Raw genomic sequence first — 56,078 nt, 5'->3', positions numbered from 1 at the left:
GTCCAAGGGGAGCCCGGCCACCGTCGCCGACACCCTGGAACGGGCTCTGACCGGCCCGGAAGCCTCACCGCAGCCCACCACGGTGGCACTGGGCGGCCGGATCACGGCCGCCTTCGGGGCCAGGCACGTGGAGATCGACGCGCTCTGCCTGACCTCGATTTCGCTCACCCTTGCCATGGGCGAGCCCCTCCGGCAAATTCACGCGGGCCGTATGAAACCAGCCAAGGTGGACGTGCGCGTCCTGCTCCCCAGCAGCGACATCGACCTGGCCTTCCCGGCCCCGGTGGACGCCTCGGCCTCGGGACGGCTCCAGCGCAACTGGCTCACCAACCGCAACGCCCAGGGTCAGGTGCTGCGCCACAACCTGCTCGCCCTGCGCGCCACGCACGGCATCGACGTCAACGTCGCCTTCCGCGCGCTGCCCTTCACGCCGCCCGTGAAGCTGTACCTGCTCAACGGGACCGAGGCGCTCTTCGCGTACTACACCCTGGCCAGGCGCGAGGAGGAGGTCGACCACGAGTACCTGGAGATGTACGACGTCCAGGGCACGCAGTCGATGCTCTTCCCGTTCGCGCACGGAGCCGGGCTGAGGGACACCACGTTCGTGGAACAGTCCCATCGGTGGTTCGACGCGCTGTGGGAGACCATCAGCTCCGAGCTGCTGCTTTCGGGCTGACCGCCTCCGGGCCGGGGCTCACAGGGCGGGGCCGGCCACCAGCAGGGCGAGGACGACCGCCCCGATGGAGCTGCAGGTGGGGCTCTTCGCCTTGACCCCGACGGTGAGCAGCAGCAGACCGACGACGCCGGTCGTGCCGTACTGCCACTGGACGAACTGGTCGAAGCCGACGACGAAGAGGGCGGAGAGAAGGGCGATGGCGGGCATGGGCGGTTCTCCTGTTTCTACTGTGGCGTGGTGGTTCCTCTGGGGTGTGCGGGGGTGAGGCCGGGGAGCTGCGGCAGCCGGCTCGACGGGGGAGGCAAAACTTCCGCCAACTTGACCAAGTTGGCTGCCAACTCTGCTTAGGTTGTCCCCACTTGGCCACCAGTCATAAACAACTTTTAAACAACTCCCCGTAGATGGGTGGGAGTTGTAACGTTTGGTCGTGACCCAGGAGAACGTTGCAGTGAACGGCAGCAGAAGGCTTTCGCCGCAGGAGATCGCCGACGTCCTGAGGGAACGGATCCGGGCCGGAGACCTCAAGGCGGGAGACCGTCTGCCCACGCAGGCCGAGCTGGCGGAGGAGTTCGGCGTCGAACGGGGGACCGTCCGGCAGGCCCTGCGCGCCCTTCAGGACGACGGCCTGCTCAGCAACGTCAGCAAGGGGAGCCCGCCCCGGATCGCGGAGCCGGCCCCGGCACAGGACGAGCCCCAGACGACGATGGTCGGCCTGGCGCCCCGTCTGGCGCAGGCGTTCTCGGCGCCGCACGTCCGGATCGACGCGGCCTGTCTGACCGCGGAGACCCTCATGCTCGCGCTCGGTGAACCGGTCCGTCTGATCCACGAGGGCCGCCTGCGCCCTGAGTCGATCGACGTCCGCATCCTGCTTCCGTCCCGGGACATCAACCTGGCCTTCCCGGTCTCCGTCGACGGCCGGGTCGACGACGACCCGGTCCACGGGCGCTGGCTGGCCCAGCGCAACGCCCAGGTCCACGTCCTCCAGCACAACCTCCGCGCCCTGCGCTCCTCGCACGGTATCGACGTACGGGTGACGTTCCGGGCTCTCCCCTTCACCCCGCCCGTGAAGCTGTACCTTCTCAACGAGGTCGAGGCCCTGCTCGCGTACTACATGGTCACCCGGCGGGAGGAGGAGATGGCCGACGTGACGCTGGACATGTACGACGCCCTGGGTTCGGACTCCCTCCTCTTCTCCTTCGAGAAGCGGTCCGGTATGCGGGACGCCGCGTTCGTGGAGCAATCCCAGAAGTGGTTCGATGCCCTCTGGGAAACCATCACCACGGACCTGACACTCTCCTAGTGACTTCTGATACGAGGCAGACCGAACTGGTGGCAGCAGAGACCGAGAACCTGCGAGAAGTGATCGAACGCGCTCGCTTCGTACTCTTCGACTTCGACGGGCCGATCTGCCGGCTGTTCGCGGGGCACCGGGCGGAGGACGTGGCGAAGGACCTGGTGGAGTGGCTCGAACACCAGGGCATGCGGGGGTTGCTGACGGAGGAGGAGCAGGTCCACCCGGATCCGATGGTCGTCCTGTACGCCGTGCACCGGCGCCATCCACACAGCGACCTGGTGGCCGAACTGGAGGAACGCCTCACTCAGCAGGAACTGAGGGCGGTGCCCTCCGCCTGGCCGACCGCGTACGCGGATCCGGTGATCCGGACCTGGAGCGCGGTGGGAGCGCGGCTGGCCATCGCGAGCAACAACTCGGCCCGCACGGTCTCGGGCTATCTCGAAAGCCGTGGCCTCACCGACTGCTTCGCCCGCAACCTCTACGGCCGCACGCAGGACCTGAACCAGCTCAAGCCGCACCCCCACTGCCTCAACCGCGCGCTGAACGCCATGGGCGCCGCCCCCTCCGCCGCCCTGATGATCGGCGACGCCCCCTCCGACCACGAGGCGGCGCGACTGGCCGGTGTCCCGTTCCTCGGCTACGCACGCAACGCGTACAAGGAGAAGCTGCTGCGCGACGCGGGCGCCGAGGACGTGGTGGGATCGCTCGAGCCGGTGCTGAGGGTGCTTCGAGGGCAGAACTGACGGGCGCGGGTGCGGATACGGATGCGGATGCGGCGCGGACGAAGGTGCCGAGCCGCGTTCGTCCGGGGGTCTCACGTCTGCATCTGAAGGGTCAGCAGGAAGAAGAGGGCCGCCGACCACCAGACCAGCCGGGCGCTCCCCGCGCGTATGCCCACCACCAGGCAGGTCAGCACGAGCAGACCGGTCAGTCCGAGCCTCGACCGGACCAGCTGCGCCGTGCCGAATTCCAGCACGGCGACGACCAGTTGAAAGAAGACCATGCGTCCCACCCCGTCCACTTCCGCGAATCGATCAACTACCCGTCCAATTGGACTGGTTGGCTTGAGATTGGTTTTCCCGGCTGGGCTGATCCCTTAACCGGGCGTCAGCGGCGACCCCTGCTTGACTGAAACTGGTTTGCTTGTCAGCCGAAAGAGGTACGGTCGCCGTGTGGACGAGGAGCAGACCACCGAAGGGGGCGGCAGGGAGTTCTGGCGTGTCCTGGAGGAGCTGCGCGGCCGGCTGGCCAACGGGGTCTACCCCCTGGGCAGCACACTGCCGCCCCAACGGGCCCTGGCCGACGAGTTGACGGTGTCCCGGGACACCGTTCAGCGGGCCCTGAGAGCACTGTCGGGCGAGGGCTGGATCGAGTCCCGGCAGGGCAGCGGCTCACGCGTCGTGAAAAGCCCCATACACCTCGGCACCCCGCAGCAGGAAGCGCCCCGGGTGCGCGCGACCCTGGGTACCTTCATCGCGCGGGCCTTCGCTCAGCCGGTCGTCCAATTGGACGTGTTCACCCTGACGTCCGAATCCCTGGACGCCCACATCCGGCTGCAGGCCGAGCGTGTCCGCCTGGGTGAGGTCGAGCCCGAGCGCCTCGAACTGCGCATGCTGTTGCCCTCCCCGTCACTCGAACTCCCCTACCCCCGCGCGCAGCGCCCCGCGAGCGGAGGAGGGGAGGCGCAGCAGGCGGAGGCCGGGCAACCGGACCAGTTGAACGGACGGCTCCAGGAGCGCCTGCACGCCATCACCCGGCGGCATGCGATCTCGTTGCGTTCGGCGCTGCGGGACCTGCAGACGGAGGGCCTCGTGCCGTCCGTGCGGGTGGAGGTCCGGCATGTGCCGCTCACCCCCACGTTCAAGCTGTATCTGCGCCCGGGTGCCGAGGCACTGTTCGGGCCGTACGAGGTGGTGGAACGCTCGATCCTCATGGACGACGAGACCGAGGCCGAGACAGAGGTCGACGCCATCGACGTGCTGGGCCTGGGATCGACACTCACCCGCCACGTCAACGACGAGGGTGATCCCGACTCCTCCGGGTCGGTGTTCGTCGAGAGCATGCACGCCTGGTTCGACTCCTGCTGGAATCTTCTCGCGCAGCCGTCCTGAGCCGAAGCCGGACCCACGGGGCCTCCAGCAGCGCGGCACTCCTTGAATGTAGAACTCTTTCTCAATACGCGGCGATTGCCCGGTCACGCTCCCGGGCGACCACTAGGGTGTCCTCACCCTCGTCGCGGTGCATGAACATCGGCGACAACGCACAGCCATTCAGGAGTGACCGTGGGCGTTCCGCTGATGTCCGGCCCGCCCGGTCCCCTGGCCCTGGAAGAGGCGTCGGACACGGAGTACCGCGACTTCGTCCGCTACGCCAAGGCATTCGGATCGTTCGGCCGGGGACACCACAATCTGAATTACATGGTGAGGCCGCTCACGGAACACGACTCCCGTCTGGTGGCGTGCGAAGACGGTGCGCCGGTGACGGTGCGGGAACGTATCCCCTCGGCGCTGCCCGTGGTCATCAGGACCTGGCAGGACGAGGCGGAGATCCTCAACACGATCTGCGGCGTACTGCCGCACGTTCCGCGCTGCCTGGTCAAGCACCGTGATCTGACCATTCTCAGCTATGTGGAGGGCATGCCGCTGTCGCGCATCTGCCCGAACGACAATCCGCTGCACGCCGGTCTGGTCCGCGCACTCGCGGATCTCCTGGCGGACATGACGCAGGTGCGCAGACGGCATCTTCCTCCGCTGCCACCGTCCTGGCCCCGCTCCAGCCGTGACAGCAGAGCCTTTCTACGGACGTTGGCGTTCGCGGCGGAGAAGCAGATCAGACAGCGCAACTGGGACGAATTCGGCGGTCTTTTCGCGATGCTGGGTATTCCCGAGGACGCGATGGTGCGATTCGCCGAGAAGGTGCCGGCACAGGTCAGCCGCCCCTTCAGCCTGCTCCACACCGACCTGCACCGGGACAACGTGATCGTGTCCTACGACGGCGCCCCGCCCCTGATCTGCGTCGACTGGGAACTGGCGAGTTACGGCGACCCGTTGCACGACCTCGCCACGCACCTGGTGCGCATGCGGTACCCCGACTACCAGTGGCCCGAGGTGATCGAGGCATGGCGGGAGGCGATGGGCCGCCGGCGTCCCGCGGCCGTGCACGGGCTCGACCGCGACCTCAGGAACTACGTCGCCTTCGAGCGTGCCCAGTCCGTCTACCCGGATGTGATCCGGGCCGCCATGTCGCTGGGTGACTCCGTCAAACAGCAGGAACTGGATGCCGCGACGAGCGCGGTGCACCGGGCACTGCTGGCGGCCGAGGAACCACTGCGGCTCGCGAGCGTGCCGGACGAGACGGCGATCGAGCGCATTCTCTTCCGCTGGAACGAGTCCCACGAAGACCGGCACGGACATCACTGGTCCCGCGAGCGGATCGTCTGGACGGCCGACGAAAGACTTCCTCTGCACCCCTCTCTCTCCAAGGCGGCCGTGAGCGAGGCCCTGTTCGAGGAGGGCGCCGCGTCCGCGGATCGGGTGTTCAAGGGAACGGCCCATCTCAACACGGCGGTACGGGTGCCGAGCCTGCCCTTTCCCGTCATGGTCCGTCGGAGGGTCGGCGCGGCGAACACCCGCGAGCGCAGGTTCCTCAACGAGCACGCCGTCCTCGGAGCCATCGAGCGGTCGGACGTCTCCGTGCGTGCCCCGCGGGTGCTGGCCCTGGGCATCAGCGGCCTGAAGGAACAGTTCACCATCCACTCGTACGAGGGGCCGGCGGACGGGTTCAGGCCGCCGGATCACCCCGTGGAAGGGCTGCGCCCCTACGAGGCGGACGATCTCGTGGACCAGCTCGGGGCCCTGTCCTCCGTCGACTGCGAAGAGCTGGATCCGTTCATGGAAGGGCTGAATCTCTACCCCGGACTCCGCGCCGAACTGGTGCACATGGTGAACGGACTGACCAAACCGACCCGGGATCTGATGCGGGAACTCGGGCTCCCCGACGGGTACCGGCTCGGCGAGATCCTCGACCGCCACACACTCGTCCCGCGTCGGCCCGTACTCCTGCACGGTGATCTCAATCCGTGGAACCTGGTGCGCGGCGAGTGGGGTGGACTGGTGCTCATCGACTGGGAGATGGCGGTCGTCGGCGACCCGCTGTACGACCTGGTCCGGCACATGCATCTCACACCCACGCGGCCCGAGATCCGTGAGCGCCTGTTCGCCCGCTGGGAGCGTGTCCTGCCGGAGGACTGCACGAAGGGCTGGCGCGAGGACTGGCGTGTCTACCGCTGGATGGAGGTGGTCCGCTCGGCGTACGTGGACCTCGACCGTCTGGTGACCGGCGACAGCCTGGACGCCCCGAACGTCCGCCGGGCCGTCGGCTCCTACGCGATGACCCTCGCCGACGCCATCGCTGCGCTGGGACTTCCGGGCAGGACGACGAACCCCTACCTCGCCCGCGCGCTGCCGCACGGAGAACGCGGGAGCCGGCGGCCGGCCGGGGTCTCCGCGGAATCCTGACCGTCCCGCGAACGTGCGGGACATCCGGCACCTGGCCGGCGCCCGCCCCGCTCGGACAGGCCGGCCCGGTGGCCGGCCGGCGACCTCGTCCCGCTCGACGAGGTCGCCGCACCCGCCGTCTCAGGGGGCGGTCGCCGCGTCCAGAATCGGGATCAGCTGGTCCTCCTCGTAGGTGAGATGGGCTTCGAGCGCTTCCGTGAGGCGTACCACCTCGGGGAGTACGAGAGCCGGGTCGGCGTGCTTCTCGCCGACGACCCGGCGCAGTTCCCCGGCCAGCACGGCGATCCGCCCGTGCTCGTCGCGCAACCGGTCGAGCAGCGGCGCGTGTTCGGGGTGGCGGTCGGCGAGGACACGGAAGAGACCGATGTCCTCGCCGGTGTGGTGCTGGTGCAGGCCCTGGCAGAGCGCTAGGCAGTTGACGCGGAGCTGGGCACCCAGGTGGGAGCCGGTGGCCTCGAACTCCGCTCGTATCAGGGCGAGTTCGCGCCGGAAGGCATCGTGGACGAGTTTCAGGGCCTCGCTCACGGAGCCGGCGTTCAGGCGCGGCGGACCGTCCTGGGCGATCTCCTGGAGCGCGACGACGGGGATCACGCGGTCCGTCTTCGCCTGGTACCGCGCCCATCCCGGGTCGGCCTCCACCGCCCGGGCGAAGAGCCGGTCGCGCTCGGCGCCCTCCAGGACGACGGCCCGCGCGTCGTACGTGAAGACACCGCTCTCGACGCGGACGCGCGGCTCGGCGACGAGGTTGAGGAACCAGTCCGGGTGCCTGGGCGCTCCCCCGGCCGAGGCGATGACGAGGACCCGGCCGCCGCCGTCGGGGTAGTAGCCGAGGGGGGTGGTGTGCGGGGTTCCGGTGCGGACCCCGGTGGTGGTCAGCAGGAGCAGTCGGGCTCCCTCGAAAGGGCCGCCGACCTTCCCGTCACGGGCGCGGAATTCATCGATGATCTGCTGGTTGAAGGCGTTGGGCATGCTCTGCTTTCTGTTTTTCGGGCAGTTTTCGGGCAGGGGGAATCGCCGCGGCGCCGTGCGCGTGCGAAGGCACGCGAAGCCCGCGTTGCGGAAATCGAGAAGGGGGGAAAGCGCGCGATACTCCGTATCCCGGAGTGCGCGAGGAAAAGGAGTGGGCGGTGCCCTGCACCGCCCCGGCCTCACTCGGAGGCCGGGCAACCCACTCGCTCACGGCACGAGGCCGACCCGGCAGTCATGGCCGCAACGGTACTGTGCGCGGAGGGCTTCACGGAACAGGCCTCGGGCGCCGTTCCGAGATTTCCCTGCCTCCTCAAGATCAAGGTGGCTCGCTCCGCTCTCACAGCCGGGCCGCCGGCCTGCCCATGGCCGGTCCGGCAAGCCGAAACGGCCCGTCGGACGAACTCGAGGGTCGTCATGACAATTTGAGGCCGATTACTTTATCGCCTGGTCTCCAGACGCGCCATCGGTGTGAGCCGCATGTCGCAGACATGCCAGCATCTGGCCTAACATCGCAGGTCGAACCGTTATCGCATGCAGTTCGCACGGAAAGCGTGATGAGGCTGGATGCGGCTCGACGTTTGCATCCTCGAACCAATCGGACAGTTCCCTCGCTCATGCGAGGAGAGAGGACGCAAGATGTTTCCGAAGCTCAAGGCGATGTGCAACGGGCGTCAGGGCGAGGGCAATCCCTCGCGTCACCCCCGCCGGGGTGCGAGGGCGGCGGCGCTGATCGTGCTCGGCGGCGGGATGGTAGGTCTCTGGTCGGCGCCCATGGCGCAAGCCGCAGGTCATGACTCGTTCAAGACCTTCCGCTCAAGCGTTGCCTTCGCCGCCCCCGAGGAGGAAGCGGGCGTCGACGGTGGCCACGACTGGGCGGACTTCGAGCACAATGCGGACGTCGACGGTGGTTACGACCGGGCGGAATCAAAGGCCGATGCGGGCGCCGACGACTGGGCGGACTTCAAGGACGATGAGGACGGCGACGCCGGTTACGACCTGCGGGACTGGGACTTCGACGACGACGGGTTGAAGATTACGGTCATCGTCAACAATAACAACAACAATAACAACAACAATGGCGGTGGCACCAACAACAACAATAACTGACTCCGCGGTCCGGGTGGAGAGAGAAGCCATCCACCCGGACCGTTTTCCTGGCGGTGGACTCCACGGTTTTACGGATCCGGTTCGGCCGGTATTTCCCGCCGCCTTTCCGCGTATTCCTCCGAGGGGGCGCGGTCGGTTGTCGAGTGCGGCCACGCCGGACCATCTCGTAAGAGCACCCCTCTCGACAGCGGGGCCGCAGCCGGCCGGCGGCCTCCGTCGAGGCGTGTCGCCGCCGAGGGCGCGGATCGGGTCCCGGCGCGGCTGTCCGTTCCCAAAAAGATCTGAATCGATGAGGTGTCTCTGAGCTGGGCCTCGTCAGTTCTGTTGGGACGAAACCGGAGCCGGGCGGCCCAGTGGATCTGCACGGTGCTGCGCCCGCTTGAGCGCGAGCTGAGACGGTCCCATTTGTTCTGTCGGACGGCACGGCCGCGGCCTGGTGTCTTTCAGTTCTGGTGGTGGGACTCATCCCGTAGGGCGTCGTAGTCGTCCGGCGTCGCCACCAACATCAGAGACCTTCCCAAGGGCTCGGTCCAGCGAAAAAGGGCGTCGTTGGAGAAGGCGTAGGAGTGGAGCTTCTCGCGAAGGGTGGGGACGTTCAGCCGAGGCTCGGCCTCTGTGCAGACGGCGTCGATGGTGCGCCGGTGCCGACCGAGGTTCGTCCATCGGCGAGGTGCCCGTAGCGCCCGCCGAGCAGGGTCGATGCGAGGGGCCTTCGGCAGGATTCATGGTGGCGGCCCAGGCCCGCACGGCCCGTGGACACCGACCCCGGCCTCGCTCGCATTCGGCAAGAGCTGAGCGTCACGCCGGCGGCCGGGCGAGTTTGGTGGCCACGCCGTCGAGGACCCATTCCAGGCCGGTTGCGAAGGATGTCTCGGCGTCCACGTCCGTGCCGTCGTACACGGCCTTGGCCAACGCCGGGAAGCGGCCGGTGGCCAGCATGCTCGTCATGTGGGGGCCGTGGGCGCGCTGCCAGTCGTGCTTGGACAGGCCCGTGGCGTGCTCGGCCCGCAGGTGCGCGGTCTCACGCCTGATCGCGCCGATGAAGTAGGCGCTGACCGTCTCCACGGCGCGCATGACGGTGTCGACGTCGGCGAGGCCGTCGAAGGCAGACAGCGTGGCCTCGGCCACGGCGAGGCCGTTCGGACCCATCGCCGGGCGGCCGCCGAGCAGGTCGGCCAGCCATGCGTGGCGGAGAGCGGCCTGCCTGGTGCGCTGGGCGAGGACGCCGAGCGCCTCCCGCCAGTCACCGGGCTGTTCCTCGGTGAGGATCTCGGCCTGGACCTCGTCCACCATGAGGTCGAACAGCTCCTCCTTGCTGGAGATGTATCTGTACAGCCGCATCGGGCCCGCGTCCAGGCGGGCGGCCACCTTGCGTACCGACACCGCCTCCAGCCCGCCCTCGTCGGCCAGTGCGATGGCGGCGGCGACGATCCGCTCCCGGTCGAGCGGCACGGGGCGAGACGGCGGTTCCGGCCGGTCCCAGACAGTCATGCTCACACCGTACCGTTGCGATACACCGTATTCGAGCAATACGGTGTATCGATATGAGACACCGCATCGCAGTGGTCGGGAGCGGTCCTGCCGGCCTTACCTTCGCCCGCGTCCTGCACCGCCATGACCACCTTGTCACCGTCCTCGAACGCGATCCCGCCCCCGACGCCCGCCCCCCGGGCGGCACACTGGACCTGCATGAAGGGCTGGGCCAGCTCGCGCTGGACAAGGCGGGGCTGCTGGCGGAGTTCCAGGAGCTGTCCCGTCCCGAAGGGCAGGCCATGCGCATCCTGGACACGGACGGAACCGTCCTGCGCGACTGGCGACCCCGTCCAGATGACCGGGCCAATCCCGAGATCGACCGCGGGCAACTCCGTGACCTGCTGCTCGGCTCTCTCGATGTCCAGTGGGGCCGGGGCGTGACGCAGGTGGTGCCGGGGACCCGGGATGGCCTACTGGTCCATTTCGCGGACGGGCGGCAGGAGACGTTCGACCTCGTGGTCGGCGCGGACGGCGCCTGGTCCCGGGTCCGCCCGGCGGTCTCGTCGGTGACGCCGCACTACACCGGCGTCACCTATGTCGAGACCTCCCTCGACGACGTCGACACCCGCCATCCCGACCTCGCCCGGCTGGTCGGCGACGGTTCCGTGGCGGTGTACGGCGTGAACCGGGCTCTCGTCGCCCAGCGCAACAACGGCGGCCACGTCAAGGTGTACGCCCAGTTCCGCGCCCCTCTGGACTGGCACGCGAACCTGGACCTGGCCGACGTCGAGGCCGTGCGATCGAGGCTGCTGGCTCTGTTCGACGGCTGGGCCGCTCCTGTCCTCGACCTCCTCCGCCACGGCACCGCCTTCGTCCACCGCCCCCTCCACGTCCTGCCCGTGTCCCACACCTGGACCCACGTTCCCGGGGTGACGCTGCTGGGCGACGCCGCCCACCTGATGCCCCCCTTGGGGGCGGGCGCGAACCTCGCGATGCTGGAAGGCGCCGAACTCGCCGAGTCCATCGCCGCCGGCCCCGAGGATCTGGACGAGACCGTCCGCGCCTTCGAGGAACAGATGTGGGTACGGGCCGGCAGGTGGGCGAAGATCACGACGGCAGGTCTGGAACGCCTCGTGAGCCCGGACCCCGCCGAAGCCCTCGCACTCTTCGACCAAGTCCAGCCATCCTGACTGCTGAGCGTGAGAGCACCAGCACCAACAGCTCGCCACGGCTTCACGAGACAGCACGGCACCGCCACGGCCTCTTCCGGCAAAACCACCGCCGTTGGGCGCACGCACGGACGCCTGCTCCGAATAAACCGCAGACCTACCGGGAACGGACAGCGGCGCCTGCGTCCGACCGGGGGCTTTCGGCGTGGCGCAGCGCACTTTTGCAAGCGGGTGCTTGCAATTGTTAGCGGGGGTGCGGCAAGGTGGAGCCATGGCATCGCTCAACGTCGGCAATCTCGGTGAGTATCTGCGTGAACAGCGGCGCACCGCGCAGCTGTCACTGCGGCAGCTCGCCGACGCCGCCGGGGTGTCCAATCCGTACCTGAGCCAGATCGAGCGCGGGCTGCGCAAGCCGAGCGCGGAGGTGCTGCAGCAGGTCGCCAAGGCGCTGCGGATCTCCGCCGAGACGCTGTACGTGCGGGCCGGCATCCTCGACGCCGAACGGGACCGGGACGAGGTGGAGACACGTGCCGTCATCCTCGCCGATCCCACGCTGAACGAACGGCAGAAGCAGGTACTGCTCCAGATCTACGAGTCCTTCCGCAAGGAGAACGGATTCGAGATCACGCCGGACATGGCCCAGGGCGGGACACGGGACATGGCCCCAGGCGTGGTCCAGGAGACGGTGCAGGACCCGGCACAGAACATATCGGACACCCGGCAATCGCCGGACACCGCTGTCCGAGGCCCCCGCACGGCCGACGGAAGCGATGCCGATCCGCAGCAGACCGCCGGTTGACCCGTACCGGCGGCGGCAGTGCCGCCGCTACCGGTGCAGACCGGCAGGTTCGCCGCGGACCACCCAAACCCTCAGCTGAAAGCGACTCCGGGAGGATCATCGCCATGGCCATCACCGACGACATCCGCAAGGCCGCCACGGACCCGACCCCGCTGTACTTCCTGGCCGGCACCGCCGACCTGGCCGTCCAGCAGGCCAGGAAGGTCCCCGGCATCGTGGAGCAGATCCGCGCCGAGGCTCCGGCGCGCATCGAGACCGTGAAGAACATGGACGCGAACACCGTCCAGGAGAAGGCCGCCTCCCGTGCCAAGGAGGCGCAGGAGACGATCCAGACCCGGGTGACGGACTTCATCAGCACCCTCGACACCGACCTCAAGAAGCTCGGTGAGTCCGCCCAGGACCTCGCCCTGCGCGGAGTCGGCGTCGCCGCCGAGTACGCCGTGAAGGCCCGGGAGACGTACGAGAAGGTCGCCGAGCACGGCGAGCAGACCGTGCGGACCTGGCGCGGCGAGGCGGCCGACGGCATCGAGGAACTGGCCGTGGCCGTCGAGCCGGACGCGCAGCCCGTCCCGGTCAAGGAAGAGCCGAAGCCGGCCACGGTCGCCGCCGAGCCCGTCGGGGCCAAGAAGACCGCGCCGAAGAAGGCCCCGCTGCGCAAGCCCGTCGCCAAGAAGACGACTCCGCCCGCGAAGTGAGCGGCCGCCGCGAGCCCGCCGACGGACATGGCGGGCGAACGGCGTAGCGATGCGGGGACGGGCCGGGCACTCTCAGAGTTCCCGGCCCGTTCTCCGGGTACGGTGACCGTAGAGATGATTCGACTCGGGCGGTGTGCATAGTGCTGTTGACGGCATTCGGCGGCTTCATGTCGCTGATCTTCCTGGCCATGCTGGTGCTCGCTGTGGTGGCACTGGGGATGGCCGCGATCGCCCGCGAGGACGCGTACCGCGCGGCGGACAAGCAGAACAAGATGTTCTGGCTGATCATCCTGGGCATCACGGTGGCCGTGAACCTGCTGGTCCCGATAATCTTCCTGCAGATCGCCGGGCTGGTCGCCACGATCGTCTTCTTCGTGGACGTACGCCCCGCGCTCCGTCAGGTCTCCGGAGGCGGAGGCCGCCGCGGCGGAAGCAGCAGCGACGGCCCCTACGGCCCGTACAACGGCGGTCGTTGACCACCAGGCACGTATACGGCGCTCCGGCGGCCGTACGGCGCTACGGCATGCGGTCCAGCAGCAGCACCGCGACGTCGTCCGTCAGCTCTCCGCCGTTGAGTTCGCGCACCTCGCTCACGGCGGCCCGCAGCAGCTGTTCGCCCTCCAGCCCCTCGGCGAGCTGGCGGCGGACCATGTCCACCATGCCGTCCTGGCCGAGCCGCTGGTTGCCCTCGCCGATACGGCCCTCGATCAGACCGTCCGTGTAGAGCATCAGACTCCACTCGCCGCCCAGCTCCACCTGCTGGCGCGGCCAGCGGGCGCCGGGCAGCAGACCGAGCGCCGGGCCGCCGTTCTCGTACGGCAGCAGTTCGGCCGGGCGGCCGGGGCGGGCTATCAGCGGGGACGGGTGACCGGCCAGGCAGAGCCCGGCACGGCGGCCGTCCGGCGCGATGTCCACCGTGCACAGCGTCGCGAAGATCTCGTCGCTCTCGCGTTCGTGCTCCAGGACCTGCTGGAGCGTCGAGAGCAGCTCGTCGCCGCACATCCCCGCGAACGTCAGCGCCCGCCAGGCGATGCGCAGCTCCACGCCGAGCGCCGCCTCGTCGGGTCCGTGCCCGCAGACGTCGCCGATCATGGCGTGCACCGTGCCGTCGGCCGTACGGACCGTGTCGTAGAAGTCGCCGCCGAGCAGGGCCCGGGAGCGACCGGGGCGGTAGCGCGCGGCGAACCGCAGCGAGGAGCCCTCCAGGAGCGGGGTCGGCAGCAGTCCGCGTTCCAGGCGCGCGTTCTCCTGGGCGCGCAGCCTGGACTCGGTGAGCCGTCGCTCGGCCTTGTCGGAACGTTTCCGCTCCACCGCGTACCGGATCGCGCGGCTCAGCAGCCGGCCGTCCAGCTCGTCGCGGAACAGGTAGTCCTGGGCGCCGACGCGTACCGCTTCGGCGCCCCGCTCGGCGTCGCCCGACGCGGTGAGCGCGAGCACGGCGTGCCGGGGCGCGAGCCGCAGTACGTGCTTGAGCGTGGCCAGCTCGTCGTCCGACTCGGCCGCCCGGCCCGGCGCCGGCAGCGCGAGGTCGAGCAGGATGCAGTGGACGTCGTCGGTGAGCAGCCGCTCGGCCTCGGTGAGGTTGCGGGCAGTACGGATACGGATCGGCTTGCCGGCCGCGTCGAGCATTTCGGGCACGCTCAGCGAACCGGCCGGGTCGTCCTCGATGACCAGCAGGGTCAGGTTGGTGGTGCTGTCGACCGGGGTCGCGGCGCGGGGCGCCGGCAAGGCTTCGGCCGGGCCGCCAGTCGCGTGTCCGGCGGGGCCGCCGGTTGACTCTCCGGATGGGCCGCCGGGTGAGAACGCGGCTGAAGCCTGACCACTTTCCGCGGCCGGGATCGCTCTCTGCCGCGGTATGGGTACGGGCATCGTCTGTTCCTTCCCTCCCCCCGAGGGCGTGGTGGGGCGAAGGTCCTCGACCCACCGACGGGGACCATAGCGGTAGCGGACGCCGCGGGGGAATGGTGTGCGGCGGGGCTTCCGGCAATCGGCCACCGTCATATGCCGCATCCTGTACCGCACTTGGACAGGATGCCGGGTGGCCGAAGATGACGAACGTCACGTCCCCGGGCGGGGGAGCTGGGCGCCCCCGTGGGGCAGGTCACGTGCGGTGGGTCACGACAGGGCGCGCGGTGCGCGGGGCCCGGTCACCGGGCGGTCACGCCGCATGTCCCGGGCTCCACGCCCGGTGCCTCGGGCCGACCCGTGCCCAGTGCCTCGGGCCCGCCCACACCCGGTGCCTCGGGCCCGCGCCAGACGCCTCACGCGTCCGGCCGTACGACCCCCAGTATCGGCATCGATCCCGCGCCCGCGACGGTCACCGTCCGGCCCGGCCGGGGCGCGTGCACGATGGCGCCGTCCCCGATGTACATCGCGACATGGCTGGCGTCGTCGAAGTAGATGATCAGGTCGCCGGGGCGCATGTCCTTGATGGCGACGTGGGTGAGCTGCTTCCACTGCTCCTGAGAGGTGCGCGGGATGCCGTGGCCCGCGGAGATCCAGGCCTGGGAGGTCAGCCCCGAGCAGTCGTACGACTTCGGGCCCTCGGCGCCCCACACGTACGGCTTGCCGATCTGGTCGGTGGCGTACTTCACGGCCTCCTTGCCCTGCGCCGACGCCCTGCCGTCGATCTCGGCGAGGACGCCGGAGCTGAGCCAGGCCGTCTGCGCCTTGTAGGCGGCCTCCTCCTCCAGCTTCGCCAGCCGCTCCTTCTCCTCTTTCTGCAGCTGGGACTCCAGCTTCTCGGCGGCGGCGATCTGCTTCTTGATCTTCTTCTGGGCCTCGGCCCTGGCCTCGCGGTTGGCCTCCAGCTTCTGCCACTGGGCGGAGGCGTCCTTCGCGTACTGCTCCAAGTCCTGCTGGGTGCGGGCCATCTCGTCGAGCAGGCCCTTGGTCGCGTGCTCGCCCTGACGGACCCTGCCCGCGCCGTCCAGATACTCCTGGGGGTTCCTGCTCAGCCAGAGCTGCGCCTCGGGCGGCAGGCCGCCGCCCCGGTACTGCGCCCGGGCCGCGGCGCCCGCCAGGTCCTTCAACCGGTCCAGCTTCTCCTGGCTCTTGACGATCTCCTGGGCCAGGTCGACGATCTGGGCGGACTGCTGGCGGGCCTTCTCCTCGGCGGCGTTGTACGCGTCCGTGGCGACCGCCGCGTCGTGGTAGAGATCGTCCAACTTCAGGCGGATCGCCTGGAGATCCTTCTTCTTGCGGATCGCCTGTGGATCCTGGACGCCCGCACCGCCCGCACCCGCCGCACTGCCCGGCGGGGTGGGTGTCGGCGCGGGTACCGGCGTGGATCCCGGTGTCGGGCTCGCGTACGCCACAGCCGGTGCCGACAGCACCGCGCAGGCGCACGCCAGGACCATGGCCGCCGTGGTCAGGCTCCGCTTGCCGGATCCCATTGCTCCGCCCCCAAACTGATTTACCGTCAGTAACTTATGGACGCCTGGGGGATCGTGCCATGTCGGCGCGCAACGCGACAGAGGCGGGCAAGAACTCCCTTCCCTCCGTCGCGCTTCCGCAAGACGATCTCCCCGCCTGTGTGACGAACCACTCACGGAGTTCGTTCCGCGAGTGGTGCGGGCGGGTGAAGTCCGCGACCGTTCGCCGAAGCGCGCCCGCGCACCGGACCCGGGCCACGCCACCGGCCGTCACACCCCTGGCGCCAAGGCCTGCCAGCTCACCGTGACTTCGCCCTGGCGCCAGCGCGATATCGCGTCGGTCACCGGCCAGTCGGCCGCCAGGTCGCGGACCGTGCGGATCCAGCGCTGCCGCGCGCCGTACGAGGCGTAGGGCGCGGCGGCCGCCCAGGCGTGGTCGAAGTCGCGCAGGAACGCGTGGACGGGTTCGCCCGGGACGTTGCGGTGGATCAAGGCCTTCGGCAGGCGCTCGGCGAGGTCGGAGGGCCGGTCCAGGGAGCCCAGCCGGGTGGCGAAGGTGACCGTGCGGGGGCCCTCGGGGCCGAGCGCGACCCAGACGTGCCGGCGGCCGATCTCGTCGCAGGTGCCCTCGACGAGCAGGCCGCCCGAGGACCCCGGCCCCGCCGGGGCCAGACGCGCGCACAGGCGCTGCCAGACGGCGGCGACCTGCTCCTCGTCGTACTGGCGCAGCACGTTCGCCGCCCGGATGAGGGTCGGTCCGCCCTCGACCGGGACCTCGAAGCCGCCGTGCCGGAAGGAGAGGCCCTCCCGCTCGTACGGCCGCGCCGCCGCGACCCTGGCCGGGTCGATCTCCACGCCCACCACCCGGGTGCGCGGGGCGACCGTGCGCAGGCGTGCCAGCAGCTCGACCGCGGTCCAGGGGGCCGCCCCGTAACCGAGGTCGACCGCCACCGGATCGGCGCTCCCGCGCAGTTCGGCGCCGTGGGTGGCCGCGATCCAGCGGTCCATCCGGCGCAGGCGGTTGGGGTTCGTGGTCCCGCGCGTCACCGTTCCCACGGGGCGGGACGCGGCGCGGGCTGTCATGCGTATGAGAGTAGGCGGCCGTACACGACGCCGTGCCCGCCTGTGGACAACCTCCGTCCCGGCCCCGGCCCTGTGGACAAAGACCGCGTACGCAACTCGCTATCGAACGGTTGAGCGACCATGGGCAATGTTTCGGTAAAAGGGAAATGGAGCGGCCTGCTCCGGCGTTCGTCAGGATTGGAGGGTGCGCCGTGCCCTCCGACCGGCATGCCCGAAGCGAGGAGGAACGCCACGTGAGCCAGTACGTCAGCAGGCTCGGGCGGCGCTCCCAGGCGGCGCCGTCACGGCTCAGGCTGAACCGCAGGCCCCGTCGCGTCGCCATGCTCTCCGTGCACACCTCACCGCTGCACCAGCCCGGCACGGGCGACGCGGGCGGCATGAACGTCTACATCGTGGAGCTCGCCCAGCGCCTCGCCGCGATCAACATCGAGGTCGAGATCTTCACGCGGTCCACGACGGCCGCCCTCCCGCCCACCGTCGAGCTGGCCCCAGGAGTCCTCGTCCGGCACGTCGACGCGGGCCCCTACGAAGGCCTCGCCAAGGAGGACCTGCCCGCCCAGCTGTGCGCCTTCACGCACGGCGTGATGCAGGCCTGGGCCGGGCACCGCCCCGGCTACTACGACCTGGTGCACTCCCACTACTGGCTCTCCGGCCACGTCGGGTGGCTCGCCGCCGAGCGCTGGGGCGCGCCCCTGGTGCACGCGATGCACACCATGGCCAAGGTCAAGAACGCCGCGCTCGCCGAGGGCGACACTCCCGAGCCCGCCGCCCGTGTCATCGGCGAGACCCAGATCGTGCGCGCCGCCGACCGCCTCATCGCCAACACCGCGGAGGAGGCCGGCGAACTCGTACGCCACTACGAGGCCGAGTCCGGCAAGGTCGCCGTCGTCCACCCCGGCGTGAACCTCGACCGCTTCCGCCCGGCCGACGGCCGCGCCGCGGCCCGCGCCCGGCTCGGGCTCCCGCAGGACGCCCTGATCCCGCTCTTCGCGGGCCGCATACAGCCTCTGAAGGCCCCCGACGTGCTGCTGCGCGCGGTCGCCGTCCTGCTCGACGAGCGTCCCGAGCTGCGCGGCAACATCGTCGTCCCCGTGGTGGGCGGTCCCAGCGGCAGCGGTCTCGCCAAGCCCGAGGGACTGCAGAAGCTCGCCGCCCGGCTCGGTATCGCCGATGTCGTGTGCTTCAGGCCGCCCGTCGACCAGGAGCAGCTCGCGGACTGGTTCCGGGCCGCGTCGGTGCTGGTCATGCCTTCGTACAGCGAGTCCTTCGGACTGGTGGCCATCGAGGCGCAGGCGGCCGGCACGCCGGTGCTGGCGGCCGCGGTCGGCGGGCTGCCCGTCGCCGTGTGCGACCGGGAGACCGGTTTCCTCGTCCCCGGGCACGATCCCGCCGCCTACGCGCGCGTGCTGCGCGATTTCGCCGACGACCGCACGCTCCCCGCCCGGATGGGTGAGGCCGCCGCCCGGCACGCGCAGCGCTTCGGCTGGGACACCGCGGCGGCGGCCACGGCGGACGTGTACGCGGCGGCGACGCAGACCCACCGCCGCAAGGTCCGCGGCCACCAGGGCTGACACCCCGCTGTCGGACGGCTGACGTACGCTCGCCCCATGGCTGACGCAGCGTCGATCGTCGAGCAGGCACTCACCGAGGCCGAGCTGGAGTGGGAGAGCCCCGCGACGGGCTCGTACGTCGTGAAACTGCCCGGCACCCGCAAGCTCTCGACGACCGTGTCGCTGATCGTCGGCAAGCACTCCCTGTCGCTGAACGCCTTCGTGGTCCGCCATCCCGACGAGAACGAGGAAGGCGTCCACCGCTGGCTCCTGGAGCGCAATCTCAAGCTCTACGGCGTGAGTTACGCGGTCGACCCCCTGGGAGACGTGTACCTGGTCGGCAAGCTGCCGCTGGCCGCGGTCACGCCGGACGAGATCGACCGGCTGCTCGGTTCGGTCCTGGAAGCCGCCGACGGGTCTTTCAACACCCTCCTTGAGCTCGGTTTCGCCTCCGCGATCCGCAAGGAGTACGCCTGGCGGGTCTCCCGCGGGGAGTCGACCCGCAATCTGGACGCGTTCACCCATCTGACCCAGCGTCCGACCGACTGACTCATGGTCCAGTCCAACTAGCCCCTGCGCGACCCTTTCCGCGCGAGCCTTCACAGTGGCATGCTCGCGGCTGACGCAGATCTGAACGTCATTCACATCCATGGATGCGATGAGAGGCGGGCGGGCATGGGCGAGGAGCACGTGGGCATCAGCAGGCGGGGCCTGCTCGGCAGCGCCGTGGCGGTGGCGGCCGCCGCCGTGACCGGCGGACCGGCGGCGGCCGCGTCCGAGCGGGCCGCGGCCGCCGCCGGTCCACCGGGCATGCAAGCCGGGGCGATCGGCGCGACAGCCGCGTCGGCGGGCACGGAATCCGCGCGGCACGGGGCGCACGGCCAGGTGCCAGGACTCTGGCGGGAGTTCACCCGCTCCCCCTTCACTCACCCGCAGATCCCGTACGTGGGCCGGGCCGGCTTCCGGGGCGGGACCGCGCGCTTCCCCCGCCGCCCCGTCGTGGCCGACGTACGCGACTTCGGCGCCGTGGCGGACGACGGCGTGACGGACTGCGCCCCCGCGATCAACCGTGCCATCGCTGCTGCCGGCAGGGCCGGCGGTGGCACGGTTCTCATCCCGCCCGGCACCTTCCGCGTCGACGGCCTGATCCGCGTCGGCCACTCGAACGTCGTCCTGCGCGGCGCCGGCAGCGACCGCACGAAGCTGTACGCGACCAGGAACCTCACCGAACTGATCGGCGTCTACGGCTCCCGCTACGGCGGCGACAAGTCCTCCTGGTCCTGGGCGGGCGGTCTCATCTGGCTCGCTCCCACGGCCCGCCTGGACTCCCTGGTCGCCGCCGTCCGGGCGAAGGCCTGGCCCTTCGAGGGCTGGACCGGCAACCGCCGCGACGAGTGGGAGACGCTGACGACGGTGGCACCCGCCACCCGGGGTTCATGGACGATCACGGTCACCGACCCGCGCCGGCTGAAGGCGGGCCGGCTCGTCCTGCTCCGCCTCGCCGACGACACCGGCCACACCCTGTTGGAACACATGGCGGGCGGCGGCCCAGGCCCCGAGGCGTACTACTGGGACGACAAGACCAAGCTGACCAGCTACGTCCCCTACGAGTGGCCCGTGCGCGTCAGCCGGGTGCGGGGCACGAAGGTCACCCTGGAACGTCCGCTCCCGCTCGACATACGCCCCGAGTGGGACCCGCGCCTGACCACCCACGTGGAGCCACTGACGGGCTCGGGCGTCGAAGGCCTCACCCTGGAGGCCGTCGAGACCCCGCAGTCCCCGCACCTCCTGGACAAGGGCTACAACGGGGTCGTGTTCCAGTGCGCGTACGACTGCTGGGCGGACGACGTCGTCGTACGCCATGTGGACAACGGCTTCGGACTCGTGGCCGCCTCGGCCTGCACCCTGCGCCGCACCCGCGTGGCCGGCCGCGGCTCGCACCACCCGTACTTCTGCCGCGAGGGCTCGCACGACAACCTCGTCGAGGACTTCACCATCGAGCAGCGAACGGTCCCGGCCCCGGCGGACACCCAGCTCCACGGCATCAACGTGGAGGGGCTCTCCTCCCACAACGTCTGGTCGCGCGGCGACATGCGGATGGGCACCTTCGACTCCCACCGCGGGATGCCCTTCGCCAACGTCCGCACCGACATCACCGTCAACAACAACGGCCGCCACGGTGGCGACGCCTCCGCCGGGCCCCTCTTCGGCGCCCGCTTCACCCACTGGAACATCCGCGACACCAACAACCGCGCCGGGCTCGTCAAGATCGACGGCCTCGCGCCCTACAGCGCCACGGTCGGCGTCAACACCTGTACGGAGTTCGACCAGATCGACGTACCCGACTTCACCGGCGACCTGCACTCCCGCCTGGAGCTGTACGGGACGACGGACGTCGTACGGCCGCGGAACCTGTACGAGGCACAGCGCGACCTCTGAGACGCGTGGGTCACGTCGGACCCGTGCCCGTCGTGCCCATCGTGCCCGTCCTGACCGTCGGATCCGTCGTGCCCCTGGGGCTCATCGGGTCCGCGGGGCCCGCGTCGCCCCGCCGCGGTAACGCCCCGGGGCGACCCCGACCAGCCGCTTGAACTGGCGGGTGAGGTGGGACTGGTCGTAGAAACCGGTCGTGGTGGCCACCTCGGCCGGTCTGCCGCCGTCCAGGAGCAGCCGGCGGGCACGGTCGACGCGCCGCGACATCAGGTACTGGTGCGGCGCGATCCCGAAGGCACCGCTGAACGCCCGTACGAGATGGGCGGGATGGGCGTGCAGGAGCCGGGCGGCCTCGTCGAGGGAGACCCCGTCGACGAGCCGTGCGTCCAGCAGCTCGCGCAGCCGGTCCGCGAGCGTCGGGTCAGGTCGCGTCTCCTCGACGAGACGTGGCCGCAGATGGCCGCGCAACCGCTCGGCCACCAGCGTCAGCCTGCTCTCGGCCTCCAGCTCGTCACCGGGGTGCGCGAGAGCGGTGTGCAACTGCCCGACGCGTCGGCGCAGCAGAGGGTCGCGCAGGTCGGGACCGTCCACCGCGGGGCCGATGAGACTCGCGTCGAGCCGGCTCAGGTCGAGATAGAGGACGCGTTTGCGGAATCCGTCCTCGGTGACCGGCGAACCGTTGTGGGGGACGTGCGGCGGCAGCAGCGAGACCGTGTCGTGCGGGGTGCCGTGCTCGTGCCGGTCGAGGTCGTAGCGCACGGCACCGTCGTCGACGATCAGCAGCGTCCACGCCTCGTGGACGTGCATCGGGTACGCGTACTCGGTGTAGTGGGCGTGGAAGACCTCCACGACGCCCGGGATCCGCGGGCGCCACGCGGAGATCTCCCGCTGGGCCGCCATGCAAACAACGTACAAGACGACGTCGTACGGCGGTCGGCAGTCTCGAGGCATGAGCACACCGGACAACGAGCCCATCCGTTTCGACACCAAGATCGCCGTACTGCTGCGGGACGACCTGGAGCCCTGGCAGCGGCTCAACGTGACCGCCTTCCTGGTCAGCGGCCTCGGGGCGACCGTCCCCGAGGCGGTCGGTGAGCCCTATGCCGACGCGGACGGCGTCCCGTACCTGCCCATGTTCCGCCAGCCGGTCATGATCTTCGAGGGCGGCAAGGAGACGCTGACCGCGGCGCACGGCCGCGCGCTGGTCCGGGCACTCCCGAGGGCGGTCTTCACGTCCGACCTGTTCGCCACGGGCAACGACCGGGACAACCGGGCGGCCGTACGGGCCGTGCCGACCGCGGCACTGGATCTGGTCGGGCTCGCGGTGTACGGGCCGCGGAACGGGGTGGACAAGGTGTTCAAGGGGGCGCGGATGCATCCCTGAGACCGGGCGGCCGCCCGGGCGGGGGTGCCCCGGGGCGCGGGGCGTCTCCGCCCGGCCGGTGCGCGCCGGGTCACGCGTGTCGGCCCGGGGCCCCGCCACCGCCGGGTCACCTGTGTCGGCTCGGGGCCCCGCCACCGTCGGGTCACCTGTGTCGGCTCGGGGCCCCGCCACCGCCGAGGGGCCCGTCGCGGCCGCAGGACCGGCCCGCGTCGGCGGTCCTGCCCGCGTCGGCGGTCCTGTCGCCGGTCACGCCTCCGCCGTGGTCTGTTCGGCCGCCGGTCCCGCCTTCACCGCGGGAACCTTCACCGTGGGTGTCCCCACCGCGGGCGCCTGCGCCGCGGTCTCCGTGGCCACCGCGGGCACCTTCCCCGCGGGTTCCTCCGCCGGGAGACGGCTCATCAGCATCCCGTACCCGAGCGCCGCGACCGTGCCCACCACCGCGCACAGCCCCCACAGCCACTCCGCGCCGAGCCGGTCGATGACGACGCCTGACATCAGGGGCGCGATGAGCGCGGCGAGCGACCAGGAGAGGGTGTACATGCCCTGGTACCGGCCGCGGCCGTGCGTGGGGGAGAGCAGGACGACCAGCCCGGTCTGCGTCGGCGCGTTGACGATCTCCGCCAGGGTCCACACGCACACGGTGAGGGCGAAGACGCCGACCGAGCCGGCGAAGGCGGTGAGCCCGAAGCCGTACCCGGCGAGGAGCGACGAGATCACGAGCAGCCGCCGGGGATCGCGGTGCTGGATGAAACGGGTGACCGGGATCTGCAGGGCGACGATGAGGAGACCGTTCACGGCGATCGCCAAGCCGTAGTCGGCCGGGGTGAACCCGGCCTGACCCATCGCGACCGGGAGCCCCACGAACCCCTGCTGGAAGACGAGGCTGACCAGGAAGGACAGCCCGACGACGCTCATGAAGCGCCGGTCGCGCAGCACGGTCCCGAGGCGGGCCTCGACCGCGGTCTCCTTGGCGGTCCGCACCGGCCGGGACTCCGGCAGCTTCGCGAACACGACCAGCGCGCAGACCAGCGTCATGCCGGCCTCGATGAGGAAGCCCGCGAGGTAGCTGAACTCGGCGATGAACCCGGCGGCCATCGAGGAGACCGCGAACCCGAGGTTGATCGCCCAGTAGTTGAGAGAGAACGCCCGGACCCGGTCCTCGGGCCGCACGATGTCGGCCATCATCGCCTGCACGGCGGGCCGGGAGGCGTTGCTGGCCATACCGACGAGGAAGGCGACGACGGCGATGCTCAGCGGGTCGTGCATGAAGCCGAGCAGCGCGACGGAGGCCGCCGTCGACGTCTGCGCGATGAGCAGGGTGGGCCGGCGCCCGAGCCGGTCGGTCATCACCCCCGCGCCGAGCGAGGAGACGACCCCGCCGAGGCCGTGCAGGGACGCCACCAGGCCCGCGTACGAGGCGGAGTAGCCGCGGTCGAGCGTCAGGTACAGCGCCATGAAGGTGGCCACGAAGGCCCCCAGCCGGTTGACCAGGGTGCTGGTCCACAGCCACCAGAACTCACGGGGGAGTCCTGAGACGGTCTCTCGGACGGCACGTCTCATCACGACTAGTGGCATGGCGGACCCCAGGTCAGGAAGGTGTGTAAGTGGCTCGGGCGGTAGGCACAACTTACGAGAGTCCGGTCCGGGTGGGCCACTCGATTAACAGATGCCGTCAACCGGCGGACGTTCGCCTGAGCGTCCCTGTCCGTCTGCCGACCGGGGGAGCGGCGCGTCAGCGCGTTCCATTACGCTCGACCGCATGGCCGACGCACCGTACAAGCTGATCCTCCTCCGCCACGGCGAGAGCGAATGGAACGCGAAGAACCTGTTCACCGGTTGGGTGGACGTCAACCTCAACGAGAAGGGCGAGAAGGAGGCAGTCCGCGGCGGTGAGCTGCTCAAGGACGCCGGCCTGCTGCCCGACGTGGTCCACACCTCGCTCCAGAAGCGCGCGATCCGCACCGCCCAGCTCGCACTGGAGGCCGCGGACCGCCACTGGATCCCGGTCCACCGCTCCTGGCGCCTGAACGAGCGGCACTACGGCGCGCTCCAGGGCAAGGACAAGGCCCAGACCCTCGCCGAGTTCGGCGAGGAGCAGTTCATGCTGTGGCGCCGTTCGTACGACACCCCGCCGCCGCCGCTCGCCCGCGACGCCGAGTACTCCCAGTTCGACGACCCGCGCTACGCGACGCTCCCGCCGGAGCTGCGCCCGCAGACGGAGTGCCTCAAGGACGTCGTCGTGCGCATGCTGCCGTACTGGTTCGACGGCATCGTCCCCGACCTGCTGACCGGACGCACGGTCCTGGTCGCGGCCCACGGCAACTCGCTGCGCGCCCTCGTCAAGCACCTCGACGGCATCTCGGACGCCGACATCGCGGGCCTGAACATCCCCACCGGCATCCCCCTCACCTACGAGCTGGACGCCGACTTCAAGCCCCTCAACCCCGGCGGCACCTACCTCGACGCGGACGCGGCCGCGGCGGCGATCGAGGCGGTCAAGAACCAGGGCAAGAAGAAGTAAGACGGACTGATCAAGCCCCCTACCTGCGGGTTCTCCGCCGGTAGGGGGCTTGATGCTGTGCCTGGGCCGTCTCTGGGCCGGGCAGCCGGTTGACCGGGCCGTACTCAGTGCTTAGGGAAGTCCGGCTCCGGCTGTTCTCTCGTCTCTGCCTGGGCTCCCGCATCGCGGAGGGCCGAGACGGCTGCCGCCGCGTCTTCCTCGGGCACGCCGGTGATAATCATGGCGGGAACCCGTGTCACCAGAACCTCGCTGTGCCAGAGGCTCAGCCCCGTCAGCCGACGCACGACTTGGACGACGTCCATCACGCGGAGACCGGGGTCAGTGAGCATCACGTCATGAGGCACGTCGTCGCACACCAGCAAGAAGTACTCGTCTGCCAAGGCTCTCCCCGCCCCTCTCCGGTTCGGAGCGTACGAGCCCTCAGCCGTCATGTCGCATCGCCTTGGGCGAGCCGAAGACAGCAGCCACGGCTTTGCGAGTCCGCTCCTGGCTGGACGGCATCAGGTGCGCGTAGACGCGAAGCGTCAGACCGGGGTCCGAGTGGCCCAGGTACTCGGCGAGGGCCTTGATGTTCTCCCCGGCGTCCAGGAGTACCGAGGCGTAGAAGTGGCGGAGCGCATGCATCCCGTTCTCGCGTGACTCGGCGTGGGGCTGGCCACGCTCGGGGACCGGGATCACCCCGGCGCCGGCCAGCGCCCGCTTCCACGCCTCCTCGTTGAGCGACGTGCGCCAGACGTGACCCCCGCGCGGTCCGGTGAAGATGAGCCGCTTGGTCACCGGGGGACCGTCCACGACCTTCCACGGCAACGTGATCTCTACCGGCGGGAACTCATTCATGTGTGCCCGGAGGGCGTCAGCGACTGGCCCCGGGAGCGGCACGTCCCGGAGCTTGCCACCCTTCGGCGGGGCGAACACGGCCTTGCTACGACTCAGCTTGAGTTGCTGGACCACGTGGAGCGTGTCCGACTCGAAGTCGATCGCGTCGACGGCGACGCCGAGGATCTCTCCCTGACGAAGCCCGCAGCCGCGGCCCAGGTCGACCATCGCTCGGTAGCGCTCGGGCATGGCCGCGCGAACAGCGAAGACCCGTTCCGGCGTCCACGGGATCACGCGCTTGGTGTCGACGGTCGGCGGCCGGACCGAGCGAGCCGCACACGGGTTGCGGGGGAGATGCCCGTCATCCACGGCCGCGCTCAACGCGGCACGCACGTTGGAGTAGATCGTCCGGGCGTAGGAGCCCCGGACGCCGTTCTCCTGAAGCTGCCGCACCCAGTCGCGGATGTGGGCGGGTTGAAAGGACCCGAGGGGGCGCGTACCCAGGTACGGGAAAGCGTGCAGCCGAAGCTGCGACTCCATCGAGGCTTGCGTGTTCGGGTCAGCGCCCTGGGCCTCCACCCAGCGCTCGGCGTAGTGCTGGAAGGTGATCCGGGCCGCGCGAGGGTCGATGTACTGCCCGCGCGCCATGTCCGCCTCGATGTGGGCGAGCCATTGGTCGGCAAGCCGCTTCTGCCGGTCGGGGAAGCTCTTGGCTTTCTCGGTGCCGTCCGGGCCGATGTAGCGCGCCCGGTAGCGAAGCCCGGAGCCGTAGCGATCACTCTTGACCTTGCGGACCTTGCCGTCCGGACCCGTCTCATTCTTGTACCAGCGGTCTTGGATGTGCCCGGCCATCAGGCAGCAGCCCCTTCCATCAGGGACTCAACCCAGGCTCGGACGTCGTCGGGGTCGTAGCGCAGGTGCCGGCCGACCCGGAAGCCGCAGGGACCGGTGCGCTTCCGGCGCCACTGGTAGACCGTTTCGATCGGCACGCCCAGGAGCTCCGCGACGTCCAGAGGAGTGAGGTACCGCGCCGGGAGGGAGCGCGGTCCGTCGGGGACCTGCGCCACGGTGAGACGCCGCTCAGCCATGGGTGGGTTCTCCTTCTGTTCCGGGTGCGGGTTCGAGGGATGCGGCGAGCCAGGCTTCGGCGGACGAAAGGCCGGTTCCGGCGAAGCCCCAGTGCGAGAGGACGAGGGTCGTGGCGGTGTCGCTCTCGGTGGTTGCTGCGGCCTGTGCGCGGCGCCACTCGGCGCGGGCGGTGCGGAGAGCGCCGAGGGTGGTCGAGTAGCGGCGCGACCTGGTGGAGAAGTGACCGCGGAAACCGAGCATGTGAGCCCAGGCGCGGAGCCGGAGATCCTCTAGTTCCTTGGCGCGCGCCCAGAGTCCAGGCCGTTCGGATCAGCCGGCGGGCATGCTCGCTGATGTCGAGCTGGGCCAGCTCGGCGAGGAACTTCAGCGGGCGGTCCAGAGCTCCCGTCGCGGTCTCCGCGCCCTTGGTGGCGTACTTGGCGATATAGGAGGCGACGGCACGCTCCGTCAGCTCTTGGCCGCCGTCGAAGTCGGCGGATCGGATGGTGCCGACGTCGAGCTGACGACCGAAGGTGAAGGTGTGCCCGCGTCCGTCGATGACCGGGCCGTCCACGCGCACGTGGGCAGCGGCGGCACCCATAGCGTCGGTGAGCAGTTCAGCGGTGGCCCAAGCCGGCGGCGCCTCACGTGCGACTTCGACGAGCCCGATGCGCAGGAAGTGTCCCTGGGCATGGACACACATTCTGTTCGCAAGGTTGAGGCGACATATCCAACCGGCATCCGGTGGCCACGCTACAAATCCGGTGATGACGCGACCGTGGCCTTCTGTCAGTGGTGGCCAGGAAAACAGGCGGGCGGCCTGACATCAGCGGCCGACACCAACCGGCGTACACGTGCGCACAGCGGCACACCGTTCGCACGATGAGTCCCGCGAGTGACCAGCCGGGTTCTCCAGGCGGAGAGTGGTGATTACGGGGGCACGCCCACAAATTCTTATCAGAAAGGCGGTTCGTCGGGCCATTGCGAGATGCTGACCTAATTAGCGACATCGGCGAGCCCATCATCTTTGAGAGCACCAGCGTATTCTGACCGCTTGGGCCAAGGGATAGCTTCGAGCAGGGCGCGGTGCATCCCAAACCGGTTATGACGGGATCCCGCTGAGTTACTCCTTCAGACTGTCGTCATCGTCCTCAATTGGCGTGTCGCGAAACACCGCATGGTCGCCCCGTTACCGTGCGGGGGTCGACCACAAAGGACTGCCCGGCGGCTGGCGGGTAAGGGCTCCCTCAGCCGCGTACCGGCGCAGCCCGATCGAGAGGATCTGGACCTTGAGCGATTTTTCCCGCCGCTACCTGCTCAGGGCGTCAGCGGCCGCCGGCGCCGGGGCGGTCGTCGTCCCGGGCCTTATGGCCGCAGGCGCACCGGACATTGCGGCCGCGAGCACCTCGGGCCTTCTGGCCGCGAGCGACCCGACTAAAGGGTCGTCGGGATGTCCGCCGGCGAAGCTGACCGGTCACGTCGTCCGCCCCGGTGACGCCTCGTACACGGATGACCGCATCGACTACGACCAGCTGTTCTCTCACTACCCGCTGGTCATCGTCTTCGCCCAGAAGACCCAGGACGTGGTGAACGCCCTCACCTGGGCGCGGCAGCACAACGTCGCACTGCGGGTACGCAGCGGCCGCCACGCCCTGGAGGGCTGGTCGAACATCGACAACGGCATCGTGATCGACGTCAGCCAGCTCAAGTCGGTCCACATCGACACCGACGCTCGTATCGCGAAGGTCGGCGCCGGCCTGACCCAGTTGGAAGCGGTGACGACGCTCGCCAAGCAGGACCTCGCGGTCACGACCGGAAGCGAGGGCAGCGTCGGCTTGGTCGGTGCGACGGTCGGCGGCGGCCTTGGCCCCCTCAACCGCTGGCTCGGCATGGCCTGCGACAGCCTGATCGGGACCGAGGTCGTCGTCCCGTCGGGTCGCGACTGTGCCAAGGTGATCCATGCCGACCTGAAGGACCACTCAGACCTGCTCTGGGCGCTCCGTGGGGCGGGAAACGGCAACTTCGGAATCGTCACGCAACTCACCTACAAGGTGCGCCCGCTCAAGCGCATCGCCTATGTGCAGGCGACCTGGGACGGCCTTACGGACCTGCATGGGATCTTCGATGCATGGCAGCGTACGGTACCGTTCGCCGACAACCGCCTCGGATCCGAAGTCGAGATCCACAAGTCCCAGATCCTGCTGTTCGCGTGGCTCGCGGAGGGCACGGCGGCAGAGGCCAGAAAGATGCTGGCCCCGATCCTGTCGATCGGCACGCCCGATGTGAAGGTGCAGGTCGGTAACTGGGGCCCCATCTTTGCCGGAGCCCAGGTCCCGCGCTCGCAGGAGCCCGCCAACGCGAAGTTCTTCTCACAGTTCGCCAAGAAGCTGTTCCCGAAGAAGGCGATCGACGTCATCGGCTACTACATGCGAAACGCTCCCACGGAGGACAGCAACTACTTCGTCGATGCCTTCGGCGGGGCGATCAAGAAGGAGCCCCGCGGCGGCACCGCGTTCGTGCACCGCGACGCGATCTTCTACGGCGAGATCGGCGCAGCCTGGGGGACTCCTTCAACGACACCAGGCGTCTGCGACCCGCTCACCTCGACGTGCCAGGCCTGGACCGCCGAATTCAGCCAGGCGATGCGCAGCTTCGTGGACGGCGCCTACGTCAACGTGCCGAACGTCGGCATGCAGGAGTGGGAGACCGCCTACTGGGGGAGACGCCACTTCGAGCGGCTGCGCGAGATCAAGGCGAAGTACGACCCCTACAACGTCTTCCAGTACGAGCAGAGCATCCCGCCCGCGTCACGCTGATCGACAGTGCGCCGTCGGGGCCCCGCCCCGGTCAGGCTCGGCCTTTCACGCAGAAGGGCCCGACGCAGTCGAAGGGGTGTCGTTAGCCTCGATCTTGCATGAGGGATCGTCAGCTTGCTGACGATCCCTTTGCTCGCTCAGAGTGAAGATTTCTGCTTGCGGGCGGGGCTGATGGTCCGGCTGTCGTGCCGGGTGGGCGCCGGGTTCTCGGGGCCCGCCCTTGGTCGGCAATGGCCCGATCACGGTCACTGGTCATGTGCTGATAGATCAGCGCGGCCCGCGAGCCGCTGTGGCCCACCCTCGTCATCAGCTCCCGGGTGCTGGCCCCGGCAGTCGAGGCGAGCGTGTTGCCCGTATGCCTCAGGTCGTGGAAGTGCAGCTCGGCCGTGACGCCCGCATCCTTCCGCGCCTTGACCCAGTCGTCCCGGAAGTTGCTCCGCCGAAGCTGCCCACCCTGCGGACCGACGAACACATGACCGTGCTGTCCTGCGGCGGCGTAGTGCTCCAGGTGGCCCGTGATCGCGTCGACCAGCGTCACCGCGAAGTTCTGCTTCGCGAGCGTGGTCACCGCTTCCAGCTGGTTGAGACCGGAGCCGACCGTCGCGATGCGAGAGGCACTGTCGATGTGGACCGACTTCAGCTCACTGATGTCGATCACGAGGCCGCTGTCGACGTTCGACCAGCCCTCAAGGCTGTGGCGGCCGCTCCGGATCCGCAGCGCGACGTCGTTCTGCCGCGCCCACGTCAGGGCGTTCACCAAGTCCTGAGTGTTCTGGGCGAAGACGATCACCAGCGGATAGTGGGAGAAGAGCTGGTCCCAGCCGAGACGCGCGTCCGTGTACCCGGGGTCCTCGGGGCGGACGATCCGGCCGGTCAGCTTTGCCGGCCCGCACTCCGCCCCATACGCCTCGCCCCCGTATACCCCGGTCACGGCACTCGCACCGGGGGCTGCGACGGCCGCAGCGCCCGGCACGACGACCGCACCTGCACCGGCGACCGCCGTCGCTTTGAGCAGTCAGCGACGGGAAAAGTCGTTCATGGCCCATGTCCTCGCGACCACCAGCAGACGCGAATTCATCTTTATAGATGATTTAGGCGACATGGACAGTAGCAAGGGCAGCCACGGTGGACCGTCTCGACACACTCGCAACCACGGCCAAGGCGTCTGACGCCGCAGCTCCCCGCCTCGCATATCGGCCTCGCCCAGACGAGATCCGTCAGCGCAGCGGCAAACCGGGGCGGCGCTTTGTGGCGCGCGGAGATCTGGCGGACGAGCAATGGGCGGTGCTGGAGTCACTGTCGCCAAGGAACAAAAAAGTCCGGTCGACCGCCGATATGGACCAGGAGGCAGCTGATCAACGGCATACGCTTCCGGGCGGCACCATGAAACCCGACGACGGGGAGACGCCGCACCAGGGCACTCGCCGCGAGACGGTCGAAGAGATCGGTCTCGACCGGGAGCCCGGGCGGCTGCTCGCGGTGGACCAGGTGTACGGCGTTGGGCAGCCGCCACTGGTGGCGCACCTGTACGACGGCGGCGTCAGCGACTTCGCGGCGATCCACCTGTTGAAGAACGGCCACAGGGCAGGCCGACTTGCCGGGCGAGCACGCTCTCTTCGCGGAGTCAGTGTCAGACAGCCGCCCTTCGGTGGATCCGGAAATCGCTCACACGAGTGAGACCTCCACGTCTGGGCGATCACGGCTCAGCTTGGCCGTCAATCATGACCGGATGAGCATTTCTGCGTAAATCATGAAGTTGCAGGATGCAGGCAGCATATCGGCGTGGTTGATCTCTATTTACGCATATCTGACCTTACGCTACCGCTGTCGATCAGCGACGTCGAAAGGAATACTGTGCCTCTCGAGCCCAATCATGGCCGTCGGTCGGCCGTGAAATCCGTGCTCCCACGCTTGAAGTGCCGTACCGGCAGACGCCTGGGACGGCTACGGGCCGGCGTCGTGGCCGGTGCCCTGCTCGCCGGACTGAGTCCGGTGGCGGTCGGTGCGCCACAGTCAGCCGCCGCGTCAGGGCACAAAGGCGATCCGACGCAGTACTGGAACAACGTCCTGCTCCAGACGTTCCGCAATGCGCGGGGCTGGGACGCCTCGCCCGGCAAACTGTCCAGGTCCGGGGCGATGGTCTTCGCGGCGATCTACAACGCGGAGAGCGCCTATCAGTACACGTACGGAACCCTGAAGTACGAGCCATACCTCAACCGGCCGCTGAAGTACGCCGACAAACACTCGCGGCCGCGTCCGGACGACGAGGAGCGACTGATCGACCGCACGGCGTACCGGATGATCTCGCAGCTGTACCCGGGCGATCAGGGGTACATCGACGCCAAGTACAGGGCCCGGACCGGCCGCTCCCCCCACTCCTACGACCCCCTCGACCGCCTGGTGGTCGACCGCGTGGTGAGGCAGATCAACAAAGCCCGGGCGGGCGACGGTTCGGACAACCCGGAGACCTACAGCGGCGACACCACCACACCTGGAGCCTGGCGGCCGACGGGTGAAGAGGCGACGGCTGACGAAGGGGCCTGCAAGCAGCCGAGCGACGCGGTGACCCCGAACTGGGGCAAGGTGAGGCCGTTCGTGCTCCGCTCTGGCTCGCAGTTCCGGCCTCCCACCCTGCGCGGCTTCACTTCCTACGCCGATCTGGTGGCCAGCCCGGAGTACGCAGCCCAGCGCGACGAGGTACGACGGGTCGGCGCCGTCGACTCCACCGAGCGCACCTACGATCAGACCGTCATCGGCTGGTTCTGGGACCATGACCTGAACGGCACCTACCACCCCCCGGGACAACTGCTCCAGCTGACCGGGATCGTCGCCAAGAAGTTCAAGCTCGACACGTACGAGACCACCCACTTGTTCGCGCTGTCGGCGCTGTCGTTGGCGGATGCCGGGATCACGGCCTGGGACAGCAAGTTCGACAGCCCGATCAACCTGTGGCGCCCGGCGTCCGCGATCCAGGCGACGGGCGGCGCGAACGCGACCTGGGAGCCTCTCAGCGCGGACCGCGCAGGGGCACCGTTCACCCCGTGCTTCTCCGCCTGGACCTCCGGGCACGCCAACTTCACGGCTGCGTGGGCAAGCGCGATGAAGCACTTCTTCGGTCGTGACGACGTCTCGTTCATCGCACACTCCGAGGACCCGCACACCATCGAGGCGTACCGCAGGATGGCCAACTTCAGCCAGGTCGCCGAGGAGGGCAAGCTGAGCCGACTCTGGCTGGGCGTGCACTACCGCTGGGACGCCGAGGACGGGAACGTGATCGGTACCAACGTTGGCGACTACGTGTTCGACAACGCGCTGCTGCCGACACGACCGGGCCGTCCGCATCAGCAGTCGGGCTACTAGGCCCGGCCGTCGCCCCCGCCTGCGACCGGATCGGCGTGCGCCCAGCCTCGCCACTGAGGAAGTCAACTGCGCCGCCCGCGACTTGTTGTCCGGCCCGAGCCGCTCGATCACCTCGATGGCCAAACAGCTCGGCGTCTCCGCAGGCACCCTCTAGTAGCCCGACCGCAGCAAGATCAAGCTCAGCGTCACTTTCCACCTACTCACGCCCGGCAACGAAGGGATGATCCGGGCTCGTGGGCGATGGGCGCCGCCGCGGCCACGCCGGCCGGACCGTGGGCAACTCCATAGTCGCGTCGGCACACCTCTCGGTTTGAGAACCGCGTGGGTCTACCCATCCTCTGGACGTTCGGAAAGCCGTCAGCGCCTTTGCCAAGTACCGCATGGTGAAGGCGCTGACGGCACGTTCGCAGACAACGGCCCTGGGTGTGTCTGAGCTGTTTGGCGGTGCGTCTCTCGTCCCTTCGTGTGGTGGGTCTGGCGAGTGGACAGCCGACGGGGATGGCTCCGGTCGACGACCAACAAACTGGCCGATGGGATCGCAGGAGGAGCCTGCGACCTCTGCGTGAGGGTAGGTCGCTGTGATCGACAGGCGAGACGTGCTGCGGGCGGGCGTGTTGGGAACCGCTGCTGGGGCGCTGGGGCTTCAAGTACCGGAAAGTGCGGCTGCGGCGGCTGAGGCAGCAGGGCCGGTTGGCGATCGGGACTGGAAGCGGTTGGCCGAGGCCCTGTCCCCTGGGGCCACCCTCTACCGGCCGCATGGCTCGGTGTACCAGTCGCTGGCCTTGCCGTTCAACCACAGGTACGCCGGAATTCGGCCTGCCGGCATCGTTGCCTGCGCGACCACCAGGGACGTGTCCGCAGCTGTCCGCTGGGCTCGTGAGGCAGGGCTGCCCGCCGTACCGCGCACCGGGCTGGGACACAACTACGCCGGGTATTCGACCACCACGGGCCTGCTGTTGAATATGGCCCGTATGAAGAGCATCGTCTCCACCCCGATGCCGGGCGGTGCCCGCTCTCGGGTCTACGGGCCGATGAAGGTCGTGCACGACGCCGGTACCCTCACCGTAGGGGCCGGGGTCACCAACGGGGACCTGCATCCGCTGTTGGAGGACCACGGCATGTTCGTGCCGACCGGTCGTTGCCCCAGCGTCGGGGTCGCGGGGCTGGTTCTGGGCGGCGGTATCGGCTTCAGCGACAAGATGTTCGGCCTGACCTGCGACCGGCTCGTTTCCACGACCGTTGTGCTCGCCGACGGACGGGCGGTCAAGGCCGGCAAGGACTCGCACCCCGACCTGTTCTGGGCCTGCCGCGGCGGAGCCGGCAACAACTTCGGTGTCAACACCTCGTTCACCTTCCAGTACGAGCAGTTCGAGGGCACCGTGGGGTTCTACCAGCTCCGCTGGAACCTGGACTCCGTACTGCCGGTGGTCGCGGCCGCGCAGCACATTGCCCAGGACACCGCGGGCGACAGGCGGTTCCATCTGCGTCTGGGTATCGGTACCAGCGGGATGACCAGGACACAGATCCATGCGAATGCCAACGTCAACGCCATCGGCCAGTTCTACGGCACTGTCCAGGAACTGCGTGCCATTCTCGACCCGCTGCTCAAGATCGGCACGGCCGAGGAACGCGCCCGCAACAGCGCGTCCGTTCGTCAGGTCACGCCCGGTGAGGCGAGCGTGCTACTGAGCGCGACCACACCGATCGATCGCTTTGCCACCAAATCGGCGATCCTGGACTCCAGCACTCTCTTGACCGATCAGCAGGTCAGCGCGGCAGCCGAGCGCCTGCTGGACTGGCCTGGCAGCAACAACGAGGACGGAGCCGGGTTCGCGATGTTCGCCCTCGGCGGTGAGATCAACCAGGTACCACCGAACGCGACCGCGTTCGTACACCGAAACGACCTCTTCGTCTTCGCTGCCGAGACCTCGTGGGCCGACTACGACCTCTCCAGCGTCGCCGATGCCAACCTCCACTGGCTCAAGCAGTTCTACGCCGACATCTTCCCCGACAAGTCGCCCGAACACGCCTACCAGAACTTCCCGGACCCGACACTGAAGAACTGGCGACAGGCCTACTACGGCACGAACTACCCCCGTCTGGTCAACGTGAAGCGGAAATACGACCCGACCGGATTCTTCAACTACCCGCAAGCGATCGACGCAAGTTGAGCCCAAACGGCGAGGCTTCCTGACTTGTTGAATCGAGCCCAGATGCTCGGTCTGCAGCCGTAGCGTCCAGGGTGTCGGTCGGCACGGGCCCGCAGTGCTTCTTGCCGCCTTCGGGCTGGCTCACTGATAGCGTGCCGCCGCCGGCCGACACCCGCGCGGTGTGGCTCGACAGAGGCATGAAGGTGACACGGTGACTTCAAGTCAGGGTGCCCACCGCACTCCCCTTCCCGTCTCATCGAGTGCGAGGGCAGAAGCCTGTGATCCTGATCGGCATCGATCCCCACAAGTCGTCCCACACCGCCGTCGCTGTCGACGCCGCGGGCCACCAGGTGGCCCAGGGCCGGTTCGTCGTCAACGCCGGTACCTTCCGTCAGTTGATGCGCTGGTGCGAGCAGTGGCCCGACCGTCGCTTCGCTGTCGAAGGTGCCGGCGGCCTGGGCCGCTCGCTCGCCCAACAGCTGGCCGCCGGGGGCGAGAACGTGGTCGACGTGCCCTCCACGCTCTCGGCCCGGGCCCGGCTGCTGGCCACCGGCGGCGACCGCAAGACCGATGCCAAGGATGCTCTCCACGTCGCCCAGGTCGCTCTGTTCCGCCACGACCTGCGCCCCGTGGTCCAGGAGGACCAGACCACGATCCTGCGGCTCCTGACCGAGCGCCGGGACGACCTGGTCCACGAGCGCACCCGCGTCCTCAACCGACTCCACGCCGTCCTTCGCGATCTCCTGCCCGGCGGAGCACCCACCGGCCTGTCGGCTGAGAAAGCCGCCGCTTTGATGAAGGGGATCCGGCCAGCCACGGCCACCGACAACTGTCGCCGGGACATAGCCCGCGACCTGCTGGCCGACCTCCGCCGACTGGACCGGCAGGTCAAGGACTACGAAGCCGAGATGCGCGAGGCGTTGGCCGCGACCCGCACCACGCTCACCAGCCTGCCGGGCCTGGGCACCGTGCTGGCTGCCAAGGTTCTCGGGCACGTCGGCGACGTCACCCGTTTCCCCACCGAGCACCACTTCGCCAGCTACACCGGCAGCGCACCCCTGGACGCTTCCAGCGGCAACAACGTCCGCCACCGGCTCAACACCGGCGGCAACCGCGCGCTGAATTCGGTTCTGCACACCATCGCCGTCTGCCAGATCCGCGACGGCGGACGCGGGCAGGACTACTACCTCCGCAAGATCAGCGAAGGGAAGACACCGTCCGAAGCCCGCAGAGCCCTGAAGCGACGCCTGTCCAACGTGGTCTACCGGATCATGAAACGCGACCAACAGAACCACCTCGCTCAAGCCGCTTGACACACAGAGGCGCTATCAGGTGAGGTTGTCGACTTACACCGTGTCCTATGTGGTGAGGCGGACTGGAGCGCGCCGGCACGTGGCATGTGTCAGCCTGGCGTCGCCGGAAGTCCCCTGCCCTCGGGGCGTGGAGCATGCCTGATCAGACTGAGCTGCTCAAGCGTCTCTGACATTTGAGGCGGCCGCCCGGGTCGACGTGCATGATCCAAAGTTCTTGGCGTGGTACTGACGCCGGTTCTCCGTCGGGTGGTTCGACCCTACTCCGCAAGATCAACCGACCGGATCTGCCGCAAGGTGAGCGTCAGGTTCGGCCGCATCCTGGGATGGCTCACGGGCGGCAGCTCGCGCCACATCTCACCCGGGTATGGGGTCCGCCATCAGATCACAACGAGGCGCGTGGCGCCGGGCTCGCATACCAGATCCCACCAGCGGCTCTTGCCCTCGACGGCGCCGTCGCCGGCCTCCACGGATCAGCGGGCGGTCTCGTCGTCCTCGCGTAGAGCAGCACGTCGCGCCGGGGTGAGCCGCCCCCATACTCGCCCGCCTCGCACCGCCCCTCTGGATCAGCGTCAAATCGTCAACTCAGCGGGTGAACCGCTGGTTGCGTGCGCCCGTCAGGGCGCGGTCGGGTCAGCGGATCAGAAGTGCGGTGCGGCGGATGGCCTGGCGTCCTGGGCCGTCTCTGGGCCGTGCGAGGTTGCTCAACAGTGGCCAACGACGACCAATGACACCTACGCAGGCGCAGCGAGGCACCGCTCAGACCAGCGAATACGCAGGTCGCCAACTTCTTGGGCAAGACCCAGGGCAAGAAGTAGGAATAGCGATCATGCCTCCCACCTGCGCATACGGCGCGGGCGGGAGGCATTTTCGTGCCGTGGAACCTCCCTGGAACCTCAGCCCGTGTGATCTTGCGGCCGGAGAGCCAGGTGGAGGCCTGCTCTTCTTGCCGTTGCGGTGCCGACCCAACTCGCGATTGCAGCCGCCTCGCCGTGGGAGTTCCCACGTCGAGTGGGCGCCTGAAAGCCGCCCGCCCCAAGGGCGGTCCTTGCCCTGCTCAAGGCGGCGCTGCGGCCGGCCGTGGCACGTTACTCCTCGTCGACGGTCTGCAGCTCGACGGGCCGGTCGGCCACGTCCATCGTCTGCGGCGTGGCCAGCAGCTTGTTCAGCCCAAGGGTCAACTGCACGGAGAACACGCTCAGTAGGACGGCCAGGGCTATTCGGACCAGGCTGTAGACGGCATCGACGTTCGCCGCGGTCTCGTAGTCGTCGGGCGTTTGGAGGTTGGAGTTGGTCACGAACGAGACGTAGAGCGCGGCGAAAACCGACAGGAACCACGCGCCGTAGGCCCAGACGACTCCGTTGCCGCCTGGCAGGGCCCTGATCCATCCCAGTCCGATGTCGGTGCGTGACATGGCGTTCGCATGACCGGCGCGCGCCCACCGCTGGTAGGCGTACAGAACTGCCATGAAGGCTACGAAGCGCAACATGCCCGTGGTGCTGATCGTCTGGAGTGCGCTGTGCAAAGCCTGCCGGTCGTAACCGTTGTCGGCGGCGGCCAAGGCCCATTGGTGAGCCCGCGTGCGCTCGGCGGAGAACCGCACGGCCTCGTTGACGATGGCTACCGCGGCTGCGGCCAGCACCGTAAGCAGTGGGCCCGACAGCGAGACCCGACCGGGACTCACTTTGGACTGGACCAGCAACGCCGCCTTGTCGTTGCGCCCGCGACGCTGAGGCGGCTTCGACAAGTCGCTCTTCTGCTGACAGACCGGACACAGTCCCTTGATCCCGTCAAAAGCAACTTCACGCTGTCGACACTTCCGGCACGTCAGTAGCATCCCGCGCCCCCCTCTTTGCATGATCGCGGTTGGATTGAGCGCCGCATCCTATGGGGTCTTCCAGAGAGGCGTCGATGCCTTCTTGATCTTCCCTTCGCGGCGGCCCGACGGCCCGACACTGTGCGGCCCGGCCCCGATGGCGACGGGCCGAGTCCTGGAACCTCTATGGAACCTCCGAGGTCGACCACCAACCACCGACAACGACAACCAACAACCGCCCGACCGCAGGTCAGTTGAGGTGAGTATCCCGGTGACCAGCCGCAGTCCGGTGAAGATCAGCTGCGCCCTGAGTCACGCGACTCCAGTGACAGTTGAAAGCGTGCGGTCATTGATGTCGACGGTGTCCGCTGCAGGGATGGAGCCAGCGCCGGCAACCGGCACGGCCCACGGCGTCGCGTCCGTCGCCTCAGCCGGGGTTGTGGGCTGTCGCGATCGGTTCGAGAAGTCGGCGTGGTGTGTTGATCGCGCCCGAGACCGGGTCGACCTCGGTGCCTGTCGGCTGGAAGCCGGGGCCGGGTTCGACCCGGATCTCCGGGACCGGGACGGCTGAACCGCAGTCCCGGCAGCGCCCGTCGCGGTCGAGGAGGCCGCCGTCCAGGTCATGACGGAGGACGCGCTTCACTCCGTTCGGGGAGTAGAAGGACTCCCCCCAGTTCATCAGAGCGTGCACGGCCGGCCACAGTGCGACGCCCTTGTCCGTCAACCTCGTCGGCGTCGAAGCCGCCGCCTGAGCCGTGACCGGCCGCGACGCGATGGGCGCGGCCGCCGCCGACACCCATGAAAGACGAGGTCCACCATGTCGTCCGTGCTCATCACCGGCGCATCCAAAGGCATCGGCCGCGCCATCGCCGTCGCGCCGGCAGGCCGAGGCCATCGAGTGATCGCCACCGCACGCCGGCCGGAAACGCTGGCCGACCTCCCCGTCGACCAGCGCCTTCGCCTGGACGTCACCGACCAGGAAAGCGTCGACCAGGCCGTCCGGGACGCCGGCGACATCGACGTACTGGTCAGCAACGCCGGCGAAACCGTGCGCGCGCCCCTGGAGAGCGTCCCGCTCTCGGAGGTCGAACGACTCTTCCAGCTCAACACCCTGGGTGCGCTGCGGGTGGCGCAGGCCGTGCTTCCCGCCATGCGTGAGAGGGGGACGGGTCATCTCGTCTTCGTCTCCAGCATCCAGGGACGTCTGGTGCTCCCCATGATCGGCCCCTACGGCGCCACCAAATGGGCACTGGAGGCGCTCGCCGAGACGCTCGCCATCGAGACGGGTCACTTCGGTATCAAGGTGAGCGTCGTGCAGCCCGGCGCGGTTTCCTCGGGCGGCGGCGAGCGGGCCAGGGTGTTCCTGAGGGAAAACGATCCCTACACCCCGCTCTACGAGGCACTGCCCGCGCTCCGTGGCGAACTCATCACCCCGGAGGAGGTGGCCGCCACGGTGGCCGACACGATCGAACTGTCCGAACCTCCGTTGCGCGTGCCGTCCGGCGCACCCGCCGAGCGCGTCCTGCGGGCCCGCAAGGAGGCTCCCGAGAACGAGCCCTTCCTGGCGGCCGAGATCAATTGGTAGGCGTCAGCGGTCGGAGCGGGTCCGGAGCAGGTCCGCGGCCCATGGCCGCCGGTCCGGATCCGTTTCCCAGGAGCGCGCGGTGGACCGACCGCGCACTCCGGGTTTCCGGCCGCCCGCCGTAAACGAGGGCCGGCCGCCCGCCGTAGAGAGGAAAGAGCGGGGGCCGGGCCGGGGCGTGCGGCTCGCCTGAGCGCCAACCCTGCTGTCGTCTGATAGGGAATGTTCCACTTGGTGCGCTTTGCGCTCTCGTCCCCGGACAGAGCGGCGGGGTGACATCTCTGTGTTCGAACCCGGCGCCACGACGGCACCTGACGCGACAGTAGAGGGAGACCATGAGCTGGACACGCACACGTCGGGCGGCAGCGGCGGCGGCTCTCGCCGGAGCGATCGCCCTCGTCTCAACGATGCTGCAGCCGGCCCACGCCGGAACGCGGACCGGGGTCGCGCGGTCGTTCGCGACCGTGGCGGAGAAACGGTCCGGCACGCCCATGCCGCGCCCCCCTCGCCTCCCGCGGGACTTCCGTGGGAAGGGCAGGTGGATCGTCCGGGACCTCGGCGTCACGGTCCCGTTCACCTGGGAGGGGAGAAACGGCGACAGCCAGATGATCGCGGGCGGCCCGCAGTACCCGATCTGGTTCACCAACCTGATCCACCACGGCAGCCTCTACACGCTGACCTACAAGTGGCCCGGCCTGACCGAACATCCGTGCTCACGGATCCCGGGCTTCGGCCTCGACCAGTTGAACGAGGCGTTCCGAGGCGCACGGTTCGTCGGGCGGGAGATCCTCCAGCGGAGCCCGAACCGGTACGTGAACCACTGGCGGGTCGGTGTCGTCGTGCCGAAGCGGCCGCCGGGGAAATTCCTTCGGTTCCCCCTCGCACTGGGCGACATCTACGTCGATCAGAAGGATCGGGGCACGTTCTGGCAGGTGCTGCAGTTCGGCATCCAGAATCTCTACGACCCCGAGCTGGACGAGTGGCTCGTGATGGACACGTTCGCGCACAAGCCCGGTACGGTCACGCTTCCCCCGCGCTGCTCACCACCGCCGTTGGCCTGGTAGCCAACAGGCCCTGCCGCTGGGGGAGTTGGCGAGGGAGTTCCGGTTGCGCGGTGCTCCAGGCGGAGCGGCACGGCCCTCCAGGTGGAGCAGCGCGACCGCCGCCTCCGCGTCCCGCCGGGGCATATGGGCGGCGGTCGGGGTCAGTGGCCGCCGCTGGGCCGGTCGCAGGCGGAGTGGTCTGGGTATCCGCCGAAGGCGTCCGCCTGGGTGGATTCGCGGTTCATCCCGCCCTCCACACACAGCGGGAAGGTGTCGATGAGGAAGCCGACCTCCGTGGGGCCGTTCTGGTACGTACGTACCTTCGAGGCGGGGTAGCCGAGGCCGGTGAGCGCGTCGCGGGTGCTGTCCGGCGCGAAGTCGCCCCGCTCACGCAGGGGTTCGAGTGCGCCCTCGACCCGCGCGACGGCCGCGAGCCCCTCGCACCGCTCCCGGCCGTGCAGCGGGAAGGGCACCATGAAGCCGTGGTTCTCCGCGTAGTGGTCGGTGGGCGGCGTGGCCGGCCCCGAGGTGCCCGGGGTCCGCGTCGGCGTCGGTGCGGAGCTCTCGCCGGGGCACCGGAAGTCCACCGGAGCGCTCGGCGTCGCCGCCGCCCGTGAGGGTCCCTCCGCACCGGCCTCGTCCCCGGGCCGATGCGTTCCGCATCCCACGGCCAGCACGGCCAGCAGGGCCGGTACCACCATCGGCGCCATCCCGAGCCGGACCCCCGTCGTCCTGATCGCTGTCATGCCCCTGATCCTCTCCCGGGCGGCCGCGCGCGTCATGAGTACGCCTACTCACCCGAGCCCCGCCGGTTCGGGTGGTGACCGCGCGGGGGGCGGTATACGTTCGAAGAAGGGGTGGCGTCGCGCTGTCGTGCCTGGTCGCGGCGCCGGTCTCGGCCCGCAACCCATGCCGTGAGGTGCCCCTATGAAGATCCAGGACTCGATCGCCCTCGTCACCGGAGCGAACCGCGGACTCGGTGAACAGTTCGCACGGGAGCTGGTCGCCGCCGGAGCGGCCAAGGTCTACGCCGGAGCCCGCGACCCCGGGAAGGTCACGGTGCCCGGGGTGGTCCCCGTCGCCGTGGACATCACCGACCCGGAATCCGTGCGCGCGGTGGCGGACCTGGCGCAGGACGTGACGCTGCTCGTCAACAACGCCGGTTCGACGACCCGGGCCGACGTGCTCACGACCGGCCTGGACGCGTTCCGCACCGAGTTCGAGACACACGTTCTCGGCACTCTCTCCATGTGCAGGGCCTTCGCCCCCGCCCTCGGACGCAACGGGGGCGGCGCGATCGTCAACGTGCTGTCGGTGCTGTCCTGGCTGTCGGTCACGGCCAGCGCCGGTTACGCCGCGGCCAAGTCCGCCGAGTGGTCGGTGACGAACTCCTTGCGGCTGGCTCTCGCGGAACAGGGCACGCAGGTCACCGCCCTGCACGTCAGTTACATGGCGACGGACATGGCCGCGAGCGTGGCGGGTCCGAAGGCCGATCCGGTCGCGGTGGCCCGTGCGGCGCTCGACGGTGTCGAGGCCGGACTCCACGAGGTGCTCGCCGACGACGCCAGCAGGCAGGCCCAGGCGGCGCTGGCCGAGGGGCCGGGGGCGCTGTACCCCCAACTGTCCGGGCGGCCGGGGCTGATCTGAGCACGCGGGACCGAGCACGCGGGACCGAGCACACGGGAACCGTGCGGGCGGCCGGGGCTGGTCCGAGCGCGCTGGAACCGTCAGCGCGCCACGAGCTGCTGGCCGCCGTCGATGTCGTACGTGCCGCCGGTCAGCGCGTCATTGACCATGATGTGTACGGCCAGGGCGGCCACGTCGGCCGGCCCGACGACCCGTCGGATGGGCAGCGTCGCGCGCAACTCCTCGCGCCGGGACTCCAGTTGATCGTCAAGGAGCGTGGCCGACAGGGGCGTGTCGACGAATCCGGCGGCGATGAGGTTCACCCGGACCGGCGCCAGTTCGAGTGCCAGGTTGGCGACGAGGGCGGGCAGTGCCGCGGTGAGGGCGGAGGCGACGGACATGCCGATGCCGGGGCGCCGCCCTCCGGTGCCGCCGACGAACAACAGGGTGCCTCCGGCCCGGACCTTGTCGCGGCTGTAGAGGCCGACCGCGAGTGTCATCGCGAGCCGCTCGCCCATGTGGTCACCGGCGACGGTGGGGTCCATGTCGGCCAAGGGCATGTAGAAGGGGCCGCCGGCGGTGACCATCACATGGTCGACCGGTCCGGGAAGGTCCTCGAAGAACCGCCTCAGCCGCTCGGTGTCGCCGGCGTCGAACGCCGCCGTGGCGAGCGGTTCGAGGGCGCTCGCCGCCTGCCGCAGCCGCTCGGGGTCCCGGCCCACCAGGATCAGCCGGCCGCCGTCCGCGCGGACCCGGCGGGCGGTTTCCAGCCCGATGCCCGCGCTGCCGCCGATCACCACGACCGTCCGGCCGGCGAGGTCGTACGGGCGGTGGGGGCCTTGGACGGCGGGCGCGCCGGTCATGGTCGTCAGTCCTCCTGCTGGTCGTCCACGAGGATGTGGAAGGTGAGCCGTCGTTCCGTCACGGCCGCAGGGACGGTGTGCGTGCCCGCAGGGACGGTGTGCACGAAGCCCCGGGCCGAGCGGTAGTCCCCCGTACCGCCGGTGATGGCGATGTCGACCGTGGCGGCGGCCGGCAGGTGCAGCAGGGCCTGCGAGGTGATCTGTCCCTGGGGCAGGTCGAAGGTGCCGAGGCACTGGAGTTCGCCCGGCTCGGTCCGGACGTACGTGCAGACGACACTGTGGTCGCCGATCTTCTTGCCGTCGCGGTAGAGGTTCTCGGCGATGATGATCTCGTCTCCCGGACCGAGCCCCTTCTTGCCCGCGTCGAGGGTCTCGGAATGGGTCTGCCTGGCGACCAGCTGGATGATTTCCGTGTGCTGGTGAATCCGTCGGCCGGTGTCGGAGGCGGACGGGGTGGCCGACCAGGCGGCCGACGCCGTGGGAGCGGCGATGAGGAGGGCGGCGGCCAGACCCGCGGCCGCGCCGGCACTGCGTGGGCGAATCTTGCGCATGGAACGTCTCCCACTTGCTGCGGAGATGTACCTTTCGTGGCTTATTTTACCGTTGGGTGCGGCCCGGTGCTCGGCGCACGTTCTCCCCTCGGGGGGGGGGGCCGTACGTGGAGGAAGGGCCCCGCCGTGGTGACGGGGCCCTCTGGATCCGTGTGCCCTTGTGCGCCGGGGTGTCCGGTCAGCCGCACTGGCAGGGGTTGCCGGACTGGCAGCCGCACCCGCAGCCGGAGCCGCAGCCGCAGGCGCCGAACAGGGGGAGGCTCTTGATGTCGGCGGGCTGTTCGGTGTCCCGGTCCAGGGTGGGGTCGGGCGTGGCGGGGGATTCGGCCATGGGGTTCTCCCTCAATGAGGCCTCAGTGAGGCATCGAGGCATGGGTGCCTACGCCTATTCCATGCCCGCTCCGCTGGGCGCATCAACGGCGCACTGAGGCTCGCGAGCGCCCCCGGAGCCCGGGAACAGGCCTTCCCCGCCCTGTCGCGGTCCCCTCGGCCCCGGTCTCAGCCTCCCCGCCCCCCGGTCTCAGACGCCTTCCGCCCCCGTGACGGGGTGGATGTCGGCCTGGAGCTCGTCCGCGTGCTCGCCCGTCACCAGGTACACCACGCGCTTGGCCACCGACACCGCGTGGTCGGCGAAGCGCTCGTAGTAGCGGCCGAGCAGGGTCACGTCGACGGCCGTCTCGATGCCGTGCTTCCAGCGGTCGTCGAGAAGGTGCTGGAAGAGGGTGCGGTGGAGGAGGTCCATGTCGTCGTCGTCCTGCTCCAGCTGGAGCGCGAGGTCGACGTCCTTGGTGATGACGACCTCGGCCGCCTTGGCCATCAGGCGCTGGGCGAGCTGGCCCATCTCCAGGATCGTGGCGTGCAGGTCGTGCGGGACCCCGCGCTCGGGGAAACGCAGCCGGGCCAGCTTCGCGACGTGCTGGGCCAGGTCGCCGGCGCGCTCCAGGTCCGCCGACATCCGCAGGGACGTGACCACGATGCGCAGGTCCGTCGCCACCGGCTGCTGGCGGGCCAGCAGGGCTATCGCGCGGGCCTCCAGCTCGTGCTGGAGATCGTCGACCTTCTGATCGGCCGCGATCACGCTCTCGGCGAGCTTCAGGTCGGCGTCGAGGATGGCCGTCGTGGCGCGTCCGATCGCCGACCCGACGAGCCGGGCCATCTCGACCAGGCCCTCGCCGATCGAGTCAAGTTCCTCGTGGTACGCGTCACGCATCGTGTTGTCCCTCTCTTACGTCACCTTTGGGGGCCTGGGGGCCGGACCCCCAAGGCATCTACTGACCGCCGGACGGGCCCCGTGAACCCCACGCTCCCACGTTCCGGCTCGTACGCGTCCGTTTCCGGCATCCCAAATGAACCACCCCTGGCTCCTGGGTGAACTCTGGGCGACGAGTGTTCGAGGTCGCACTCGGATGGCTGTGGACTGGCGTGTCGACATGCCTAACCTGGGGGCATGGACGTGAACGCGGCGGTCGCCGCAGCGGCAGCGATCGCCGGAGTGCTCACCGGTGTCATCGCCATGCTGGCGTTCCGCTGGAGCGAGCGCGACCAGAAACGCCCCACCCGCACCTCGCTTCACACGGACCCGGTGCTTCCGCCAGGTGTCGACACGGTCCTCTCCGTGCTCCGCTCCTCCGCTGTCGTACTCGACGAGGCCGATGCCGTCGTCAAGGCCAGCTCCGCCGCGTACGCCCTCGGGCTGGTCCGCGGCGGCAAGCTCGCCGTCGAACCCATGCTGCAGATGGCGCGTGACACCCGCCGGGACGGCGAGATACGCCAGGTCGAACTGGATCTGCCGAGAAGGGGAACGGGACGCGGTGAGGCCCTGGCCGTCTCCGCGCGCGTCGCGCCGCTCGGCTCCCGGCTCGTACTGCTGCTGGTCGAGGACCTCACCGAGGCGCGGCGCATCGAGGCCGTACGGCGTGACTTCGTCGCCAACGTGAGCCATGAGCTGAAGACACCCGTCGGCGCGCTCTCCCTGCTCTCCGAGGCCGTGATGGACGCCTCGGACGACCCGGAGGCCGTGGAGCGCTTCGCCGGGCGCATGCAGATCGAGGCCACCCGGCTCACCAATCTCGTGCAGGAACTCATCGACCTGTCGAGGGTGCAGAACGACGACCCTCTGGAGGACGCCGAGCCCGTACGGGTCGGCGAACTCGTCGCCGAGGCCGTCGACCGGTGCCGCCACCAGGCCGGCACCAAGCAGATCACCATGGCCGCCGGCGGCACCGCCGAGCTGAGCATCTGGGGAAACCGTGGCCAGCTGGCCGCGGCCCTCGGCAACCTCGTCGAGAACGCCGTCAACTACTCGCCCGCCCGTACCCGGGTGGGCATAGCCGCGCGCCGGGTGACCGCGCCCGGCGGAGACCTCATCGAGATCGCCGTGACCGATCAGGGCATCGGCATCTCCGAGAAGGACCGGGAGCGCGTCTTCGAGCGCTTCTACCGCGTCGACCCGGCCCGTTCCCGCCAGACCGGCGGTACGGGCCTGGGTCTCGCGATCGTCAAGCACGTGGCCGCCTCGCACGGCGGGGAGGTCACGGTGTGGAGCTCCGAGGGTCAGGGCTCCACGTTCACCCTGCGGCTGCCGGAGGCGGGTGCGGCCCGCGACCGCGTGATCGATCACCACATGCCCGGACTCGACGAAGACGACGAGACCGAGCAGCCCGACGGGACGACCACCGTCTCATCCCCGTATGAACCGCTTCCTGCCCCGGAGGTCCTTCCGTGACCCGAGTGCTCGTCGTCGAGGACGAGGAGTCCTTCTCCGACGCCCTGTCGTACATGCTCCGCAAGGAGGGCTTCGAGGTCGCCATCGCGACCACCGGGCCCGACGGACTCGACGAGTTCGAGCGCAACGGCGCCGACCTCGTCCTCCTCGACCTGATGCTGCCGGGGCTGCCCGGCACGGAGGTGTGCCGGCAGCTGCGCGGCCGCTCCAACGTTCCGGTGATCATGGTCACCGCCAAGGACAGCGAGATCGACAAGGTCGTCGGGCTGGAAATAGGAGCCGACGACTACGTCACCAAGCCCTTCTCGTCCCGCGAGCTGGTCGCCCGTATCCGGGCCGTCCTGCGCCGCCGGGGCGAGCCCGAGGAGGTCACTCCGGCCGCCCTGGAGGCCGGTCCCGTCCGGATGGACGTCGACCGCCACGTGGTCACCGTCTCCGGCTCCAAGGTCGACCTCCCGCTGAAGGAGTTCGACCTGCTGGAGATGCTGCTGCGCAACGCGGGCCGCGTGCTGACCCGTATGCAGCTCATCGACCGGGTGTGGGGCGCCGACTACGTGGGCGACACCAAGACCCTCGACGTCCACGTCAAGCGCCTGCGCGCGAAGATCGAGCCGGACCCGGGTGCGCCGCGATACCTGGTGACGGTGCGCGGGCTCGGCTACAAGTTCGAGCCGTAAACCGGCCCTCCTGAGGACGGGCGCCCGGGAATCCGGCGCCCGGAAACCGCCTGCCACCGCGCGCGTGGCGGCACGACGACGCCGAAGGGCGGTACCCCTGCCAGGGGTACCGCCCTTCGGCGTCGTACGGGCGTCGTACGGTGACCGTCCCGGCGTCCCGGATGTACGCCGGGACTCCGGTCACTGGCCGGAAGCGGACTCCGTGGCCGTCGCCCCGGACGACGCCGAGTCGGACGGCGTGCCCGAGACGGAGTCGGACGGCGAGGTGGACGCGTCCGGCGAGGCGGACGCGGAGCCGGTCGCCGTCGCGCCGGGCGCCGCCGGGATGTTGCTCGGACCCCACTTCGTGAAGTAGCTCGCGGCCGGGACGACGAACGCGCGCAGGTTCACGTCCCCGGTCTTGCTGAAGGTGAAGGTGATCTTCTGCGCGTTGCCGTCCTTGACGGTCGTCCCGGGGGAGGACAGGGCCGCGGAGGCGTTGCCCTTGCCGCCGAGGATGACGGAACCGCCGGCCGGGATGGTCAGCTTGCCCTTGCCCGTGGCGGGCGTGAGCTGGGCGGTGCCGTCACCGGCGACGCTGACCGAGTCCAGGGTCTGCGCGGTGCGGCCGTTGTTGAACAGGGTCGCGGAGATCACCGCCGGGCCCGTGGACGTGGTGTCGGGCTGGGTGATGACGAGGGCGTTCTGGATCTTGATGTCGCCGACGCTGGTCGCCGCGTTGTCCGGCTTGACCTCCAGCGTCTGTGCGTCGTTGCCGGCAGCGCACGCGGCGAGCGAGGCGATCGAGAACGCAATGGCGGCGGCGGCGAGGGCGCCGCGTCGAAGGCTGCTGCTCACGGCGGCGGCAACTCCTTGAACGTGGGCGAAGCAGGGCGACTCCTGTGTAAAGCCGCCCTAAGGGTCTGTCAGCGGCCTTAGGTTACCGAGCCGTTCCCGCGCCACCGCACCCGACCCGCCCCTTCGCCCCCTCGAGCCCCGTCGCGCCGTCCGCGCACGCCGGTCCGTGCGCCGTCGGGAGCCGCCTCGACGGCTCCTTTGGGCACAGCTCGTCTGCCATTCACATAAGTAGCCATGAGATCCGCTTGGGGTTTTCCGGTAGGGAATCCGTGGCGGACCAGAAAATTGATCATCGACAGTTCAGTGAGAGGCGTGATCAATTCCGGATTCGTCTCGTACCCGACTCCGGCAACCGAACGGAGTAGCGGAAGTCGAGCTCCTGGAGCAGGACAAAACGGGATGTTCGGACCCTGGTCAGGGTCTACAGGTGTGTGTACCGTACGCGTTTCACTTGCCCTGGACAGCCGCTCCCACCTGCGAATACCCTCTTCCGCTCGCCCCTCGCAGCACGTTCCTGTCGCGGTTGTCAAGCCCCGAGATATGCCCTGACCTGCGAAAACGCCATTCAGAAGACGCAGTTTCCGTGTTACCCTGGATAGCCACGGAAGGGGTACCTGTCACATGACGTTCAAGGTTGGCGACACCGTGGTCTATCCCCATCACGGGGCCGCGCTGATCGAGGCCATCGAAACTCGCCAGATCAAAGGCGTGGACAAGACCTACTTGGTGCTGAAGGTCGCCCAGGGCGACCTGACGGTACGTGTGCCAGCGGACAATGCGGAGTTCGTCGGCGTGCGTGATGTGGTCGGTCAGGACGGGCTGGACCGGGTCTTCGAGGTGCTGCGTGCGCCGTACGCCGAGGAGCCCACGAACTGGTCGCGTCGTTACAAGGCAAATCTGGAGAAGCTCGCCTCCGGCGATGTCATCAAGGTCGCGGAAGTCGTGCGTGACCTGTGGCGTCGTGAGCGCGAGCGCGGACTCTCCGCCGGTGAGAAGCGGATGCTTGCCAAGGCCCGGCAGATCCTGGTGAGCGAACTCGCCCTCGCGGAGAACACGAACGAGGACAAGGCCGAGGCTCTGCTCGACGAGGTTCTCGCGTCCTGACGCATCAGCGCCTGGACGGTGGTCGTTCGGACGGTGGGTTGGTTCATCTGTCGTTCGGACGATAGTCGTTCTGACGTAAAGCACAAGGCCGCGCAGCTGTGCAATGAAATGCCGCGGTGCCCGATGACGCAATGGGAATTGCTGTCGCCGGGCGCTGCGGCATGTTCGTACCCGCATCTCCTCGGAAACCCGGGTCTCCCCGAAGTCTCCGCCCCGAAACCTCAGCCCCGGCACTTGAATGCGCCGGGATACTTGATGTGCCGGGCCCGGGGCGGCCGACTCGACCGGATGTCACGGAAGGGTCCGGTCAGGACGTCGCGCCGGGCACTCCCCCACGCTCAGCGAGCGGGAGGCACGCCAGGGCCATACCCAAGCAGGCCGAGTACACAAACCTGACAGGAACCGATGTCTGACGATTCGCGCCCTTCGCCGTCCGGGAACCCCGTCGCGGCCGTGATTCCGGCCGCCGGCCGGGGTGTGCGCCTCGGTCCGGGCGCCCCCAAGGCGCTCCGGGCGCTGAACGGCACGCCCATGCTCATCCACGCGGTGCGGGCCATGGCCGCCTCCCGCGCCGTCTCGCTCGTCGTCGTCGTGGCGCCGCCCGACGGGACCGCCGAGGTCAAGACCCTGCTCGACGCGCACGCGCTGCCCGAGCGCACCGACTTCCTGGTCGTCGCCGGCGGGGACAGCCGCCAGGAATCCGTGAAGTACGGCCTCGACGCGCTGCCGCCCGGGATCGACATCGTCCTCGTGCACGACGCGGCCCGCCCGCTGGTGCCGGTGGACACGGTGGACGCCGTCATCGAGGCGGTACGGGACGGCGCGCCGGCCGTCGTACCGGCGCTGCCGCTCGCCGACACCGTCAAGCAGGTCGAGCCGGCGAGCGTGCCGGGGACGCCGGAGCCCGTCGTCGGCACACCCGAGCGGGCGCGGCTGCGCGCCGTGCAGACCCCGCAGGGCTTCGACCGGGCCACCCTCGTACGGGCCCACGACACCGTCACCGACGACGTGACCGACGACGCGAGCATGGTCGAGCGGCTCGGGGAGCGGGTCGTGGTGGTGCCGGGGCACGAGGAGGCGTTCAAGGTGACGCGTCCCCTGGACCTCGTCCTCGCGGAGGCGGTCCTCGCGCGCAGGAGGGCGAACGATGGGTTCTGAGGTTTCCGGTACCGGCACCGCTGCCGCGGGGCCGCCGGCCGCCGGTGTGCCGTTGCTGCCGCAGGTCGGTGTCGGTACGGACATCCACGCCTTCGAGGACGGCCGGGAGCTGTGGTGTGCCGGGCTGTTGTGGGAGGGGGAGGGGACCGGGCTGGCCGGGCACTCCGACGCGGACGTCGTCGCGCACGCCGCCTGCAACGCCCTCTTCTCCGCGGCCGGGCTCGGCGACCTCGGCGCGCACTTCGGCACCGGGCGGCCCGAGTGGTCCGGTGCGTCCGGGGTGACCCTGCTGACCGAGGCCGCGCGGATCGTGCGGGCGGCCGGTTTCGTCATCGGCAACGTCGCCGTCCAGGTCGTCGGACCCCGGCCGAAGATCGGGAAGCGGCGGGACGAGGCGCAGAAGGTTCTGTCCGAGGCGGTGGGGGCGCCGGTGTCGGTGTCCGGGGCCACCACGGACGGGCTGGGGTTCCCGGGCCGGGACGAGGGCTTGATGGCGGTGGCGACGGCGCTGGTGGCCCGCGCGGTCTGAGCGCGTGCCCCGACCAGGGGGCTGCCGCCCCTGGACCCCCGCATCGCCCGAAGGGCTCGTCCTCAAACGCCGGACGGGCTGAAATGCCTGGCCCGGACGCCGGCCTTTCAGCGCGGGCCCGCATCTCCAGCCCGTCCGGCGTTTGAGGACGAGGCCGTCCAGGCCGAAGCGGGGGTCTGGGGGCGGCAGCCCCGAGGAGTGGGCCGGGACCGATGAGGGGCCCGGGACGCAGGAGCCGCCCGTGAGGGTCGTATGTCACGAATACGTGCCCCTTGCGCGGGAAGGGTCGCGGGGCACTACCCAGGGGCCACTACCCTGGAGGCGTGACCATTCGCCTGTACGACACCAGCGCCCGGCAGATCCGTGACTTCTCCCCGCTCAAGCCGGGTTGTGTCTCGATCTACCTGTGTGGCGCCACCGTGCAGGCCGCCCCGCACATCGGGCACATCCGCTCGGGTCTCAACTTCGACATCATGCGCCGCTGGTTCGAGTACCGCGGATACGACGTCACGTTCATCCGGAACGTGACCGACATCGACGACAAGATCATCACCAAGTCGGCCGAACAGGGCCGCCCTTGGTGGGAGATCGGGTACGAGAACGAGCGCGCCTTCAACGACGGCTACGACGTGCTGGGATGCCTCCCGCCGAGCTACGAGCCGCGGGCGACCGGACACGTGACCGAGATGGTCGAGATGATGCGCGGGCTCATCGAGCGCGGTCACGCGTACGAGTCCGACGGCAACGTCTACTTCGACGTGCGGTCCTTCCCGGGCTATCTGCAACTGTCCAACCAGGAGCTGGACAACCTCCAGCAGCCGTCCGGCGTCGGCGAGACCGGCAAGCGGGACCCGCGCGACTTCGCCATGTGGAAGGCCGCCAAGCCCGGTGAGCCCACCTGGGAGACCCCGTGGGGGCGCGGCCGGCCCGGCTGGCACCTGGAGTGCAGTGCCATGGCGCACAAGTACCTCGGCAGCGCGTTCGACATCCACGGCGGCGGGCTGGACCTGATCTTCCCGCACCACGAGAACGAGATCGCGCAGGCCAAGGCCTTCGGGGACGAGTTCGCCAAGTACTGGGTGCACAACGCGTGGGTCACCATGAGCGGCGAGAAGATGTCCAAGTCCCTGGGCAACTCCGTGCTGGTGAGCGAGATGGTCAAGCAGTGGCGCCCCATCGTGCTGCGCTACTACCTCGGCACCCCGCACTACCGCTCGATGATCGAGTACAGCGAAGAGGCCCTGCGCGAGGCCGAGTCGGCGTTCGCGCGGATCGAGGGCTTCGTCCAGCGGGTGACGGAGATGGCGGGGGGCGTCGTCGAGCCCGTCGCCGAGGTGCCGCCCGCGTTCGCGGAGGCCATGGACGACGATCTGGGTGTGCCGCAGGCGCTCGCCGTCGTGCACACCACCGTGCGACAGGGCAACTCCGCCCTGGCCGCCGACGACAAGGAAGCCGCCGTGGCACGGCTCGCCGAGGTCCGGGCCATGCTCGGCGTCCTCGGTCTCGACCCGCTCGACCCGGCGTGGGCCGGCGAGGGCGACCGCGGCGAGGACCTGCACGGAGTCGTCGACACCCTCGTACGCCTGGTGCTCCAGCAGCGCGAGGCGGCGCGGGGCCGGAAGGACTGGGCCACCGCGGACGCCATCCGCGACCAGCTCAACCAGTCGGGTCTCGTCATCGAGGACGGGCCGCAGGGACCCCGATGGACACTCGGCCCGCGCTGAGTGTTCCTTGATCGAGTGTGCCGCCCGGCTCTCCGGGCGGCACACTGCATAGACGAACGTGCACGCGAAGCGTCTGCACACCCCACACAGAACAGGTAGGTCATGGCCGCTAACAACCGCCGCATGTCCGGCAAGAAGGGCGCGCAGGTCGGCAGTGGCGGCCAGCGACGCCGGGGCCTGGAGGGCAAGGGCCCGACCCCGCCCGCCGAGATGCGCAAGGGACACAAGAAGAACCGCATCGCCAACGTCAAGGCGAAGCAGACCGCCCGCCGTCCCGCGCCCCGCGGGCGTGGCGGCAAGGGCACGTCCGAGATGGTCGTCGGGCGCAACTCCGTGGTCGAGGCGCTGCGCGAGGGCGTGCCGGCGACGATGCTGTACGTGCAGCAGTTCATCGACAACGACGAGCGGGTCCGGGAGGCCCTCCAGCTGGTGGGCGAGCGCGGTGGCATCCACCTCATGGAGGCTCCGCGTCCCGAGCTGGACCGCATGACCAACGGGCTCAACCACCAGGGTCTCGTCCTCCAGGTCCCGCCGTACGAGTACGCGCACCCGGAGGACCTCGCCGCCGCCGCGTACGACGAGGGCCAGGACCCGCTGATCGTCGCCCTCGACGGGGTGACCGACCCGCGGAACCTGGGCGCCGTCGTCCGCTCCACCTCCGCCTTCGGCGGCCACGGTGTCGTCGTGCCCGAGCGGCGCGCGGCCGGGATGACCGCCGGTGCCTGGAAGACCTCGGCCGGTGCCGCCGCCCGTACGCCCGTCGCGCGTGCCGCCAACCTGACGCGGGCCCTGGAGTCGTACAAGAAGGCCGGGCTCGTCGTCGTCGGGCTCGCCGCGGACGGCGAGGTCGAGGTCGGTGACCTGGAGGCCCTCGGCGGCCCCGTCGTCATCGTCGTCGGCAGCGAGGGCAAGGGGCTGTCCCGGCTCGTCGGGGAGACCTGCGACTTCCGGGTGCGGATTCCGATGCCGGGCGGCGCGGAGTCGCTGAACGCCGGTGTCGCGGCGGGCGTCGTCCTGTACGAGGCGGCGCGGCGACGCGCCTGAACAGGCGTGCGTGCCGTCACCCCCGTGGGGTGATCGGGTCGGTCCGGACGGCCTTGACGCGGTCCGGACAGATCGGCGGGGTCAAAGCAGTGTCCTAAACACACGTCACTCGGTTAGATGAGTGTGGACACCAGAACACCCCGCACACCCACGGGGGACCGCTCGTCGGGATTCGACGACGTTCCCGCGCTGAGCATGGTGAAGGTGCCGAGCGATCCGGCGCAGGTCATCGTCAATCATGCGAGCTTCCGCGTGCAGCTGGGCGCTGCGTCGCGACCCCAATCCTCGCGCGTCGCACGGCACTTGAGCGCCGGTGGCGCCCCCGCGCGGATGCCCGCCGGCGGTACGGCGGGCAGAGCGGGCGGCCAGGGCGCCGCCGGTACCCGTCGGCGCGCGCCGGTCGTCTGGAGCGGGAAGTCCGCGCCCGACGACACCGGCGCGCACCGTCTGCTCCAGGCCGTGCGGAGCACGAGCGTCGGTCATGGCGGAACGGCCCCGGTGGGCGACGCCGGCGCGACGCAGGTCATCCCGCGTTACGACGAACACCACGGCTACGAGGGCGACATGACCGTCGAGACGGTCGAGACGCCACTCGTCGGCAGCCAGCGCACCGGCTCGTCCGGCCTCGACTCCGGCCGGACCGGGGGGCCCTCCCTCGCCGACGAGGGCCGGCTGCTGCCGAACATGCGCAGCGTCGACAGCGCTTACGACGAACCGCGCTACGGCGGCGGGGAGTTCGCCGGCGACGAGGGTGACGACGCCTACGCCTACGGTTACGAGGACGAGGCGGCCGAACTGCCGGTCAGACGGCAGTCCACGGACTCGGTGCGGCAGGGGTACTACCCGGGCCGCCGCATGAACCTCGGCGTGGTGCTGCTTCCGCTCCGCGTCTTCCTCGGGTTCATCTCCATCTACGCCGGCATGGGCAAGCTGTGCGATCCCGTCTACTTCGACGGCGGCAAGCGCGGCTCCATGGTGAAGTGGCTGAACACGCTGCACCCCTGGGAAGTCGCCGAGCCGCTGCGGCAGTTCGCGCTCCAGCACCCGGTCGGCTCCGGGCTCGTCATCGCCTTCCTCCAGGTCATCGTGGGCGTGCTCACGGTGCTCGGCCTGTGGCAGCGGGTCGCCGCGGTGGTCGGCGCGATGCTGTCGGCCGCGCTCATCGTGACCGTCAGCTGGAAGACCGTCCCCGCGTACGACGCGCCGGACATCATCTACCTCGCCGCCTGGTCCCCGTTGATCATCGCGGGCGCCCCCGTCTACTCGGTGGACGGACGTCTGGCGGGCGAGGCCTGGCGCACCCTCGGGCCGCGCGCCGAGATCTGGGAGCTGCGCGCGCGGGTGCTGCGCCGCGGCGCGGTGGTCTCGGCCGTCGTCATCGGGCTCACGCTGCTGGTCGGCTCACTGCTGGGCGGCGCCGTCCGTGACGCCGACCGGGTGGTCGTGCCGGGACCGGGCGAGGCTCCGCGCAACGAACTGCCGGGCTCCCCGCTTCCCCAGGAGCCCGGCACGCCCCAGCGGAAGACCAGCACCCCGTCGGCCTCCGCGAAGGAGCCCACCCACGACGGTTCCTCGTCGCCGTCGGGCCCGGCCGCGACCCCGGGCGCGACCCACCAGACGGGCGGCACGGTCAGCAGCGGACCCAGCCGGACGCAGGGCGGCGGTCAGGCGCCCCCGCAGCACTCCGCGCCGGTGCACCAGGCCCCCAGTACGAGCGCGGGTCCGACGTCCACCGGTGGCAGCGGCGGTGGGACCGGCAGCGGTGGCTCCACGGGCGCCGGTACGGGCGGCACGTCCGGCGGTTCGAGCTCCGGCGGCGGGACGACCGGCGGCTCGGACAAGCTGGTCGGCGGCCTGCTCGGGTAGATCCCCGGACGGTACGACGACGGGGCCCCGCACATCCGATGTGCGGGGCCCCGTCGTCATGTGTGCCGTGAGGCCGCTCAGCGCCCGAGTGCGGCGAGTTCCTTGGCGGCCTCCGTGAGGTCCTTCGCCGTGTCGATCGCGCGCCAGTAGGCGCCCTGGGGGAGGGAGAAGCCGGCCAGACGGCGTTCACGGGCCAGGTGCGGGAACGTGGTGCGCTCGTGGTCGCCGCGCTCGGGGAGCAGACCGGCGAACTCGGCGGAGAAGACGTAGACGCCCGCGTTGATCTCGTAGGTGGTCGGCGGTGACTCGATGAAGTCCGTCACACGGCCGAAGTCGTCCGTCTCGACGGCGCCCCACGGGATGCGGGG

53 protein-coding genes and 1 pseudogene (2 of these 54 cut by a window edge) are annotated in these 56,078 nt (G+C 69.6%); 31 read left to right on the top strand and 23 right to left on the bottom strand.

What is annotated here, in order from left to right; translation table 11 throughout:
* On the top strand, positions 1-676 hold the 3' portion of the coding sequence (locus HEP85_RS18940; RefSeq protein WP_248001994.1) for a winged helix-turn-helix domain-containing protein. Its footprint begins 158 nt before the window's first position; the window shows 676 of its 834 coding nt (coding positions 159-834); its start codon lies beyond the left edge, outside the window; its stop codon occupies positions 674-676.
* Between the two features lie 18 nt (positions 677-694).
* On the opposite strand, the gene HEP85_RS18935 is transcribed toward HEP85_RS18940, so the two are convergent.
* On the bottom strand, positions 695-883 hold the full coding sequence (locus HEP85_RS18935) for a hypothetical protein (RefSeq protein ID WP_168528794.1): 189 nt from the start codon (positions 881-883) through the stop codon (positions 695-697).
* 214 nt (positions 884-1,097) lie between these two features.
* On the opposite strand from HEP85_RS18935, the gene HEP85_RS18930 reads away from it, so the two are divergent.
* Together HEP85_RS18930 and HEP85_RS18925 are read left to right on the top strand one after the other, a co-directional pair.
* A complete protein-coding gene (locus HEP85_RS18930) occupies positions 1,098-1,976 on the top strand; it encodes a GntR family transcriptional regulator (RefSeq protein WP_168528793.1) in 879 nt (292 codons plus the stop codon).
* Positions 1,976-2,713 carry an HAD family hydrolase gene (locus HEP85_RS18925; protein WP_248001993.1) on the top strand — a complete coding sequence of 246 codons (738 nt, stop codon included), beginning with the start codon at positions 1,976-1,978 and terminating at the stop codon, positions 2,711-2,713. The genes HEP85_RS18930 and HEP85_RS18925 overlap by 1 nt, the downstream gene beginning before the upstream one ends.
* Before the next feature lie 71 nt (positions 2,714-2,784).
* Here HEP85_RS18925 and HEP85_RS18920 read toward each other — a convergent pair whose 3' ends face one another.
* Positions 2,785-2,973, bottom strand: a complete 189-nt coding sequence (locus HEP85_RS18920; protein ID WP_168528791.1) for a hypothetical protein — start codon at positions 2,971-2,973, stop codon at positions 2,785-2,787.
* Positions 2,974-3,142: 169 nt separating this feature from the next.
* On the opposite strand from HEP85_RS18920, the gene HEP85_RS18915 reads away from it, so the two are divergent.
* On the top strand, positions 3,143-4,081 hold the full coding sequence (locus HEP85_RS18915) for a GntR family transcriptional regulator (RefSeq protein ID WP_168528790.1): 939 nt from the start codon (positions 3,143-3,145) through the stop codon (positions 4,079-4,081).
* 306 nt (positions 4,082-4,387) lie between these two features.
* Complete coding sequence (locus HEP85_RS18910) at positions 4,388-6,487, top strand: aminoglycoside phosphotransferase family protein (RefSeq protein ID WP_329294916.1); 2,100 nt, start codon at positions 4,388-4,390, stop codon at positions 6,485-6,487.
* 120 nt (positions 6,488-6,607) lie between these two features.
* Here HEP85_RS18910 and HEP85_RS18905 read toward each other — a convergent pair whose 3' ends face one another.
* The gene (locus HEP85_RS18905; RefSeq protein ID WP_168528789.1) at positions 6,608-7,456 is read right to left on the bottom strand and encodes a nitroreductase/quinone reductase family protein; all 849 of its coding nucleotides are present in this window, start codon (positions 7,454-7,456) and stop codon (positions 6,608-6,610) included.
* A 636-nt stretch (positions 7,457-8,092) separates the two neighbouring features.
* Between HEP85_RS18905 and HEP85_RS18900 the strand changes: the two genes are divergently transcribed.
* The gene (locus tag HEP85_RS18900; protein WP_168528788.1) at positions 8,093-8,563 is read left to right on the top strand and encodes a hypothetical protein; all 471 of its coding nucleotides are present in this window, start codon (positions 8,093-8,095) and stop codon (positions 8,561-8,563) included.
* A 798-nt stretch (positions 8,564-9,361) separates the two neighbouring features.
* On the opposite strand, the gene HEP85_RS18895 is transcribed toward HEP85_RS18900, so the two are convergent.
* A complete protein-coding gene (locus HEP85_RS18895) occupies positions 9,362-10,054 on the bottom strand; it encodes a TetR/AcrR family transcriptional regulator (protein WP_168528787.1) in 693 nt (230 codons plus the stop codon).
* A gap of 53 nt (positions 10,055-10,107) precedes the next feature.
* Here HEP85_RS18895 and HEP85_RS18890 point away from each other — a divergent pair, with 53 nt between their 5' ends.
* The 4 genes from HEP85_RS18890 to HEP85_RS18875 all read left to right on the top strand — a co-directional run bounded on the left by HEP85_RS18890 (position 10,108) and on the right by HEP85_RS18875 (position 13,175).
* Positions 10,108-11,226 (top strand): NAD(P)/FAD-dependent oxidoreductase, encoded by a 1,119-nt coding sequence (locus HEP85_RS18890; RefSeq protein WP_168528786.1) that lies wholly within the window; start codon positions 10,108-10,110, stop codon positions 11,224-11,226.
* Positions 11,227-11,476: 250 nt separating this feature from the next.
* Entirely contained in the window at positions 11,477-12,004 is a 528-nt protein-coding gene (locus HEP85_RS18885) for a helix-turn-helix domain-containing protein (protein ID WP_168528785.1), read from the top strand.
* Positions 12,005-12,108: 104 nt separating this feature from the next.
* Complete coding sequence (locus HEP85_RS18880; protein ID WP_168528784.1) at positions 12,109-12,699, top strand: hypothetical protein; 591 nt, start codon at positions 12,109-12,111, stop codon at positions 12,697-12,699.
* 140 nt (positions 12,700-12,839) lie between these two features.
* On the top strand, positions 12,840-13,175 hold the full coding sequence (locus HEP85_RS18875; RefSeq protein WP_168528783.1) for a DUF2516 family protein: 336 nt from the start codon (positions 12,840-12,842) through the stop codon (positions 13,173-13,175).
* Positions 13,176-13,215: 40 nt separating this feature from the next.
* Here the strand turns inward: HEP85_RS18875 and HEP85_RS18870 are convergent, their stop codons facing one another.
* The 3 genes from HEP85_RS18870 to HEP85_RS18860 all read right to left on the bottom strand — a co-directional run bounded on the left by HEP85_RS18870 (position 13,216) and on the right by HEP85_RS18860 (position 17,156).
* Positions 13,216-14,568, bottom strand: a complete 1,353-nt coding sequence (locus HEP85_RS18870; RefSeq protein WP_168528782.1) for a PP2C family protein-serine/threonine phosphatase — start codon at positions 14,566-14,568, stop codon at positions 13,216-13,218.
* A gap of 392 nt (positions 14,569-14,960) precedes the next feature.
* Positions 14,961-16,094, bottom strand: coding sequence for a C40 family peptidase (locus HEP85_RS18865; protein WP_168528781.1), 1,134 nt, complete (start codon positions 16,092-16,094; stop codon positions 14,961-14,963).
* A 249-nt stretch (positions 16,095-16,343) separates the two neighbouring features.
* Positions 16,344-17,156 (bottom strand): class I SAM-dependent methyltransferase, encoded by an 813-nt coding sequence (locus HEP85_RS18860; protein WP_168528780.1) that lies wholly within the window; start codon positions 17,154-17,156, stop codon positions 16,344-16,346.
* Between the two features lie 233 nt (positions 17,157-17,389).
* Here HEP85_RS18860 and mshA point away from each other — a divergent pair, with 233 nt between their 5' ends.
* From mshA to HEP85_RS18845, 3 genes are all read left to right on the top strand, one after another.
* Positions 17,390-18,727 (top strand): D-inositol-3-phosphate glycosyltransferase, encoded by a 1,338-nt coding sequence (gene mshA, locus HEP85_RS18855; protein WP_168528779.1) that lies wholly within the window; start codon positions 17,390-17,392, stop codon positions 18,725-18,727.
* Positions 18,728-18,763: 36 nt separating this feature from the next.
* Positions 18,764-19,255 carry a YbjN domain-containing protein gene (locus HEP85_RS18850; RefSeq protein WP_168528778.1) on the top strand — a complete coding sequence of 164 codons (492 nt, stop codon included), beginning with the start codon at positions 18,764-18,766 and terminating at the stop codon, positions 19,253-19,255.
* Positions 19,256-19,381: 126 nt separating this feature from the next.
* Positions 19,382-21,145, top strand: coding sequence for a glycosyl hydrolase family 28-related protein (locus tag HEP85_RS18845; protein WP_369657762.1), 1,764 nt, complete (start codon positions 19,382-19,384; stop codon positions 21,143-21,145).
* 81 nt (positions 21,146-21,226) lie between these two features.
* Here HEP85_RS18845 and HEP85_RS18840 read toward each other — a convergent pair whose 3' ends face one another.
* On the bottom strand, positions 21,227-22,039 hold the full coding sequence (locus HEP85_RS18840) for an AraC family transcriptional regulator (RefSeq protein ID WP_168528777.1): 813 nt from the start codon (positions 22,037-22,039) through the stop codon (positions 21,227-21,229).
* Positions 22,040-22,088: 49 nt separating this feature from the next.
* On the opposite strand from HEP85_RS18840, the gene HEP85_RS18835 reads away from it, so the two are divergent.
* A complete protein-coding gene (locus HEP85_RS18835; RefSeq protein ID WP_248001992.1) occupies positions 22,089-22,523 on the top strand; it encodes a DUF2000 domain-containing protein in 435 nt (144 codons plus the stop codon).
* Positions 22,524-22,769: 246 nt separating this feature from the next.
* Here the strand turns inward: HEP85_RS18835 and HEP85_RS18830 are convergent, their stop codons facing one another.
* Complete coding sequence (locus HEP85_RS18830) at positions 22,770-24,098, bottom strand: MFS transporter (protein ID WP_168528775.1); 1,329 nt, start codon at positions 24,096-24,098, stop codon at positions 22,770-22,772.
* A gap of 184 nt (positions 24,099-24,282) precedes the next feature.
* On the opposite strand from HEP85_RS18830, the gene HEP85_RS18825 reads away from it, so the two are divergent.
* Positions 24,283-25,044, top strand: a complete 762-nt coding sequence (locus HEP85_RS18825; RefSeq protein WP_168528774.1) for a phosphoglyceromutase — start codon at positions 24,283-24,285, stop codon at positions 25,042-25,044.
* A gap of 104 nt (positions 25,045-25,148) precedes the next feature.
* Here the strand turns inward: HEP85_RS18825 and HEP85_RS18820 are convergent, their stop codons facing one another.
* The 4 genes and pseudogenes from HEP85_RS18820 to HEP85_RS18805 all read right to left on the bottom strand — a co-directional run.
* Positions 25,149-25,424 (bottom strand): ribosomal protein L7/L12, encoded by a 276-nt coding sequence (locus tag HEP85_RS18820; protein ID WP_168528773.1) that lies wholly within the window; start codon positions 25,422-25,424, stop codon positions 25,149-25,151.
* A 40-nt stretch (positions 25,425-25,464) separates the two neighbouring features.
* Positions 25,465-26,712 carry a site-specific integrase gene (locus tag HEP85_RS18815; RefSeq protein WP_168528772.1) on the bottom strand — a complete coding sequence of 416 codons (1,248 nt, stop codon included), beginning with the start codon at positions 26,710-26,712 and terminating at the stop codon, positions 25,465-25,467.
* A complete protein-coding gene (locus tag HEP85_RS18810) occupies positions 26,712-26,948 on the bottom strand; it encodes a helix-turn-helix domain-containing protein (protein ID WP_168528771.1) in 237 nt (78 codons plus the stop codon). The genes HEP85_RS18815 and HEP85_RS18810 overlap by 1 nt, the downstream gene beginning before the upstream one ends.
* Positions 26,941-27,568, bottom strand: a pseudogene (locus HEP85_RS18805) (replication initiator); the annotation flags it as partial. The gene HEP85_RS18810 and the pseudogene HEP85_RS18805, both read right to left, overlap by 8 nt.
* Positions 27,569-28,088: 520 nt before the next feature.
* Here HEP85_RS18805 and HEP85_RS18800 point away from each other — a divergent pair.
* Positions 28,089-29,744, top strand: a complete 1,656-nt coding sequence (locus HEP85_RS18800) for an FAD-binding oxidoreductase (protein ID WP_329288657.1) — start codon at positions 28,089-28,091, stop codon at positions 29,742-29,744.
* A 109-nt stretch (positions 29,745-29,853) separates the two neighbouring features.
* Here the strand turns inward: HEP85_RS18800 and HEP85_RS18795 are convergent, their stop codons facing one another.
* Positions 29,854-30,534, bottom strand: coding sequence for an FAD-binding protein (locus HEP85_RS18795; RefSeq protein ID WP_282189908.1), 681 nt, complete (start codon positions 30,532-30,534; stop codon positions 29,854-29,856).
* A 335-nt stretch (positions 30,535-30,869) separates the two neighbouring features.
* On the opposite strand from HEP85_RS18795, the gene HEP85_RS18790 reads away from it, so the two are divergent.
* From HEP85_RS18790 to HEP85_RS18775, 4 genes are all read left to right on the top strand, one after another.
* Positions 30,870-31,421 (top strand): NUDIX domain-containing protein, encoded by a 552-nt coding sequence (locus HEP85_RS18790; RefSeq protein ID WP_248001990.1) that lies wholly within the window; start codon positions 30,870-30,872, stop codon positions 31,419-31,421.
* A gap of 234 nt (positions 31,422-31,655) precedes the next feature.
* Positions 31,656-33,104 (top strand): vanadium-dependent haloperoxidase, encoded by a 1,449-nt coding sequence (locus HEP85_RS18785; protein ID WP_369657761.1) that lies wholly within the window; start codon positions 31,656-31,658, stop codon positions 33,102-33,104.
* Positions 33,105-33,682: 578 nt separating this feature from the next.
* Positions 33,683-35,275: an FAD-binding oxidoreductase gene (locus HEP85_RS18780; RefSeq protein WP_168528768.1), complete on the top strand. Its 1,593-nt coding sequence runs from the start codon at positions 33,683-33,685 to the stop codon at positions 35,273-35,275.
* Positions 35,276-35,532: 257 nt separating this feature from the next.
* The gene (locus HEP85_RS18775) at positions 35,533-36,567 is read left to right on the top strand and encodes an IS110 family transposase (protein ID WP_168528767.1); all 1,035 of its coding nucleotides are present in this window, start codon (positions 35,533-35,535) and stop codon (positions 36,565-36,567) included.
* Between the two features lie 1,085 nt (positions 36,568-37,652).
* Here the strand turns inward: HEP85_RS18775 and HEP85_RS18770 are convergent.
* The gene (locus HEP85_RS18770; RefSeq protein WP_168528766.1) at positions 37,653-38,312 is read right to left on the bottom strand and encodes a hypothetical protein; all 660 of its coding nucleotides are present in this window, start codon (positions 38,310-38,312) and stop codon (positions 37,653-37,655) included.
* A gap of 496 nt (positions 38,313-38,808) precedes the next feature.
* Entirely contained in the window at positions 38,809-39,105 is a 297-nt protein-coding gene (locus HEP85_RS18765) for a hypothetical protein (RefSeq protein WP_211118023.1), read from the bottom strand.
* 93 nt (positions 39,106-39,198) lie between these two features.
* Here HEP85_RS18765 and HEP85_RS18760 point away from each other — a divergent pair, with 93 nt between their 5' ends.
* On the top strand, positions 39,199-39,966 hold the full coding sequence (locus tag HEP85_RS18760) for an SDR family oxidoreductase (RefSeq protein WP_168528765.1): 768 nt from the start codon (positions 39,199-39,201) through the stop codon (positions 39,964-39,966).
* A gap of 332 nt (positions 39,967-40,298) precedes the next feature.
* Positions 40,299-41,027 carry a hypothetical protein gene (locus HEP85_RS18755; protein WP_168528764.1) on the top strand — a complete coding sequence of 243 codons (729 nt, stop codon included), beginning with the start codon at positions 40,299-40,301 and terminating at the stop codon, positions 41,025-41,027.
* A gap of 140 nt (positions 41,028-41,167) precedes the next feature.
* Here the strand turns inward: HEP85_RS18755 and HEP85_RS18750 are convergent, their stop codons facing one another.
* On the bottom strand, positions 41,168-41,752 hold the full coding sequence (locus tag HEP85_RS18750; protein WP_248001989.1) for a hypothetical protein: 585 nt from the start codon (positions 41,750-41,752) through the stop codon (positions 41,168-41,170).
* 181 nt (positions 41,753-41,933) lie between these two features.
* On the opposite strand from HEP85_RS18750, the gene HEP85_RS18745 reads away from it, so the two are divergent.
* Positions 41,934-42,653, top strand: coding sequence for an SDR family oxidoreductase (locus HEP85_RS18745; protein ID WP_168528763.1), 720 nt, complete (start codon positions 41,934-41,936; stop codon positions 42,651-42,653).
* A gap of 80 nt (positions 42,654-42,733) precedes the next feature.
* Here HEP85_RS18745 and HEP85_RS18740 read toward each other — a convergent pair whose 3' ends face one another.
* From HEP85_RS18740 to phoU, 4 genes are all read right to left on the bottom strand, one after another.
* A complete protein-coding gene (locus tag HEP85_RS18740; RefSeq protein ID WP_168528762.1) occupies positions 42,734-43,495 on the bottom strand; it encodes an SDR family oxidoreductase in 762 nt (253 codons plus the stop codon).
* Positions 43,496-43,500: 5 nt separating this feature from the next.
* Positions 43,501-44,046: a dirigent protein gene (locus tag HEP85_RS18735; protein WP_168528761.1), complete on the bottom strand. Its 546-nt coding sequence runs from the start codon at positions 44,044-44,046 to the stop codon at positions 43,501-43,503.
* A gap of 178 nt (positions 44,047-44,224) precedes the next feature.
* A complete protein-coding gene (locus HEP85_RS18730; RefSeq protein WP_168528760.1) occupies positions 44,225-44,377 on the bottom strand; it encodes a hypothetical protein in 153 nt (50 codons plus the stop codon).
* 189 nt (positions 44,378-44,566) lie between these two features.
* The gene (gene phoU / locus HEP85_RS18725; RefSeq protein ID WP_168528759.1) at positions 44,567-45,256 is read right to left on the bottom strand and encodes a phosphate signaling complex protein PhoU; all 690 of its coding nucleotides are present in this window, start codon (positions 45,254-45,256) and stop codon (positions 44,567-44,569) included.
* Positions 45,257-45,493: 237 nt separating this feature from the next.
* On the opposite strand from phoU, the gene HEP85_RS18720 reads away from it, so the two are divergent.
* Together HEP85_RS18720 and HEP85_RS18715 are read left to right on the top strand one after the other, a co-directional pair.
* Positions 45,494-46,771, top strand: a complete 1,278-nt coding sequence (locus HEP85_RS18720; protein ID WP_168528758.1) for a cell wall metabolism sensor histidine kinase WalK — start codon at positions 45,494-45,496, stop codon at positions 46,769-46,771.
* On the top strand, positions 46,768-47,448 hold the full coding sequence (locus HEP85_RS18715) for a response regulator transcription factor (protein WP_009340348.1): 681 nt from the start codon (positions 46,768-46,770) through the stop codon (positions 47,446-47,448). The genes HEP85_RS18720 and HEP85_RS18715 overlap by 4 nt, the downstream gene beginning before the upstream one ends.
* A gap of 180 nt (positions 47,449-47,628) precedes the next feature.
* Here the strand turns inward: HEP85_RS18715 and HEP85_RS18710 are convergent, their stop codons facing one another.
* Positions 47,629-48,285 (bottom strand): DUF461 domain-containing protein, encoded by a 657-nt coding sequence (locus tag HEP85_RS18710; RefSeq protein WP_168528757.1) that lies wholly within the window; start codon positions 48,283-48,285, stop codon positions 47,629-47,631.
* A 621-nt stretch (positions 48,286-48,906) separates the two neighbouring features.
* Here HEP85_RS18710 and HEP85_RS18705 point away from each other — a divergent pair.
* From HEP85_RS18705 to HEP85_RS18680, 6 genes are all read left to right on the top strand, one after another.
* The gene (locus HEP85_RS18705; RefSeq protein ID WP_003953493.1) at positions 48,907-49,389 is read left to right on the top strand and encodes a CarD family transcriptional regulator; all 483 of its coding nucleotides are present in this window, start codon (positions 48,907-48,909) and stop codon (positions 49,387-49,389) included.
* Between the two features lie 405 nt (positions 49,390-49,794).
* Positions 49,795-50,547, top strand: a complete 753-nt coding sequence (gene ispD / locus HEP85_RS18700) for a 2-C-methyl-D-erythritol 4-phosphate cytidylyltransferase (protein ID WP_329288630.1) — start codon at positions 49,795-49,797, stop codon at positions 50,545-50,547.
* Positions 50,537-51,076 carry a 2-C-methyl-D-erythritol 2,4-cyclodiphosphate synthase gene (gene ispF / locus HEP85_RS18695; RefSeq protein ID WP_168528755.1) on the top strand — a complete coding sequence of 180 codons (540 nt, stop codon included), beginning with the start codon at positions 50,537-50,539 and terminating at the stop codon, positions 51,074-51,076. The genes ispD and ispF overlap by 11 nt, the downstream gene beginning before the upstream one ends.
* 323 nt (positions 51,077-51,399) lie before the next feature.
* On the top strand, positions 51,400-52,800 hold the full coding sequence (gene cysS / locus HEP85_RS18690; protein WP_168528754.1) for a cysteine--tRNA ligase: 1,401 nt from the start codon (positions 51,400-51,402) through the stop codon (positions 52,798-52,800).
* A gap of 102 nt (positions 52,801-52,902) precedes the next feature.
* On the top strand, positions 52,903-53,844 hold the full coding sequence (gene rlmB, locus HEP85_RS18685; protein ID WP_168528753.1) for a 23S rRNA (guanosine(2251)-2'-O)-methyltransferase RlmB: 942 nt from the start codon (positions 52,903-52,905) through the stop codon (positions 53,842-53,844).
* 123 nt (positions 53,845-53,967) lie between these two features.
* The gene (locus HEP85_RS18680) at positions 53,968-55,710 is read left to right on the top strand and encodes a DoxX family protein (protein ID WP_211118231.1); all 1,743 of its coding nucleotides are present in this window, start codon (positions 53,968-53,970) and stop codon (positions 55,708-55,710) included.
* A 77-nt stretch (positions 55,711-55,787) separates the two neighbouring features.
* Here the strand turns inward: HEP85_RS18680 and HEP85_RS18675 are convergent, their stop codons facing one another.
* A protein-coding gene (locus tag HEP85_RS18675; protein ID WP_168528751.1) for a nucleotidyltransferase family protein crosses the window boundary here: on the bottom strand, positions 55,788-56,078 show its end. Its footprint extends 441 nt past the window's final position; the window shows 291 of its 732 coding nt (coding positions 442-732); the start codon falls outside the window, past its right edge; it ends in the stop codon at positions 55,788-55,790.

This window comes from Streptomyces sp. RPA4-2, from assembly GCF_012273515.2.
In the GTDB taxonomy this organism is placed as follows: domain Bacteria; phylum Actinomycetota; class Actinomycetes; order Streptomycetales; family Streptomycetaceae; genus Streptomyces; species Streptomyces kaempferi.
The sequence above is the reverse complement of the archived record's forward strand: the minus strand, read 5'-3'. Positions and strand labels throughout refer to the sequence as shown.

Bases quoted from the DNA above. Each gene is read 5' to 3' on its own strand.
- HEP85_RS18815 (WP_168528772.1), bottom strand. From the start codon at position 26,712: ATGGCCGGGCACATCCAAGACCGCTGGTACAAGAATGAGACGGGTCCG.
- HEP85_RS18895 (WP_168528787.1), bottom strand. From the start codon at position 10,054: ATGACTGTCTGGGACCGGCCGGAACCGCCGTCTCGCCCCGTGCCGCTC.
- HEP85_RS18905 (WP_168528789.1), bottom strand. From the start codon at position 7,456: ATGCCCAACGCCTTCAACCAGCAGATCATCGATGAATTCCGCGCCCGT.
- HEP85_RS18840 (WP_168528777.1), bottom strand. From the start codon at position 22,039: ATGGCGGCCCAGCGGGAGATCTCCGCGTGGCGCCCGCGGATCCCGGGC.
- HEP85_RS18865 (WP_168528781.1), bottom strand. From the start codon at position 16,094: ATGGGATCCGGCAAGCGGAGCCTGACCACGGCGGCCATGGTCCTGGCG.
- HEP85_RS18760 (WP_168528765.1), top strand. From the start codon at position 39,199: ATGTCGTCCGTGCTCATCACCGGCGCATCCAAAGGCATCGGCCGCGCC.
- HEP85_RS18835 (WP_248001992.1), top strand. From the start codon at position 22,089: ATGAGCACACCGGACAACGAGCCCATCCGTTTCGACACCAAGATCGCC.
- HEP85_RS18845 (WP_369657762.1), top strand. From the start codon at position 19,382: ATGGGCGAGGAGCACGTGGGCATCAGCAGGCGGGGCCTGCTCGGCAGC.
- HEP85_RS18920 (WP_168528791.1), bottom strand. From the start codon at position 2,973: ATGGTCTTCTTTCAACTGGTCGTCGCCGTGCTGGAATTCGGCACGGCG.
- HEP85_RS18900 (WP_168528788.1), top strand. From the start codon at position 8,093: ATGTTTCCGAAGCTCAAGGCGATGTGCAACGGGCGTCAGGGCGAGGGC.
- HEP85_RS18705 (WP_003953493.1), top strand. From the start codon at position 48,907: ATGACGTTCAAGGTTGGCGACACCGTGGTCTATCCCCATCACGGGGCC.
- HEP85_RS18830 (WP_168528775.1), bottom strand. From the start codon at position 24,098: ATGCCACTAGTCGTGATGAGACGTGCCGTCCGAGAGACCGTCTCAGGA.
- HEP85_RS18910 (WP_329294916.1), top strand. From the start codon at position 4,388: ATGGTGAGGCCGCTCACGGAACACGACTCCCGTCTGGTGGCGTGCGAA.
- rlmB (WP_168528753.1), top strand. From the start codon at position 52,903: ATGGCCGCTAACAACCGCCGCATGTCCGGCAAGAAGGGCGCGCAGGTC.
- HEP85_RS18825 (WP_168528774.1), top strand. From the start codon at position 24,283: ATGGCCGACGCACCGTACAAGCTGATCCTCCTCCGCCACGGCGAGAGC.
- HEP85_RS18885 (WP_168528785.1), top strand. From the start codon at position 11,477: ATGGCATCGCTCAACGTCGGCAATCTCGGTGAGTATCTGCGTGAACAG.
- HEP85_RS18880 (WP_168528784.1), top strand. From the start codon at position 12,109: ATGGCCATCACCGACGACATCCGCAAGGCCGCCACGGACCCGACCCCG.
- HEP85_RS18730 (WP_168528760.1), bottom strand. From the start codon at position 44,377: ATGGCCGAATCCCCCGCCACGCCCGACCCCACCCTGGACCGGGACACC.
- phoU (WP_168528759.1), bottom strand. From the start codon at position 45,256: ATGCGTGACGCGTACCACGAGGAACTTGACTCGATCGGCGAGGGCCTG.
- HEP85_RS18750 (WP_248001989.1), bottom strand. From the start codon at position 41,752: ATGACAGCGATCAGGACGACGGGGGTCCGGCTCGGGATGGCGCCGATG.
- HEP85_RS18850 (WP_168528778.1), top strand. From the start codon at position 18,764: ATGGCTGACGCAGCGTCGATCGTCGAGCAGGCACTCACCGAGGCCGAG.
- HEP85_RS18720 (WP_168528758.1), top strand. From the start codon at position 45,494: ATGGACGTGAACGCGGCGGTCGCCGCAGCGGCAGCGATCGCCGGAGTG.
- HEP85_RS18860 (WP_168528780.1), bottom strand. From the start codon at position 17,156: ATGACAGCCCGCGCCGCGTCCCGCCCCGTGGGAACGGTGACGCGCGGG.
- HEP85_RS18890 (WP_168528786.1), top strand. From the start codon at position 10,108: ATGAGACACCGCATCGCAGTGGTCGGGAGCGGTCCTGCCGGCCTTACC.
- ispF (WP_168528755.1), top strand. From the start codon at position 50,537: ATGGGTTCTGAGGTTTCCGGTACCGGCACCGCTGCCGCGGGGCCGCCG.
- HEP85_RS18755 (WP_168528764.1), top strand. From the start codon at position 40,299: ATGAGCTGGACACGCACACGTCGGGCGGCAGCGGCGGCGGCTCTCGCC.
- HEP85_RS18810 (WP_168528771.1), bottom strand. From the start codon at position 26,948: ATGGCTGAGCGGCGTCTCACCGTGGCGCAGGTCCCCGACGGACCGCGC.
- HEP85_RS18935 (WP_168528794.1), bottom strand. From the start codon at position 883: ATGCCCGCCATCGCCCTTCTCTCCGCCCTCTTCGTCGTCGGCTTCGAC.
- HEP85_RS18745 (WP_168528763.1), top strand. From the start codon at position 41,934: ATGAAGATCCAGGACTCGATCGCCCTCGTCACCGGAGCGAACCGCGGA.
- HEP85_RS18740 (WP_168528762.1), bottom strand. From the start codon at position 43,495: ATGACCGGCGCGCCCGCCGTCCAAGGCCCCCACCGCCCGTACGACCTC.
- HEP85_RS18870 (WP_168528782.1), bottom strand. From the start codon at position 14,568: ATGCCCGTACCCATACCGCGGCAGAGAGCGATCCCGGCCGCGGAAAGT.
- ispD (WP_329288630.1), top strand. From the start codon at position 49,795: ATGTCTGACGATTCGCGCCCTTCGCCGTCCGGGAACCCCGTCGCGGCC.
- HEP85_RS18735 (WP_168528761.1), bottom strand. From the start codon at position 44,046: ATGCGCAAGATTCGCCCACGCAGTGCCGGCGCGGCCGCGGGTCTGGCC.